General features: G+C 61.7%; 50 protein-coding genes and 1 pseudogene (1 of these 51 running past the window's edge). 25 read left to right on the top strand and 26 right to left on the bottom strand.

Annotation, left to right across the window (positions count from 1 at the left end):
- Positions 1-137, top strand: partial view of a DUF222 domain-containing protein gene (locus ACKAMS_RS02585; protein ID WP_408988564.1) — the final stretch only. 1,195 nt of this gene lie to the left of the window's left edge; 137 of the gene's 1,332 nt are visible here — the last part of the coding sequence; its start codon lies off the left edge, out of view; it ends in the stop codon at positions 135-137.
- Between the two features lie 91 nt (positions 138-228).
- Here ACKAMS_RS02585 and ACKAMS_RS02580 read toward each other — a convergent pair whose 3' ends face one another.
- From ACKAMS_RS02580 to ACKAMS_RS02560, 5 genes are all read right to left on the bottom strand, one after another.
- Entirely contained in the window at positions 229-1,518 is a 1,290-nt protein-coding gene (locus tag ACKAMS_RS02580) for a CdaR family transcriptional regulator (RefSeq protein WP_019745783.1), read from the bottom strand.
- Positions 1,519-1,553: 35 nt separating this feature from the next.
- Positions 1,554-2,987 carry an NAD(P)/FAD-dependent oxidoreductase gene (locus ACKAMS_RS02575; protein WP_019745784.1) on the bottom strand — a complete coding sequence of 478 codons (1,434 nt, stop codon included), beginning with the start codon at positions 2,985-2,987 and terminating at the stop codon, positions 1,554-1,556.
- The gene (locus ACKAMS_RS02570) at positions 2,984-4,831 is read right to left on the bottom strand and encodes a DUF3556 domain-containing protein (RefSeq protein WP_408988563.1); all 1,848 of its coding nucleotides are present in this window, start codon (positions 4,829-4,831) and stop codon (positions 2,984-2,986) included. Before ACKAMS_RS02570 ends, ACKAMS_RS02575 begins: the two co-directional genes overlap by 4 nt.
- A gap of 85 nt (positions 4,832-4,916) precedes the next feature.
- A complete protein-coding gene (locus ACKAMS_RS02565) occupies positions 4,917-6,389 on the bottom strand; it encodes a class I adenylate-forming enzyme family protein (RefSeq protein WP_070796034.1) in 1,473 nt (490 codons plus the stop codon).
- A 132-nt stretch (positions 6,390-6,521) separates the two neighbouring features.
- Positions 6,522-7,415, bottom strand: a complete 894-nt coding sequence (locus ACKAMS_RS02560; protein WP_080910331.1) for a LysR family transcriptional regulator ArgP — start codon at positions 7,413-7,415, stop codon at positions 6,522-6,524.
- Positions 7,416-7,490: 75 nt separating this feature from the next.
- Here ACKAMS_RS02560 and ACKAMS_RS02555 point away from each other — a divergent pair, with 75 nt between their 5' ends.
- The 3 genes and pseudogenes from ACKAMS_RS02555 to ACKAMS_RS02545 form a co-directional block, all read left to right on the top strand.
- Entirely contained in the window at positions 7,491-8,111 is a 621-nt protein-coding gene (locus tag ACKAMS_RS02555) for a LysE/ArgO family amino acid transporter (protein WP_408988562.1), read from the top strand.
- A gap of 113 nt (positions 8,112-8,224) precedes the next feature.
- Positions 8,225-9,547 (top strand): ClC family H(+)/Cl(-) exchange transporter, encoded by a 1,323-nt coding sequence (locus ACKAMS_RS02550; protein WP_408988667.1) that lies wholly within the window; start codon positions 8,225-8,227, stop codon positions 9,545-9,547.
- Between the two features lie 66 nt (positions 9,548-9,613).
- Positions 9,614-9,859 (top strand): annotated as a pseudogene (locus ACKAMS_RS02545) (nuclear transport factor 2 family protein); the annotation flags it as partial.
- A gap of 29 nt (positions 9,860-9,888) precedes the next feature.
- Here the strand turns inward: ACKAMS_RS02545 and ACKAMS_RS02540 are convergent.
- The 3 genes from ACKAMS_RS02540 to ACKAMS_RS02530 all read right to left on the bottom strand — a co-directional run bounded on the left by ACKAMS_RS02540 (position 9,889) and on the right by ACKAMS_RS02530 (position 13,375).
- On the bottom strand, positions 9,889-11,076 hold the full coding sequence (locus ACKAMS_RS02540; protein WP_408988561.1) for a 4-hydroxybenzoate 3-monooxygenase: 1,188 nt from the start codon (positions 11,074-11,076) through the stop codon (positions 9,889-9,891).
- Between the two features lie 99 nt (positions 11,077-11,175).
- A complete protein-coding gene (locus ACKAMS_RS02535; RefSeq protein WP_019745792.1) occupies positions 11,176-11,928 on the bottom strand; it encodes an IclR family transcriptional regulator in 753 nt (250 codons plus the stop codon).
- Positions 11,929-12,007: 79 nt separating this feature from the next.
- Positions 12,008-13,375 (bottom strand): NAD(P)/FAD-dependent oxidoreductase, encoded by a 1,368-nt coding sequence (locus tag ACKAMS_RS02530; protein WP_019745793.1) that lies wholly within the window; start codon positions 13,373-13,375, stop codon positions 12,008-12,010.
- Positions 13,376-13,498: 123 nt separating this feature from the next.
- Here ACKAMS_RS02530 and ACKAMS_RS02525 point away from each other — a divergent pair, with 123 nt between their 5' ends.
- The 5 genes from ACKAMS_RS02525 (at position 13,499) to ACKAMS_RS02505 (ending at position 18,652) form a co-directional block, all read left to right on the top strand.
- Positions 13,499-14,389, top strand: coding sequence for a LysR family transcriptional regulator (locus ACKAMS_RS02525; protein WP_003943104.1), 891 nt, complete (start codon positions 13,499-13,501; stop codon positions 14,387-14,389).
- Between the two features lie 92 nt (positions 14,390-14,481).
- Positions 14,482-15,945 carry a benzaldehyde dehydrogenase gene (locus ACKAMS_RS02520; protein ID WP_408988560.1) on the top strand — a complete coding sequence of 488 codons (1,464 nt, stop codon included), beginning with the start codon at positions 14,482-14,484 and terminating at the stop codon, positions 15,943-15,945.
- A gap of 132 nt (positions 15,946-16,077) precedes the next feature.
- Complete coding sequence (locus tag ACKAMS_RS02515; RefSeq protein WP_020909510.1) at positions 16,078-17,595, top strand: MFS transporter; 1,518 nt, start codon at positions 16,078-16,080, stop codon at positions 17,593-17,595.
- A gap of 45 nt (positions 17,596-17,640) precedes the next feature.
- Positions 17,641-17,988 (top strand): hypothetical protein, encoded by a 348-nt coding sequence (locus ACKAMS_RS02510; protein ID WP_133727281.1) that lies wholly within the window; start codon positions 17,641-17,643, stop codon positions 17,986-17,988.
- Entirely contained in the window at positions 17,981-18,652 is a 672-nt protein-coding gene (locus ACKAMS_RS02505) for a Dabb family protein (RefSeq protein ID WP_019745798.1), read from the top strand. Before ACKAMS_RS02510 ends, ACKAMS_RS02505 begins: the two co-directional genes overlap by 8 nt.
- Here the strand turns inward: ACKAMS_RS02505 and ACKAMS_RS02500 are convergent.
- Both ACKAMS_RS02500 and ACKAMS_RS02495 read right to left on the bottom strand, forming a co-directional pair.
- Positions 18,635-19,564 (bottom strand): alpha/beta hydrolase, encoded by a 930-nt coding sequence (locus ACKAMS_RS02500; RefSeq protein WP_408988559.1) that lies wholly within the window; start codon positions 19,562-19,564, stop codon positions 18,635-18,637. The genes ACKAMS_RS02505 and ACKAMS_RS02500 overlap by 18 nt on opposite strands.
- 175 nt (positions 19,565-19,739) lie before the next feature.
- Positions 19,740-20,825 carry a TerC family protein gene (locus ACKAMS_RS02495; protein WP_259118291.1) on the bottom strand — a complete coding sequence of 362 codons (1,086 nt, stop codon included), beginning with the start codon at positions 20,823-20,825 and terminating at the stop codon, positions 19,740-19,742.
- Between the two features lie 225 nt (positions 20,826-21,050).
- On the opposite strand from ACKAMS_RS02495, the gene ACKAMS_RS02490 reads away from it, so the two are divergent.
- Positions 21,051-21,398: a hypothetical protein gene (locus ACKAMS_RS02490; protein ID WP_020909514.1), complete on the top strand. Its 348-nt coding sequence runs from the start codon at positions 21,051-21,053 to the stop codon at positions 21,396-21,398.
- Positions 21,399-21,402: 4 nt separating this feature from the next.
- Here ACKAMS_RS02490 and ACKAMS_RS02485 read toward each other — a convergent pair whose 3' ends face one another.
- The gene (locus ACKAMS_RS02485; protein ID WP_019745802.1) at positions 21,403-22,635 is read right to left on the bottom strand and encodes a CdaR family transcriptional regulator; all 1,233 of its coding nucleotides are present in this window, start codon (positions 22,633-22,635) and stop codon (positions 21,403-21,405) included.
- 171 nt (positions 22,636-22,806) lie between these two features.
- Here ACKAMS_RS02485 and ACKAMS_RS02480 point away from each other — a divergent pair, with 171 nt between their 5' ends.
- Positions 22,807-23,634: an SDR family oxidoreductase gene (locus ACKAMS_RS02480; protein ID WP_019745803.1), complete on the top strand. Its 828-nt coding sequence runs from the start codon at positions 22,807-22,809 to the stop codon at positions 23,632-23,634.
- Here ACKAMS_RS02480 and ACKAMS_RS02475 read toward each other — a convergent pair whose 3' ends face one another.
- The 5 genes from ACKAMS_RS02475 to ACKAMS_RS02455 all read right to left on the bottom strand — a co-directional run bounded on the left by ACKAMS_RS02475 (position 23,635) and on the right by ACKAMS_RS02455 (position 29,701).
- On the bottom strand, positions 23,635-24,846 hold the full coding sequence (locus ACKAMS_RS02475; RefSeq protein ID WP_070385031.1) for a CdaR family transcriptional regulator: 1,212 nt from the start codon (positions 24,844-24,846) through the stop codon (positions 23,635-23,637).
- A 37-nt stretch (positions 24,847-24,883) separates the two neighbouring features.
- Positions 24,884-26,437 (bottom strand): acetyl-CoA hydrolase/transferase family protein, encoded by a 1,554-nt coding sequence (locus ACKAMS_RS02470; protein ID WP_408988558.1) that lies wholly within the window; start codon positions 26,435-26,437, stop codon positions 24,884-24,886.
- 82 nt (positions 26,438-26,519) lie between these two features.
- Complete coding sequence (locus ACKAMS_RS02465) at positions 26,520-28,163, bottom strand: AMP-binding protein (protein WP_019745806.1); 1,644 nt, start codon at positions 28,161-28,163, stop codon at positions 26,520-26,522.
- Positions 28,160-29,056 (bottom strand): crotonase/enoyl-CoA hydratase family protein, encoded by an 897-nt coding sequence (locus ACKAMS_RS02460; protein ID WP_408988557.1) that lies wholly within the window; start codon positions 29,054-29,056, stop codon positions 28,160-28,162. The genes ACKAMS_RS02465 and ACKAMS_RS02460 overlap by 4 nt, the downstream gene beginning before the upstream one ends.
- A gap of 45 nt (positions 29,057-29,101) precedes the next feature.
- Positions 29,102-29,701: a TetR/AcrR family transcriptional regulator gene (locus ACKAMS_RS02455; protein ID WP_021331692.1), complete on the bottom strand. Its 600-nt coding sequence runs from the start codon at positions 29,699-29,701 to the stop codon at positions 29,102-29,104.
- 117 nt (positions 29,702-29,818) lie between these two features.
- Between ACKAMS_RS02455 and ACKAMS_RS02450 the strand changes: the two genes are divergently transcribed.
- From ACKAMS_RS02450 to ACKAMS_RS02440, 3 genes are all read left to right on the top strand, one after another.
- A complete protein-coding gene (locus tag ACKAMS_RS02450) occupies positions 29,819-30,460 on the top strand; it encodes a nucleoside/nucleotide kinase family protein (RefSeq protein ID WP_408988556.1) in 642 nt (213 codons plus the stop codon).
- A 469-nt stretch (positions 30,461-30,929) separates the two neighbouring features.
- Positions 30,930-31,796, top strand: coding sequence for an alpha/beta hydrolase family protein (locus ACKAMS_RS02445; RefSeq protein WP_408988555.1), 867 nt, complete (start codon positions 30,930-30,932; stop codon positions 31,794-31,796).
- 336 nt (positions 31,797-32,132) lie between these two features.
- A complete protein-coding gene (locus ACKAMS_RS02440; RefSeq protein WP_029537179.1) occupies positions 32,133-32,498 on the top strand; it encodes an ANTAR domain-containing protein in 366 nt (121 codons plus the stop codon).
- A 136-nt stretch (positions 32,499-32,634) separates the two neighbouring features.
- On the opposite strand, the gene ACKAMS_RS02435 is transcribed toward ACKAMS_RS02440, so the two are convergent.
- Together ACKAMS_RS02435 and ACKAMS_RS02430 are read right to left on the bottom strand one after the other, a co-directional pair.
- Entirely contained in the window at positions 32,635-33,969 is a 1,335-nt protein-coding gene (locus ACKAMS_RS02435) for an MFS transporter (protein WP_408988554.1), read from the bottom strand.
- Entirely contained in the window at positions 33,969-35,684 is a 1,716-nt protein-coding gene (locus tag ACKAMS_RS02430) for an amidohydrolase (protein WP_029256542.1), read from the bottom strand. The genes ACKAMS_RS02435 and ACKAMS_RS02430 overlap by 1 nt, the downstream gene beginning before the upstream one ends.
- A gap of 224 nt (positions 35,685-35,908) precedes the next feature.
- On the opposite strand from ACKAMS_RS02430, the gene ACKAMS_RS02425 reads away from it, so the two are divergent.
- The 7 genes from ACKAMS_RS02425 to ACKAMS_RS02395 all read left to right on the top strand — a co-directional run bounded on the left by ACKAMS_RS02425 (position 35,909) and on the right by ACKAMS_RS02395 (position 42,176).
- Complete coding sequence (locus ACKAMS_RS02425) at positions 35,909-36,811, top strand: Lrp/AsnC family transcriptional regulator (protein WP_408988553.1); 903 nt, start codon at positions 35,909-35,911, stop codon at positions 36,809-36,811.
- A 79-nt stretch (positions 36,812-36,890) separates the two neighbouring features.
- Positions 36,891-37,547 (top strand): FadR/GntR family transcriptional regulator, encoded by a 657-nt coding sequence (locus ACKAMS_RS02420; protein ID WP_046379500.1) that lies wholly within the window; start codon positions 36,891-36,893, stop codon positions 37,545-37,547.
- Complete coding sequence (locus tag ACKAMS_RS02415; RefSeq protein WP_408988552.1) at positions 37,544-38,347, top strand: class I SAM-dependent methyltransferase; 804 nt, start codon at positions 37,544-37,546, stop codon at positions 38,345-38,347. Before ACKAMS_RS02420 ends, ACKAMS_RS02415 begins: the two co-directional genes overlap by 4 nt.
- Positions 38,348-38,472: 125 nt before the next feature.
- Positions 38,473-38,955 carry an acyl-CoA thioesterase gene (locus ACKAMS_RS02410; protein ID WP_029256546.1) on the top strand — a complete coding sequence of 161 codons (483 nt, stop codon included), beginning with the start codon at positions 38,473-38,475 and terminating at the stop codon, positions 38,953-38,955.
- A 45-nt stretch (positions 38,956-39,000) separates the two neighbouring features.
- Positions 39,001-40,281 (top strand): NAD(P)/FAD-dependent oxidoreductase, encoded by a 1,281-nt coding sequence (locus tag ACKAMS_RS02405; protein ID WP_408988551.1) that lies wholly within the window; start codon positions 39,001-39,003, stop codon positions 40,279-40,281.
- A 69-nt stretch (positions 40,282-40,350) separates the two neighbouring features.
- On the top strand, positions 40,351-40,674 hold the full coding sequence (locus tag ACKAMS_RS02400) for a DUF6292 family protein (protein WP_019745820.1): 324 nt from the start codon (positions 40,351-40,353) through the stop codon (positions 40,672-40,674).
- Positions 40,675-40,754: 80 nt separating this feature from the next.
- Positions 40,755-42,176, top strand: a complete 1,422-nt coding sequence (locus ACKAMS_RS02395) for a DUF2252 domain-containing protein (RefSeq protein WP_019745821.1) — start codon at positions 40,755-40,757, stop codon at positions 42,174-42,176.
- Positions 42,177-42,180: 4 nt separating this feature from the next.
- Here ACKAMS_RS02395 and ACKAMS_RS02390 read toward each other — a convergent pair whose 3' ends face one another.
- Entirely contained in the window at positions 42,181-42,438 is a 258-nt protein-coding gene (locus tag ACKAMS_RS02390; protein WP_042953210.1) for a WhiB family transcriptional regulator, read from the bottom strand.
- Positions 42,439-42,457: 19 nt separating this feature from the next.
- Positions 42,458-42,997 (bottom strand): HNH endonuclease, encoded by a 540-nt coding sequence (locus ACKAMS_RS02385; RefSeq protein ID WP_408988550.1) that lies wholly within the window; start codon positions 42,995-42,997, stop codon positions 42,458-42,460.
- Between the two features lie 335 nt (positions 42,998-43,332).
- Here ACKAMS_RS02385 and ACKAMS_RS02380 point away from each other — a divergent pair, with 335 nt between their 5' ends.
- On the top strand, positions 43,333-44,343 hold the full coding sequence (locus ACKAMS_RS02380) for a threonine aldolase family protein (RefSeq protein ID WP_408988549.1): 1,011 nt from the start codon (positions 43,333-43,335) through the stop codon (positions 44,341-44,343).
- A 1-nt stretch (position 44,344) separates the two neighbouring features.
- Here ACKAMS_RS02380 and ACKAMS_RS02375 read toward each other — a convergent pair whose 3' ends face one another.
- Together ACKAMS_RS02375 and ACKAMS_RS02370 are read right to left on the bottom strand one after the other, a co-directional pair.
- Entirely contained in the window at positions 44,345-45,199 is an 855-nt protein-coding gene (locus ACKAMS_RS02375) for an LLM class flavin-dependent oxidoreductase (protein WP_408988548.1), read from the bottom strand.
- Entirely contained in the window at positions 45,196-46,059 is an 864-nt protein-coding gene (locus ACKAMS_RS02370; RefSeq protein ID WP_408988547.1) for a patatin-like phospholipase family protein, read from the bottom strand. The genes ACKAMS_RS02375 and ACKAMS_RS02370 overlap by 4 nt, the downstream gene beginning before the upstream one ends.
- Before the next feature lie 54 nt (positions 46,060-46,113).
- On the opposite strand from ACKAMS_RS02370, the gene ACKAMS_RS02365 reads away from it, so the two are divergent.
- Both ACKAMS_RS02365 and ACKAMS_RS02360 read left to right on the top strand, forming a co-directional pair.
- The gene (locus ACKAMS_RS02365) at positions 46,114-47,799 is read left to right on the top strand and encodes a dihydroxyacetone kinase family protein (protein WP_408988546.1); all 1,686 of its coding nucleotides are present in this window, start codon (positions 46,114-46,116) and stop codon (positions 47,797-47,799) included.
- A 101-nt stretch (positions 47,800-47,900) separates the two neighbouring features.
- A complete protein-coding gene (locus ACKAMS_RS02360) occupies positions 47,901-49,523 on the top strand; it encodes a long-chain fatty acid--CoA ligase (protein WP_408988545.1) in 1,623 nt (540 codons plus the stop codon).
- 87 nt (positions 49,524-49,610) lie between these two features.
- On the opposite strand, the gene ACKAMS_RS02355 is transcribed toward ACKAMS_RS02360, so the two are convergent.
- The 3 genes from ACKAMS_RS02355 to ACKAMS_RS02345 are packed head-to-tail and all read right to left on the bottom strand — an operon-like array spanning position 49,611 to position 52,233.
- Entirely contained in the window at positions 49,611-50,237 is a 627-nt protein-coding gene (locus ACKAMS_RS02355; RefSeq protein WP_020909537.1) for a TetR/AcrR family transcriptional regulator, read from the bottom strand.
- Positions 50,238-50,249: 12 nt separating this feature from the next.
- Positions 50,250-51,011 carry a 3-hydroxyacyl-CoA dehydrogenase gene (locus ACKAMS_RS02350; RefSeq protein WP_003942978.1) on the bottom strand — a complete coding sequence of 254 codons (762 nt, stop codon included), beginning with the start codon at positions 51,009-51,011 and terminating at the stop codon, positions 50,250-50,252.
- 28 nt (positions 51,012-51,039) lie between these two features.
- Positions 51,040-52,233: an acetyl-CoA C-acyltransferase gene (locus ACKAMS_RS02345; protein ID WP_019745830.1), complete on the bottom strand. Its 1,194-nt coding sequence runs from the start codon at positions 52,231-52,233 to the stop codon at positions 51,040-51,042.
- Between the two features lie 368 nt (positions 52,234-52,601).
- On the opposite strand from ACKAMS_RS02345, the gene lanKC reads away from it, so the two are divergent.
- Positions 52,602-55,184: a class III lanthionine synthetase LanKC gene (gene lanKC / locus ACKAMS_RS02340; RefSeq protein ID WP_408988544.1), complete on the top strand. Its 2,583-nt coding sequence runs from the start codon at positions 52,602-52,604 to the stop codon at positions 55,182-55,184.
- Positions 55,185-55,854: 670 nt separating this feature from the next.
- On the opposite strand, the gene ACKAMS_RS02335 is transcribed toward lanKC, so the two are convergent.
- Positions 55,855-56,478, bottom strand: a complete 624-nt coding sequence (locus ACKAMS_RS02335; protein ID WP_211918519.1) for a hypothetical protein — start codon at positions 56,476-56,478, stop codon at positions 55,855-55,857.
- Positions 56,479-57,671 lie beyond the last annotated feature (1,193 nt).

Genomic DNA, 57,671 nt, shown 5'->3' with positions numbered 1-57,671 from the left:
TGATGCACCGCAAGTCCGGGTTCGTCGGGAAATGGGTGATCCGCATCGGCGTCGACAACAAACCGTGGTTCATCCCACCGCCCTCGATCGACCCGCAGCAGCACCCACGACCGGCGAACACCACCTTCAAAACCTGAGAAGAACCTCAGGCACAACAGAACACGGCCAGGCTCCGCATCGGACATCAAACCCCGATACGGAGCCCACAGGCCGTGTCGCGTCCACAACTCACGACGTTTTGGCGGGGCGCAAGACCGATCTACCCAACAACTCACAAACCTGCAGGGCCAGAGCGAGATCCAACTTGTCTCGGCCGGCAGCGACTGGATCCCCGAGCGCCTTGTTGATGCGATACTTCACGGTATTCCGGTGCAGATTCATGTGATTGGCAGTGTGCAGATGGCTTTCTCCGTGGGCGAAGTACACACTCAACGTCGTCCGCAAGGATGCAGCAGAAGGCGTATCGTCCGCCAACGGGCCTAGCACCTCCCAGACCCATGACTTCGTAGAATCGATGTTCTCGGACAGAAGTGAAACCACAGCGACGCCGCGGTCCCCGAAGCTCACCACCGGCCGTTGCGGCGTATCCGGCACGGCAGCAACCGAATAGGCGGCGGTTGCCTGTTCGTGAGATCGCTTGAAACCTTCGACCCCTGACCCTGGCAGTCCGATTGCCACCCGCGCTCCGCCGTCCAACGGCACTGCCGCAGCGAGAACCTCCGGATCCGGCGCAGGCACCCGGCGACCGAACGGCAGCCACGCCCACACCGTGCGTCGATCGATGGCGGTGATGATCGGCGGCTTGTCCGCTCCCGCCGCTGCGCCGAGATCACGTACGAGTCGATCGAGCGTGTTGATGCCCATGACGTCCGCATCCCACGTCGACCAAACCACCAGGGCGACGTGGTTCTGACCCAGGCGGTACCCGGTCTCCGCTTCGAAAGCAGCGGTATCTGCGTTGGTGCCGGACAGGAGGGCGTGGATCGCGGCCGAATGGAGGTTTCCCTGCGCTGCCATCCATCGACTGCGTTCCCGCTCGTACGCGTCGAAGACGTAGAGCGTGATCCAGTCGATGTAGCTGTAGACCACATCCGAAGTGTGCTTCAGGACAGCCAAAGTGAGTCGCGCCGGAATATCCAGTGTGCTGATTTCGTCGTGACAGATCCGCATCAGATCGCCTTGGCCCATGTGGTAGGCCCGAACGAGAGAGTTGGACGGAACGTCCCGCTGCGCCAGACGCAGAGCGTATTCCACTGCGGCAGTGGTCGGTTGGAGATGATCGATCGGAATGTCGTTGGCCAGTACGTGGATGATCGTCGTGATGTTTCCCTGCACGCTGGCCTCGAGCATTTCGAGCAATTTGGCGTCTGCATCCAATTGGTCGATTTCGTGAGCCATCATGAAGGCCATCTCACGCGCGATGTCGGCACTGCGCTCGTCGAGTCGTCGGGCCAACTCGGCAACCACCGCAAGCACTTCCGGCTCCGCGGCTGCAGGCACTCGGGCGAGGCGCCGCATCGCGCCGGCGCCTCGCTCCTTGTGCGATGGACTACTCACAGAACTTCCGCACCCTTTCGTCGCAGGTACTTCAGAGCCGATTCGGCCGCGTTGTACCCGCACATTCCATGTGCTCCGGCACCCGGCGGGGTCGAGGCCGAGCACAGGTAAGTGCCCGCGATCCCCGTGCTGTACGGATCGACTGCGACGCGCGGACGCAAGACAACCTGCAGTTCGGTGTTGGCACCTCCGATGATGTCGCCGCCTACCTGATTCGGATTGTCTTGCGCCAGGTCAGCTGTACCACTGCTCGATGTCGCGACGATCTGATCCCGGAATCCTGGCGCAAACCTCTCGATCTGACGAATGATCGCCTCCGTAGCGTCGCCGGCATATCCGTGTGGCACGTGCGCATAGGCGTACAGCGGATGAACGTTCCCGGCAGATCGGGTGGGATCAGCCAGGTATTGCTGACCGAGGAGCACGAACGGCCGGTCCGGCATGCGGCCTGAATTCGTCTCACGCTCAGCGGCCACGATTTCGTCGAAACCACCTGCCAGATGGACAGTTCCGGCCCGAGCGCAATCCGGATTGGTCCACGGCACATGACCTTCGATCGCAAAATCGACCTTGAACGCTCCGGGAGCCTGCTTGAACTTTCGATAGGCTCTCGCCACTCGGCCAGGGAGTCGATCGCCCAGTATTTCGAGCGCACCCCCCGGATTGACATCCAGCAGAACAACATCGGCGTCCGGAATCTCGGAGGCCGTGCGAACCCGAATGCCGGTGTCGATCTTGCCGCCGTGATCGAGGAGCATCGCGGCCATGGCGTCGGTGATCGAACGCGAACCTCCCTCGGCAACCGGCCAACCGTAGCGGTGACCAGCAGCAGTGATCATCAATCCCACCGCCGAGGTGGCCGGACGGTTGAGTGGATAGAAGGCGTGCGCGGCAACCCCGCCGAACAGCGCCTTCCCTTTGTCGGTCTTCCACAACTTCGCGGTCACGGTTGCCGGAAGCAGCGCTCGCGGACCGAAAGCTGCGAGCCGCAGCGGATGCCGCGGGACATTGACGATCGGGCGCATCAGGTCGGACGCCAATGCATCGAATCCCGTCGACAAGTCACCGAACATGCGTTGCCATCGAGGTCCGTCCGCGCCGAGTCCCGCCGCCGTCTGCTCCAGCGAGCGGTACAGAACACCGGCGTCCCCGTTGTCGAGCGGATGCGCGCAGTCCACCTCTGCCCATCTCCAGATCAGCCCGTATCGCTCGAGGTCCAGCTTTGACAGGTACGGCGAGCCGATACCCATCGGGTGAAACGCCGAGCAGTGATCGTGAATCAACCCCGGCACGTCGATCGGACCGGAGCGGGTGCCTCCGCCGATCTGGTCGGCAGCCTCGAGCACCTGCACGTCCACACCGCTACGTGCGAGGTGTACAGCGGCAGCGAGCCCATTGGGCCCGCTGCCGACGACTACGGCCTTTGTCACTTACTCACCTCTTGCTCGCTACCGCTGGCCCTCGTACGCATCTTCGGCTCGGAGACAACCTGCGGATCTGTTGCCGCGCGGTCGGCCCGTACGTCCAGTGTCCACTGAACGTCGAACGGAATGGGCCCGTTCGGCAACCACGGTTGTTCGGCAACTGCGTCGGCGACCTTGAAAGTACCTCGTTCGATGACGCCGAGAGCTGCGTCGATCACCTGGTACTCCTGCGTTCCCTTGTGGATGGGCTGCGATTCGATCCAGGTCACCAGGAACTCGCCGGGCGCGAAATTGCAGCGACGCTGAATGGCGGCAATCAACTTCGCGTCGTGCAGGTGCCCGTCACCGAAGTTGAAGGCGACGATGGAGTTGCACATGAACTCGGCTTCCCGCAGCGAGTACGTGTTGATGTCGTCGCCGAGGTGCCTGATCATCAGTGAGAACAGTGCACGCCCCTGGCTGTGCATGGAACGCCAGCCCAACAGCTGATGCAGAACGACATCGGACACATCTTCGGGGTACATCGTCATCAACTGATTACGCGTATCCGGCGACGGACGCTTGATGTACTGGTCGATCTTTGCTTCGGCGCCCGGCGCGAATGCCCACGTCGCAGATGCCCAGTTGCCGGCGTACTGACGCATCGACGGCAGGAACGACACCAGATCGGGTCGAAGGTTTCCGAGAATGGGGAAGAAAGCAAGGGCTGCAATAATTCCCGCTGTGATCCAGGGTGAAGACATGGCGCCGAGGCCGTAGCCGTCCCACGCCGGGAAGCCCAGGAACAGGAAGACCGAGGCGTAAGCGAACAGAAGATTCCATTCCAGCGGAACGGCCAGCGGGAAGGTCGACGCGATGAAGAGATGGAATCCGACCATGAGGATCACGGCGAGGATGGTGAGTGTCTTGTTCGTCGAGAAGAGCAGTATCAACGGGGTGACGATTTCGACCATCGTTCCGGCCACGTGTGCGACCCCGCCGCCGAGGTGCGAGGGTCGCAGATCCTCCGGGAAATTCCGGTAGTGCGCACGCTTGATCTTCTTCGACGGGATCCACGGCGTATTGCTGAGCATCGGGGGGACCACCAGCGAGAAGTGACGGCCGAACTTCGAGACACCGGCACCGATCCACACCATGACGATCAGCAGTTTGAGCGCCAGAATCATGTCGACGAAGGGCAGGAACGTGAAGAAGAAGATCGCCGGCAGGTACTGCTCACTACGGGCAGCGATGAAGGGCACCTTGTCCCGCAACCCGAGAATCACCATGAGCACGAGGAAGGAGTACAAGACCGTCGGGCGTACCAGTCCGGCATTGTCGGCGATTGCCGAATCGATTCCTGCGGTGTGAACGCCGGGAAGAACTACGGCAACAAGAAGATTGGCGACTACGGCGACGTAGATGAAGACGTCGAACACCGTGCGGGTGTCACCCGAGGTGAGCAGCACCTTGCCCGGCCACGGTGGAAGGCGAATCGTGCCGGGGCGGATCCAGTAAAGAACTCCACCGGTCATCGGTTTGAAGTGGCCGGCCAATGGACCCCAAGACCCTGCCAGGCCCAGGATTTCGAGCATCATCGTCCAGATGATGAGTTTCTGGTAGACGATCGGCTGGTTCCACCATGATCCGATGTCGAACCACGAGAGGCCGGAAGTCAAAGTGGCAACGGCTGTTCCAGCTGCCAGGTAGAGGAACAACAGTTTCATGATGTAGACGGTGTGGACCATTTTCGGTGTACCGAAGCCGTAATCCACCCAGTGCGTGGACATGTCACGCAGACGCTCGAGAAACGGCTTGTCCATGAAGGTTGCCGGATCGACGGGAGGGAAGTTTCCTTCTTTGAATCCCATGATGTGCTCCTGAAATACGGAATGTGGGCATGACGGATCGACTCGACGCACGTCGTCGAGTTGTGCTGGTATTACGGGGAAGGGACTAGTGAGCGGGAGTTGCGCTCAAAGCTCGTCTCATTCCGGGTTTGTCGATCTTGCCCACCGGGTTTCGGGGAAGCGTATCGACGACGTAGATCGCCACTGGCACCTTTACTCGGGTGAGCAAGGCCGTGACATGTTCGAGCAGTTCGCCTTCGGTGACGGGCGCGTCGGGGTAGGCAACGACATAGGCAACTGGCACCTCTCCGTAGACCTGGTGCGGAGCGCCGATGACGGCGGCCTCGAGCACGGAAGGATGTGTGGCGAGCGAATTTTCGATCTCCTTGGGGTAGATGTTCTCGCCCCCACGGATGATCATGTCCTTGATGCGATCGACCAGGGTCAGGTAGCCGTCTTCGTCGAGGACCCCGACGTCGCCGGTATGCAACCAACCATCCTTGACGGTCTTCGCGGTCTCCTCCGGCTTGCCCAGATAGCCACGCATCACGTTGCCGCCCTTGATGACCACCTCTCCGGCAGTTCCGACGGGAGCAAAGGTTCCGTCCTCGGCAAGAATGGCAATCTGCTGGCCGGGCAACGCCGGGCCGACCGTACCCAGTTTGCGCAGGCCCTCCACAGGATTACAGGCCGACGCACAGGTCCCCTCGGTGAGTCCGTAACCCTCCACGATCACGAAACCGAAACGCTGCTCCGCGCGTTCGAGGAGTTCCTTGCTGATCGGCGCCGCACCGCACACGGCAAATCTCAAAGATGACGTATTGATCGAGGCGTCTTCCGGCTGCGAGGTCAGCATCGCGTAGATTGCCGGCACCGCCGAGAAATACGTGGGGCGAAGCCGCGCAACGTCGTCGAAGAATCTCGAAACCGAGAACTTCCCGGTGACACTCACCTGTCCGCCGACAAGCAAGGGCGTCAGGACGCTGACGCAGATCGCGTTGACATGGAACAACGGCAGAATCAGCAGGCAGTGATCCGCGCCGGTAACACCGATGTTCTTGCCCATCGACGAAGCCATGAACTGCAGGTTGGAATGCGTGAGCATCACTCCCTTGGGCCGTCCAGTGGAGCCGCTGGTGTAGATGAGCAACGCCAGATCGTCTGCTGCAACATCGATTCCGGGTCGGGGATCGGTCGGCGGCACTGTCGCCAGATCGTCGACGACCAACACCGCACGGCCACCCGAGGGCGCATCGGCAGTAGCGGTGATGACCAACTCGGCCCCGGAGTCCGCGATCTGGTAATCCGCTTCGTTCGCGGTGAACATCGGATTGATGGGCGTAGCTGCAGCACCGATGCGCCAGGCAGCCATGATCGCGATCAGCAACTCGGCGCGATTGGGCAGCATGATCGCCACCACGTCACCGAGTCCGATTCCGAGTCCGGCCAATTGCGCGGCAACAGCTTCCGTACGCTCTGCGAACTCTTCATACGTGAGTTCGACGTGGTCGTCCCGCAGGCACGGCTTCTTCCCGTACTTCTCCGCAAGATCCCAAGCCAGATATCCGATGTCCGCCACGAGAGTCAGCACCTTTCATTCGTGTGTGACTCAAAACACTATCGGCGTCCTGCGGCCGAAGAAACGGTCTCAGGGGATCAACTTATCCAGGTTCTTTGTTCCCCGAGCACAACACCGCAAGGGCGGCGAACATCAGATCGAGGGCTGATGCAACACCTCGTGAGCGCGTCGGGTCACCACTTCGGAGATCCGGCGCAAGACGGGTGACGACAGTTTCCACTGCTGCCAGTACAGCGGAACGTCATCCACGAAGTCCGGATCGAATCCGATCAGCACTCCGCCGCGATCGTCTTCGCCGCACTGCAGGTCCGGTATCAACCCCCACCCGTATCCCCGTCTGACGGCGTCCGCGAAGTCTGCCGATGACGGAACAAGATGGCGAGGCGGATCTGCCGGGTGGCCGACCTTTTGATCGAGGTACCGATCCTGCAGCAGATCCTTGCGATTGAACACCACCAGCGGTGCCTTCGAAAGGGATTCGGCCGTGACACCATCTGCGAACCAGCGACGGCAGAACTCTGCGCTCGCCATCGGCCGATACCGCATGATGCCCAACCGACTGGAGGTACACCCTTGAATCGGTGACGCAACCGACGTGACAGCAGCCATGACCGAACCGTCGCGCAGCAGTTCGGTGGTGTGGTCTTGATCGTCGAGATGAAAATCGAAACTGACTTCTTGCGTGAACTCCGCGAGGGCCCCGAGAACCCAAGTGGACAGCGAATCGGCATTGACCGCGATCGAGACGCGGGCGAAAGTGTTCGAACCGTTTTCCAAACCGAGTTCTCGCACGGTGTCACGCGACAGTGCGTCTATCTGACGGGCAAGACGCAGGACTTCTCTCCCGGAATCGGTGACCTGGATGGGTTTGGTGCGCTGCACCAGGATCCGGCCAACCGAGGTCTCGAGAGCTTTGATTCGTTGGCTGACCGCCGAAGGCGTGATGTGTAACTTCCGCGCCGCCGCCTCGAAGGTTCCCTCGTCGACCGCAGCGTGCAATGCCCTCAGTTGCTCGAAATCCAACATAATCTGAAGCTACTCTGATGCGGCCTAAGAATCATTAGCTGGACTGAATGAAATCTGAGCGGCAGGCTCGACAACATGCTCAGCACCAACGACCCTGCGTCGGCCCTCGTCGGTTTCGGAGTCGGACTGTCATTGATCGTCGCAATCGGCGCCCAGAATGCGTTTGTTCTTCGCCAAGGTCTGACGCGATCGCACGTACTCCCCATCGTCGCAGTGTGCGCGTTGTCAGACGCAATTCTGATCCTTGCAGGCATCAGCGGAATCGGGACCCTCCTCGAACACGCACCGTCGCTGATCACGTTCGTTCGTATCGCCGGTGCGGTCTTCCTCCTCAGCTATGCAATCTTCGCCGCCAAGCGGGCGCTTCGACCCCAGACGCTGGCACCGGATCAGCGCGGCAACGGTTCGAGGCTGACCGCCGTCACGATGGCATTGGCCCTCACCTGGCTCAATCCACACGTTTACCTCGACACCGTGGTGCTCATGGGTTCAATTGCCAACGGTCGCGGCGAAATCGGACGTTGGTGGTTTGCGGCCGGTGCCATCACCGCGAGTGTGGTCTGGTTCAGCGCCCTCGGTTACGGCGCACGCCTGCTGACGCCGCTTTTTGCGAAACCCAACGCCTGGCGGATTCTCGACGCTCTGATCGCCGTGATGATGGCGGTTCTCGGAATCAGTCTGCTTGTCGAATTGTGACTCGGCTGCACAACCTCGATCCGACACTGCGGGTATCGGGATGGGTTACCGTCCAAGGTGAGGAAGCTCAATTCACTGTCGCGAGTTGTGACCATCAGGTAGGGCTGATCACGATGACCGAGGACGACGGCGGCACCGAACCGCGTGACTCCAACCGCGGACTGAGTTTGCTGTGTCTACTCGCTGCGGTCGCGGGCGTCGGGGTCGGATTTGTCGGCGGTGCATTCCGCTGGTGTCTGATCAGGGCCGACGAACTCCGTCGGACGATCGTGAACTGGGCGCATCACGTTCCGTACGTCGGGTGGCTCGTGCCTGTCGTCCTGGTGGCCTTGTGCACCGTGCTGGCCGTACTGATCGTCAGACGAGTACCCCTCGCAAAGGGAAGCGGCATCCAGCACGTCGAGGCGGTGTCCCGCGGCGAAGCGAAGCCGCCGGGAATCAATCTCGTGCCTGCCAGATTCATCGGCGGCCTCTTGGCGATCGGCTCCGGCCTGGTTCTCGGCCGCGAGGGCCCCACCGTACACATGGGTGCGGCGATCGGGGCAGAAGCGGGACGGCGGGCCCGCCTTGCCGAACCGGACGTCGCCATGCTGCAAACATCCACGGCCGGAGCAGGACTCGCCGTCGCGTTCAACGCACCGATCGCCGGGGCACTGTTCGTCTGCGAGGAGGTGACGCACTCATTTCGGCTGCGCACCGTGCTGCCAACACTTTTCGGTGTTTCGGTCGCGGTGGGCTGTGCACGACTTGTCATCGGTGACCAACCCGATTTCGAGGTCGGCACCGTCCCGACGCCTCAACTCGCACTCTTGCCACTGTTTGTCGTCTTCGGAATCCTCACGGGGCTACTCGGTGTCGCCTACAACCGCTTGATTCTGGGTCTACTCGACGCCGTTGCACGACTCGACAGGATCCCGCCGACTGTCATCGGCGCAACGATCGGCGCCACCATCGGCCTGACGCTGTTCCTCGACCCGCTGGCCAGTGGGGGCGGCGACGTTCTTGCACAGATGATCGTCGGCGGAAGGACCTTCGTACTGCCGATCCTGCTGCTGTACTTGGCGGTTCGGTTCTTCACTGGCCCGCTCTCGTATGCCGCTGGAACTCCCGGCGGACTGTTCGCTCCCTTACTTGCACTCGGTGCACTCTGGGGGTCGATCTTCACCGGACTGTCGAGCTTCGTGCCCGGAGTGGACGCCGGGCTCACGGTCACCATGGCCACCATCGGCATGGCTGCCTTCTTCGGCGCTGTAGTGCGCGCACCGTTCACCGGCATCGTGATCGTGGTCGAGATGACAGCGGTGACGTCGACGCTCGTCCCGATGCTCGCTGCCACTGCGGCAGCGGTATTCGTCGCCACCGCGGCAGGGTCGGCACCTATCTACGACAGTCTCCGAGAACGGATGTTGGAAACTCAACGCCCACCTCTGCGATGATCACGATCGACATCGTGCCCGGCCTATGCGTAGGCAGAGGAGCATTCATGACCCCACAAAGACTTCACCGAGATAGGTGCGTCGGGTAGCGTCCGGGACCTACCGTCGACCGTTGAATCACTGCGAAACGAACCCATCGACGGCGACGGCATCGAAGTTCACAACTTGACCGGTCGAATCATCGACGACGGATACGTCCTGACACAGTGGGATTCAGTCCGAGACGTGCGTCGTGCGCGGCGCACATCCCTGTGGCGCCGCGCCCCGATCGGATGGCAACTGGTACACCATCAAGGCACCCCGCTCCACTGATTACGCACCGCAAAATCTGCGACAGCTCTCTAGATCAAGGGCGTTCCGACGTAGTTCTCGGCGATCAGCGTTCGTCCGGCGACCGAACGCGTGACCATGTCCAACTCGGCCAGTTGACGGCGATGCCCGAAACCGCTGTCGTCTGGCAAGCGATGGAGCATCGACGACATCCACCACGAGAAGTGCTGCGTCCGCCACACACGCGGCAGCACCGTTTCGGTGTACCCGTCCAACATCTTTCGGTCGGACGAGGTGAAGTAACTGTCCATTGCCTTCGCCAGAGCGTAAACGTCGGCGATCGCGAGATTCATTCCCTTCGCACCGGTCGGCGGCACGGTGTGCGCCGCATCGCCGGCAAGAAACAGGTTGCCGTGCTGCATCGGTTCACAAACGAAGCTGCGGAACTGAAGGATCGATTTCTGAAAGATCCTGCCGTCCTTGATCTCTGCGCCCTCGCCGTCGACGCGCATGTGCAACTCGTCCCAGATTCTATCGTCGGACCAGTTGTCCACGGAGTCGTCCGGATCGACCTGAAGATAATGACGCTGCACCTCGGGCGTCCGCGTGCTGATCAGTGCAAACCCACGCTCATGGTTGGCGTAGATCAATTCTTCCGATGACGGCGGAGCCTCGGCCAGGATGCCGAACCACGCGAAGGGATACTGGCGGAAATGATCCGTTCGGATCGACGGTTCGGGAATCAGCTTTCGCGTTTGCGTACGTGATCCGTCGCAACCGGCCACCAGGACGCACTCGAGCTTCTGGTCGTTTCCGTCCGAGTCGACAAAAGTGATGCTCGGGCGATCCGATTCGTGATCGTGCACTTTCGCGTCGGACACTCCGAATCGAATGTCCCCGCCGTCAGCGAGACGTCGCGCGATCAGATCCTTGAGCACCTCGTGCTGCGGATAGACCGTGACGGCGCGCCCGTCGGTCAGTTCGTCGAACGCGATTCGGTGCCCTCGCCCGCCGAATCGCAGCTCGATTCCGTGATGTTCGAGGCCCTCCCGCTTCAGTCGATCACCGAGTCCGGTCTCGACCATGAGATCAACCGTGTTTTGTTCGAGCACGCCGGCACGAATTGTGCCTTCTACCTCTTCACGGGTGCGACATTCCAGGACTACCGAATCGATTCCCTTCAGATGCAACAGATGCGAGAGCATCAACCCGGCGGGACCACCACCGACGATTCCGACCTGGGTGCGCGAAGAAGACATACAGAGAACTCCTGAGGTGAGTGACGATTGAGACCACCATCGACCACGATCACTCCCCTGAACAGCTGTAATTTCACTCAGTGAAAGACCGAATACGAGCTATCCAAGTCCGCCGCCACCGAGCCCGCGTGAAATTCCACGGGCGGCCGCGACCAAGGCCGGCAGTAAAGGAGCCGGATCCTGCTCCACCGGAACAACTGTCGAGACCGCTGCGACGACATTGCCGCCGGCTTCGCGGACCGGAGCGGCGACGGCAAGGGTTCCGACGTTCAGATACTCACGGCAGACGACAAATCCGGTGCGTCTGATCTCGTCGAGAGTTGCTCGCAAAATCCGCTCGGACGTAATGGTTTTGGGAGTGAACGACTCGAGACCGGCCTGGAGGACGTCGTCGAGAAGTTCGGTTCCGCCGTGCGCGAGGAGAATCAGTCCACCGCTGGACGCGTGCAACGGCAATCTTCCCCCGGCGCGACCGACAACGGTGACAGCACTACGCGAGGACAAGCGCTCAAGGTACAGCGCCTCGGTACCCTCACGAACGACCAACTGCACATTCTCCCGGGTGACCTCGTACAGGTCCTCGAGGAACGGCAACGCCACCTGCCGCAGGCCGTGAGCGCCGGGAGCAAGAGCGCCGATCTCCCACAACCGCACTCCGACCTGGTACTTGCCGTCACTCCGACGCTCGAGTGCGCCCTCAGCCACCAACTGCCCACACAGCCGATGAACGGTGGGCAGAGGTAAACCGCTGCGACGACTGATCTCCGACTGCGTCAACCGCGGCGATTTCGCGTCGAAGGCACCGAGCACGATAAATGCCCGGCCGATCAACGAACGGTCGCCTGATGCCATTCACACAGTGTGACAGGGCAGTGCCACTAAGAATCCACTGTGACTGGCATCAGGCGAAACGTGTTCAGGCGGTGCGGAGCTACGCGGAGTGCGCCAATTCCGGTTCGCGTTCGGTCACCGGCGGCGCGGCCTCGATCTTCATCGGTTCCTGCGCGTAGTGGAAGTGCGGACGACGGTGACCGATGAACGAACCGAACCACGACATCACAGCGACATACCGGTTGCGGAAGCCCACCAGATACATCACGTGCACGGCCAGCCACATGAACCAGGCGATCGTGCCCTTGAACTCGACCTTGCGGACGCGACATACAGCGCTGAATCTGCTGATGATCGACATGCTGCCCTTGTCGAAGTACTTGAAAGGCGTTCCGGCCTTGACCTTTCCGTTCACAGTCTTCGCGGCGTGACGGCCACCCTGCATCGCAACGGGCGACTGACCGGGCAGACCGTTCAGCGAAGTCATGTCGCCGATGGCAAAGACGTTGGCGAACCCGCCGACGGTCAAGTCCGGATTGATGAGCAGACGACCTGCGCGGTCACTCTCACAACCGGTTGCCTCTCCGAGCACTGCGGCGAAGTCGTTGGCGCGTACACCGGCCGACCAGATGACGGTCTCGGCGTCGATGCGCTTCTCTTCCTTGGTCTTTGCCGAAGAAACGGTGACACCGTGCTCGTCGATGGCGGTGACCATGGTGTTGAGGACTACCTCGACACCCGACTTCTCGAGCGAGGCCTGCGTGTACTCACTGAGCTTGCCGCCGAAGGCCGGAAGCGCAACGCCGGCGCCCTCGACCATGGTGACCGTGACCTCGTCGGCACTGATGTTGTTGATGGCCTTCGCAAAGTAGCGACGCGCCAGTTCCTTGATCTGTCCGGCGAGCTCGACGCCGGTCGCACCGGCACCCACGACAACGAAGCTGAGCAGGTTACGGCGAACCAGCGCGTCGTTGGTGGTGTGCGCTTCCTCGAAGCAACGCAGGATCTGCTTACGCAGTACCTCGGCGTCCTCGACGGTCTTGAGCTTGTAGGTGACCTTTTCGAACTCGTCATGACCGAAGTACGCCTGCGTGGCACCGGTGGCTGCGATGAGCGAGCGGTACCCGAGCGTGTGGCGGGTGCCCGAGGCTTCGTAGACGACGGTGTTCTCTTCGGCGTTGACCTCGACGACGCGGCCGAGGCGGACGTCGGCGTTAGGGTACTTCTGCAGGATCGTGCGGATGGGCGGAGCAACTTCGCCGGCCGACAGGACACCCGTCGCCACCTGGTAGAGCAACGGCTGGAAGAGGTGCTCGGTGGTGGCGGAGATGAGAACGAACGGCGTCTTGGACTTCGCGAGGGTCTTGGCCGCGGCGAGGGCTCCGAATCCCGAACCGACAATCACAACCTGAGTCTTCTCGTGTCCAGTCGCGTCGATGTCGGCGCGACCCGCAGCTGTTCTATCCACAACGAACTCCTCAACCAAATTGAAAGTATGACTATTACGGTATGGACTGATCATGGGTCGGGTCCAGCTAGCTGGAGTATTCGCAAGACTGTTATCTCGATTGCTCATAAGTAAGCTGTCCTCATGGACTTCCGCCAACTCAAGTACTTTCTCGTCGTGAGCGAGGAACTGAGCTTCAGTCGCGCCGCCGAACGCTGCTTCATCTCGCAGTCGGCGATCAGCCATCAGGTCGCACGACTGGAGAAGGAGCTCGGGGCGACACTCTTCGAGCGCTCGACCCGGGCGGTTCGCCTGGCCCCGGCAGGATCGCGACTGGTGCCCATCGCGCAGCAAGTCCTCAGTCTCGAAACGATGGCGTACTCCGTCGCACGAGACCCGAGAGCCCGGATCCGAATCACCGGAAACATGAGCTTTGCCGCTCAGACGCTGGACGCCATCGCACACGTGCGCGAACTTCATCCGGATCTGGACGTCGAGTTCGTCATCAAGAGCTTTGCCCACCGCATGGATGCTGTGGCCTCCGGTGACGCGGACATCGCCCTGATTCGCGGCGGCGTCGACCGCCCCGGACTCGAACCCTTGGACCTCGGCGTCGAAGATCTGCTGGTCGTCATGTCGAGTCGGCACCCCCTAGCCGGCCAGCAAAGCGTCGACCTCAATGATCTGGCCGCATATCCCCTGCTCCTGCCGCCGCGCCAAAGTCAGGTGCTCATTCACAAGGTGGTCGAGGACGCATTCCGCGAGATCGATCGACGCGTCCAACTGGGCCCCGCAATTCCGAGCGATCACACAGCCACGCTGGACGTGATCACCAACCCGCGCGCCTGGACCCTGCTCTATTCGATCACCGCAGGCGAATCTCCGCGCGCTGGAATCAGCTTCATGCGAGAATCGCACGGCCGCTTGCGCATTCCCGTCTCGGGTGTGACCCGCAGCGGCGCTACCCACTCCACCGAGTTCGCCGATCTGATCCAAGCACTCAAGGACGCCATGAATCCGTCTTTCACTGAGTGAAAGTGTGATGGCGATCGACCCCCTCACAGAGCAACGTGGTGGGCAACCATGTGATGCGGCGCGCGGTTGCATCCCTTTACCGAGGAGCGGCCATGACGCGTTTGCTGAGCGACCCTGTGTGGGAATCGAAGATCTTCGACGGCGAATGGGTTCGCGGTAGCGCCGACGATCGTATTGTCGTCGAGCCGGCCACCGGCAAGCAGTTGACGACGGTCGGCATGGCAACACCCGACGACGTGGCGGCCGCTGCAACAAAAGCTACTGCAGCTCAGAAGAATTGGGCGGCAAGGCCATACACCGAACGAGCCGCCGTTCTACGCCGCGCCGGTCAACTGTTCGAGCAGTACGCCGACGAAATCGGCGAATGGGTAATCCGCGAGGCCGGCAGCATCCCGGCCAAGGCCGGGCTGGAAACCCATACCGCTGCCGAAGAGTGCTACAACGCAGCAGCTTTGGCCGCACACCCTGTCGGCGAGGTTCTGCGCTCGGAGCAACCTCGGCTGAGCTTCTCTCGTCGCGTACCCGTCGGAACCGTCGGCGTCATCGCGCCGTTCAACTTCCCCATCATTTTGTCGATCCGCGCAGTCGCTCCCGCACTGGCGCTGGGCAATTCGGTGATCCTCAAGCCTGACCCGCGCACGGCGATCTGCGGCGGTGTGGTTCTCGCTCGCATCTTCGAAGAAGCAGGCTTGCCCGCCGGAGTGTTCAGCATGCTGCCGGGCGGCGCTGACGCCGGTGAGGCAATCGTGGTTCATCCGAGCGTTCGCGTCATCGCATTCACCGGGTCGACCCGAGCTGGACGCGCGGTCGGCGAACTGGCGGGCCGCCATCTCAAGCGCGCTCATCTTGAACTCGGCGGCAACAATGCGCTGATCGTCATGGATGACGTCGACCTCGAAAAGGCCGCATCTGTCGGCGCTTTCGGATCGTTCATGCACCAGGGACAGATCTGCATGACCACCGGCCGCCAACTGGTCCACGAAAGTATCGCCGCCGACTACACCGCACTCCTTGCCGAACACGCCGACAAGCTTCCGGTAGGCGACCCGTTCACCGGTCAGGTCGCACTCGGACCCATCATCGACGCCAAACAACGCGACCACATCCACTCTCTGGTCAACGGAAGCATCGCGGCCGGAGCAAAACTGGCTGCCGGCGGCACCTACGAGGATCTCTTCTACCGGCCCACCGTGCTAGCCGACACCCCACTCACCGCGCCGGCCTTCGCCGACGAGGTCTTCGGGCCGGTCGCACCGGTGACCTCCTTCGCCACCGTCGAACAAGCCGTCGCCATAGCCAACGATTCCGAGTACGGATTGTCGCTGGGCATTCTGACCTCCGACGCCATGCGCGGACTCGAACTCGCCCAACAGATTCCCACCGGCCTGGTACACATCAACGATCAGACGGTCGGCGACGAAGCCGTCATCCCGTTCGGCGGCATGGCGTCTTCGGGTAACGGCGGCCGTGTCGGCGGTATCGGTGCAAGCCTCGATGCCTTCACGGAAACACAATGGGTGACGGCGCAAAGTGCACTCCCGGTATACCCCTTCTAGAACGAATTCACAGGGCACGTCCCACTCGGTCGCTGACCAGCATTGACGGGATCGATCTCGCGGACTTACCATCCAGAGAAAATTACTTCGCCACATTAAGCATTTTCTCTTGTTGTTCCCGAGAAGGACCCGTTGACGAACACAGTTACGACGAGCAGTGCCGCGAGCCCCAGCGCCACGCCAACTGCCACCGATTCCCCGGACCAGTCCGTAGCAAGATCGCCGCGCCGGGAGGCCGTGATCATCGGCGCTTTGAGCCTGGCAGCGATGATCGTCTCGATGATGCAGACGCTGCCGGTTCCGATCCTGGGACGGATTCAGTCCGACCTCGGAGCCTCGTCCGCCGGCGTCAGTTGGGTGACGACGGCGACCCTGCTTTCCGCTGCCGTCTTCACTCCCCTGCTGGGACGCTACGGCGATCAGCACGGCAAGAAGCGCACCTTGGTCGGCGTCCTCGTCGTCATGGTGATCGGTTCGATTGTCGCGGCATTGGCGCACAATCTGCCACTGCTGATCCTCGGCCGTGTACTCCAGGGAACAGCCACCGCGATCTTCCCTCTCGCACTCTCGGTCTTGCGCGAAGAGATACGACCACAGAAGCTTCCCGGCGCCATGGCCCTGGTCAGCGGAACTCTCGCGTTCGGCAGCGGTCTCGCCCTCGTGGCCACCGGTCTGCTCACATCGGCTCCGGATGCCGACTACCGCAACGCCTTCTGGATGGCCACCGGATTCGCAGTGCTGGCCTTGATTGCCGTCGCCACGCTGGTCCCGCCCACCACGCACAAAAGCGGTGGGCGCGTGGACCTCATCGGTGCGCTGAGTCTGGGCGCGGCACTACTTCTGCTTCTTCTGGCGATTTCTCAAGGCCACCAATGGGGGTGGTTGTCACCCTTGACCGTCGGTGTTTTCGTGGCCTCGATCGTGATGTTCGCAGTCTGGGTATGGATCGAGAAGATCGTCGACGAACCGCTTGTCGACATGCGGATGTTCGTCCACCGCCCGGTGATGATGGCAAATCTTGCCGGCGTCGTGGTGGGCTTCGGGATGTTCGCGAACTTCCTCGGGATCTCTTATCTCGCACAACTTCCCCGCGATCTCACCGGATACGGCTTCGACGCGAGCATTCTGCGTGCGTCGGTCGAATTCCTGCTGCCTGGCGCGATAGTTTCGCTGATCGCCGCCCCGATCGGCGGTCGTCTCATCAGGCTGCGTGGGCCGCGATTCGTTCTGGGACTCACTGCGATCCTGGGCGCGGTGCCGTTTGCGTGGCTCGCGTTCGACCACACGCACACCGCGTCGGTCATCGGTGCGGGCATGGTGATCGGCGCCGCCCTCAGCCTCGGCTATGCAGCCATGCCCGCCATCATCATGTCCAATGTGCCGCATCATCAGAGCGGCATCGCCAACGGCATCAACTCGATCTCACGTTCCACCGGCAGCGCCATCGGCAGCGCAGTAGTGACAACGATTCTGGCGTCGATGACAATCGCGAACCTCCCCGAAGGTGTTCCGGCGATGCCAAGCGAATCTGCCTTCACCGTCACGTTCGCGACCGCGGGCGTTGCCTTCGTTCTGGTGGGACTTGTGGGGTGGCTGGGGCTGCGACCGGCACACTCCCCGTCCGCTTCCGAACAACCTCCCGCTGCGTGAGATCGGAAGTACTGCAGAGGGTTAGGTGCACCGTAGCCTGCGCACATGGCAGGTGAGACTCTCTACGTGATCGACCGGATCGTGACGAATCCCGGATGCGGGCAGAAGTTCGTCGACGAATGGCGTGCCGGCTACCTGCCGAGCGCCCGGCGACGCAGCCTGACCCTCGACAACATACTTGTCAGTCCGCCGTTGTGGTCCGAGTACGAACCGAACGTCGTGACTATCACGTGGACCGTCGACGGAACCTCCGGTTGGTGGGCAATGACTCGCCTGAGTCGCGGCGACACCACGCTTCGGCAGTGGTGGGATGCCATGGAACCACTCATCTGCGAACGTAGCCGCACCATGGCGGCTGCTGCCGACGACGTCGAGGCACTGGCCGATGTATAACGTCACGAGGGTTGTTTTTGCTGCCGACAGCACGGACTCGGACGGCTGGGCGAATGCGGTGAACACCATTGCAGCAGTGGCAGAATCGTCGGGCGCAGTTCGCCATCTCGTCACCGCTACTCTGCCCGGCGCCATCAACGGCGGAGATCTGATCGTTTATCTTCAGTTCGCGAATGAAGCCGCGTGGCGAGCCGTTAGCGATTCCGTCGACGCCGAACTTCACCACGATGCCATCGAACGCTTTCACGGCGCCGAGTACGTTTCCGGAACCGAGGGTCGCTCGCGCGCCACGGGCCCGAACGGGGTGTATCGAGCGTTGCTGATTCGCGTTGAACCCACTACCTCCGAGGACGAAATCGAACGCTTCGAAAGCGACTTGCTGAAGATGCCCGGGCATATCTCCTCGATCGCTGCCTGGCGACTCAGTCGGGTGAGTGCGGCGACCGGCGCAACACCTGCACGTGACGAAGCGCCGTGGACCCATGTGTGGGAGCAGGAGTTCACCGACCTCGAATCACTGCAGACCCAATATCTCGATCATCCGATCCACTGGAGCGTCGTTGATCGATGGTTCGATCCCGAATGCACCGAAGTCATTGTGCGCGAAAGAATCTGCCATACCTTCGGCGAACTGGGCGACGAGATCCTATCGAGCGGCGGCTGATACCTCGCGGATCATCGCCCAAACTTTCTGGCGTGCCGGCTCTGTGAGCGACAATGACGGAATAGTGAGGAACCCGTGAAACAACCCGTCGAAGCGATGATGCTGCACGGGGACGCCGGCCGAGGCAAGCAGTTTCGCGTACTCGTCACCGGACGAGCACGGCGGATCCAGCTCGGCTGTCACGACAACAGCAGCTGGAAGATCGGCGAATGACTCGGTCCGAGTGGGTATCACCCGCACGTCATCTCGGCGTTCGGGAGCATATTGGTCCCAGTACCACTTCATGGCCGTGGTCGTGTTGTAGTGGTCGGTACCGTAGAGACGGTAGGACTCGGTGTCGAAATCGTCGTCGATCACCGGATAGATGAGAACCTGCGCCGCAACCGCCGGCCCCCCACGATCGCGGGCGGCGATGGCAACTGTCGCAGCAAGATTGCCGCCCGCGCTGTCGCCGGCAAGGACTATCTTGCTCGGGTCTGCGCCGTACTGTGCCGCGTGTTTCGCCGCCCACTCCAATGCGGCGTAGACGTCGTCGTGTGCTGCCGGCGCGGGGTACTCAGGGGCCAGACGATAATCGACGGAGACGACGACGGCGCCAACCCCTTCCGCCATGGACCGGCAGAATTCGTCGTGGCTGTCCAGGTCACAGAACACGAAGCCTCCGCCATGAGCGAAGACGACCAGCGGTATGGCGTCGGAGGAAGTGTGCGGGCGGTAGACGCGGATCGCCAGATCTCCACCGGGGCCCTCGATTGCGAGGTCTTCGACCGTACGCAAATCGGGAAGCCGCTCCAACGGGGCGCGTCGATTCCGAAGCAGAGCACGTAACTCCGACGGCTCGAAGCTGGTGACATCCGGAAATGCGGCGTTGAGCGTGGCCAGCATGGTGATGACTTCCGCGTGAATTGTCATGTGCACTCCTGATCTCGGACGTCGGGCATCCGCCAAGGTAGATCGCGCGCGGCCGAGTGAGAACACACCTTCCCGATCAGTGGTCTGTTTGGTTACGAGAAGTCGTGAGAAACGAAAAGGGAGACCACACCTCGTTGTGTGGTCTCCCTTTTCGATTAGTTCAGCCGATCAGGCGTCAGCTCCTACTGCGAGCATCCACCTTGTCGTCATCGTCGTCGTGCTCGCCGGCAGCAAGTGCGATGTCGGAAGACTCGACGCCCCCATTCCGGCCTGTCTTCTCGAGGTCGACCGGTGCATCACCGGACGCAACCTCTTCGGCCTCAGGCTCTTGCGGTAGCGGTTTCTTGAGGCTCAGGATGATCGAGCCTGCCAAGACCACGATGATCACCGCGAGGCTGACCAGCGAGGGGATCTCGGGGATCGACGTGCTGATCACCTTGTGGCTGGCCTGCATGATCAGCTTCACGCCGATGAAGGCGAGGATGATCGACAGACCCTTGGAGAGGTAGTGGAACTTCTCGAGCAGACCCGAGAGCAGGAAGTACAGGGCACGCAGACCCAGGATCGCAAACGCGTTACTGGAGTACACGATGAACGGGTCGTCGCTCACTGCCAGGACTGCCGGGACGCTGTCGACTGCGAACACGAGGTCGGCGGCTTCGATGGCGACGACGACGGCGAACAGCGGTGTTGCGACGCGCTTTCCGGCTTCCTTGACGAAGAACTTGGTTCCCGCGTATTCCTCGCGAACCGGCATGATCTTGCGCAGCAGGCGAACTGCCAGCGACGTACCCGGATCGAAGCTCTCGTCGTCGTCCTTGAGCAGCTTGTAAGCGCTGTAGAGCAGGATGGCGGCGAAGACGAACAGCACGGCCGTGAACTTGCTGACCACGGCAACGCCGGCAGCGAGGAAGATTCCGCGGAAGATCAGGGCGCCGATGACACCGAAGAACAGCACACGGTGCTGGTACTCACGGGGCACCTTGAAGTAACCGAAGATCAGGGCGAACACGAAGAGGTTGTCGACCGAGAGGCTCTTCTCCAACAGCCAGGCTGTTGTGAATTCGACGCCCGAGTTCACCCCCAAGGTCAGGGTGACAACCACCGCGAACACGAGAGACAAACCGACCCAGAGTGCACTCCACCAGGCCGCTTCCTTGAAGCCGATGACATGCGCGCCGCGGTGGGCGAGCAAGTCGATGAGCAACATGACGACGATGACTGCGGCGAACGCGGCCCACGCCCACATGGGAACGTTCATCGCTGACCACCTACCCGAATGGCACTGATGACTGCGGTCACGGGGAGCTCCTTCACTGGGTTCGGACGGCCGTCTCGCCGTCTTCTCCAGTGTTCCTTGCCGACTTCTATCCATCCCTGTCGAAATATCGACGACTTTTCTATCTAAAGTTGCCGAGATCATGCAATCTAAAGGTGTTGCATCCGAAACCGCCGTTGGAAGGCAACTTGTTCTAGCCTGGCAAACATGAGCACCTCGTTGTACTACTCCGCCGTCCGCTCCACACCGCTGACCGACGACGAGAAGGCCGAAGTCGACCGACTCATCGCCGTCCACAACGACGAATTTCCGTTCGACTACGAGGTCCTGGACCTCTACCCGTCGGATATCCCCAACACTCTGCTCAACGGCTCGACCAAGATCTCGAGCGATCCGACCGAGGTGATTCCGTCACTCGTCTACTGGTTCAACGCACTGACCGAACTCCGGCGAGCGGTGCCCGACGCCGACTGGGACGTTTCACTCGACGACACCCCCGCAGATTGGGATGACAACTCCGGCTACTCGCTCCCCGGACTCGATGACATGCAGTAGCGAATCACGGCGCCGGCGCGATGGTGGCTCCGTAGCTCTCCAGTGCGATGAGGGCCAACTCCGTCGGCAACCGACGCTGGTCGACGCTGCGACCCAGTAGCTTTTCGGCCTGATCGAGTCGATACCGCACGGTGTTCTTGTGCAGGCCGAGGGCTGCGGCAGTAGCGGCCGCGGTGCAGTTGTTCTCGTAGTAGACCCGGACGGTGTCACGGATGCGCGTCGTGACGCCGTCCGCGCCGGCCAGGCCTTTCAGTTCCCGAGCCACCAACTCACGCAGTTCGCCCAGATCTTCGGTGAGCAGACAGGGAACCTGAACATCCTCGTAGACGGTGATACCCGGCGAGCCCCCGGAACGGACCGCCACGCGCTGCGCGGCGAGCGCCTCGCGATGACTGCGAGCGAATCCTTCCATTCCGTAACCGCTCGCTCCCACTGCAACGCGAAGATCCGAATGCCGGGCATCAACATGTGACGCCCACTCCTGGCCGTCGAAATGCGCGACCCACGACCACAGCTCACGCGCGCCCGAAGGCAAAGTCAGAACACGCTCGCCATTGGACTCGTCCACAAAGGTACGGGCGTACGAGTCCAACCGCGCCAATACGTCTGCAGCCGGGTCGGTGTCGTCCGTCCAGAGAACAAACGCCGTGTGGTGGCGCCGCATCGGATAGTCCAGGATCCGGGACGCTTCGTCGGAGTGAAGGGCTTCGCCCGCGACAATCGCGTGCACCGTCTCGGACCGACGCGCAAAAGCGCCGCGCGCCAAGCTCTCCCGCTCCTTCGCGTACGTCGCGACCAACAATTCGGTGGTCACTTCCAGCCATCTCATCGCCGAACCCCACACCCGAACGAGAAGTGCGCGTTTGAGTTCCGGACCGATCGGGAGTGCCTCTATCGACTCGTCGACGAAACCCAGCATCGCGAGGCGTCCGGCGCCGTAGATCTTGAGCAGGACCCGAAGATCCATACCGCGCCGAGCGACGGTGAGTGCAAGCGCAACCGACTCCGCCGGCGGCGTGACCTCTTGGGAACCGCCCGCGATCGCCGCCACGATGACGCGGAGCTGCGCCGCGGTGCTCGCATCCACATCGCGTCGTAGCTCCCGATCAGCCGCTACCTCGGGATTGGCCTCGGCAATGGCGTCGTCGATGCGTTGGACGAAACCGTCGATCACCTCCGGCTGGAGATAGATGGGTGCGAGATTCGCAATCCAGCCGTCCAACTCCGATGTTTCCATGGCGCCTCCCCGAATTGTGACTTAGTCATAAATCTATCGCCTTGGTTCGGCCAACAAGGCCTATCTACCCAACTTCAACTGGTCCACAATCACATCTCACTGCAGTTTCACGTCGCTGCAGATTTACGTCACTGCAATCCCATCCCTCTAGTTTTTGGAGACGCTCGCGATATGAACAAGCCTTTCGACGGTCAGGTAGTGGTCATCACCGGTGGCGCCAGGGGCATCGGATACGCCACCGCGAAACGGCTCATCAGCCTGGGCGCGAGGGTCGCGATCGGCGACATCGACGAAGCCACTCTCGCGCAGGCTGCAAAAGATTTGGGCATCCGTACGTTCGGGCGTCTCGACGTCACCGACCCCGCGTCGTTCTTCGACTTCCTCGACACCGTCGAAGGTGAACTCGGCCCGATCGACGTACTGGTCAACAATGCGGGCATCATGCCGGTCGGACGGATCGTCGACGAGGACGACACCGTGACCAGACGCATCATCGAGATCGACGTCCTCGGCGTGATCACGGGAACCAAACTCGCACTGCGACGGATGCTTCCACGCGGACGTGGACACGTCATCAACATCGCTTCGCTTGCCGGCGAACTCCCGTGCCCCGGTCTGTCGACGTACTGCGGCGCCAAGCATGCGGTGTTGGGCTTCACCGATTCTGTCCGCAAGGAAGTTCGTGGCACCGGAGTGAACGTCTCGTCCGTACTGCCGACGCTCACCAACACCCAACTCACTTCCGGGACTTCGGGAATGAAGGGTTTCCGTGAGGTTCAGCCGGAGGAAATCGCCGAAGCAATCGTCGGCTTGATCACCAAACCTCGACCACGCGTGCGCATTACGCGAGTGTCCGGACTGCTTGTCCAGGCACAGGGTTTCGTGCCCCGACGGCCTTACGAGGCATTGAGCCGACTGTTCGGCGTCGAGACGCAGTTTCTCGGCGACGTCGACACCGCGGCCCGTGCTGCCTACGAGGAACGGGCGCGCACCAGCTGATCAGGCCAGCTCCGTGGCCGGCCAGTCGAGCAACTTCGCGCCCAACACGGCAGCGTGGAGCGCGAAGCTGTCGTTGGGGTCGTTGACGTTCTGGCCGGTGAGTTCACGGATACGGTCCAAGCGGTACGTGACCGCCCGGACCGACAAGTGCAGGTCTCGGGCGGTCTTTGCCGTATTGCCGCCGGCGGAGAAGTACGCGAGCAGGGTGTCGATCATCGGCCCAGCGCCGCCGCGCGCCTCGAGCAGCGGCGTGAGCAGGGTGTGGATCAGGTCGGTGACCGCCGGCCTGTCGTTGACCAGAACGCGGTAGACCAGCAGGTCACGAGCATCGATGATCGGTGCGGTCAGCGACAGGCGCTGCGCCAGGTCCAGTGCGTCCAGCGCCTCCCGGTACGACGCCACGACGCCCGAAGCAGTGGTGCGAGGGCGCCCGACAGCGATCTGCCAGGTGCCGTCCAAAGCACGCCGCTGCAACTGAACTCGCCCGTCGTCATCGGTTCCCGGTCCGAGTGCCGACCGAATACCCGCCAGCACGTGGTCGACGGCATCACGGTCCGGCGCCGCGAAAACGACGACCAGTTTGCCGCTCTTGCTGGCAACCAACGCGTCGGCATCGCCCTTGCTACCGAGCACGGCACGTTCGACGGCCCGCACCAAGGGATTGTCGTCGGTGAACTCGCGCGTCGCGGTCACCACCGCGACGGCATGCGGACCGCTGAGATGGAGCCCGAATCCCGAAGCACGACCTAACAATCCGACGACATCGGCTCCGCCGGTCAACAAGTCGTCGACGAACTCACGGCGTGCCGATACCTGCGAGCGGACCAGAGAACGCCTGGCCAACTGGAATCCTTCGGCCAGTTCGGCGACGGCATCGTCGACGGCGCGGAGCATGACTTCGCCGGCCGAGACGACGGCAGTCGGATCCGATTGTGCCGCAATAACAGCGGGGAGCTCACGCCACAGGCGCCACGCCGAGGAGAGATAAAGATCGAGCAGGGCTCGCAGGGCAACACCCTGCTGCGCCGCTTCTTCACCGCGGGCACGGAAACGATGCAGCTGACGACGCTGCAGCGGCTTCCCCTCGCATACGGCGACACTGAGCACGTCCAGGAAATCACCCAGCAACTCGACGGGTAGGCCACCGGCGTCGTCCGCCCCTGCCGCGGCAACCCGGCGGATGGCGTCGTCAGGTACCCCGGTTCGGCTCACCCTCGCATTCTCTCACTGTCAGCGGAATTGCCCGGCGTCAGGAAAGGTGCATCGAACCCGTGTCGATGTACCGCTGATGGAACGAGAATGCCTCGCCCAGGATGTGCGGAGTCTGCCCCGCGCCCGGCTGAGCGTCGGCGCGAGCGATGTAATCGCGGAGCAGTGGCCGGAACTCCGGGTGAGCACAGTTGTCGACGATCAGGCGCGCGCGTCGCCGCGGAGACAGACCGCGCAGATCGGCCAACCCCTGCTCGGTGACCAACACCTGAGTGTCGTGCTCGGTGTGGTCGACGTGCGGAACCATCGGCACGATCGCCGAGATCTCACCCCCGCGGGCCGTCGACGGACTCAAGAACATGGACACGTAGCCGTTACGAGCGAAGTCTCCCGAGCCGCCGATTCCGTTCATGATCTTCGTCCCCATGACGTGCGTCGAGTTCACGTTGCCGTAGATGTCGGCCTCGAGCATGCCGTTCATGGCGATGATTCCGAGTCTGCGCACCACCTCTGGGTGGTTGCTGATTTCCTGCGGGCGGAGCGTGATGTGGTTGCGGTAGAAGTCGATGTTCGCGGTCAGTTCTTCGATGCCCTCGTCGGTGAGCGCCAAGGCCGTCGACGACGCATGCGCGACGGTTCCGTCCTTGATCAGCTTGAGCATCCCGTCCTGGATGACCTCGGAGTAGCAGGTCAGGCCGCGGTACGGCCCCCGATCGAGACCGCCGAGGACCGCATTGGCAACATTGCCGATGCCTGCCTGCAGCGGAAGCAAGGTATCCGCCGGCATCCGTCCGGCGCGCACCTCGAAGTCGAAGAATTCCAGGACGTGGCCGGCGATCGCCTCACTGACGGCGTCGGGTGCAGTGAGAGGGCTCGCGCTGTCTCGGCAGTCGGTCTCGACAACGGCCACAACCTTCGCGGGATCCACTCGGAATGTCGTCTGGCCGATCCGGTCTTCGACGCGGGTGATCTCGAGAGGCTTGCGATGCGGCGGCAACGCGGTGCCGTAGTAGACGTCGTGGATGCCTTCCATCGCCTCGGGCACCCAGGAGTTGACTTCGAGAATGACCTTGTCTGCGACGTCGAGCCACGTCTTGTTGTTGCCGATCGACGCGGAGGGAATCAGTTCACCTGATTCGGTGATACCGGCGACTTCGACGACCGCGACGTCGACGTTGCCGTAGTAGCCCTCCCACACCTGCTGAGCAACGTGGGAGAGATGGATGTCGACGTAGTCCATGCGACCGTCGTTGATGCGGCGACGCGCGGTGGCCTCGGACTGATACGGCATACGCAGCGCGATTCCGTCGACCTCGGCGAGCAGCCTTTCGGTCTCGGTGGACACCGAAGCACCGGTCAGGAGATTGATCGTGAAGTTCGATCCGTTGCCGCGGGTGTGGTGAATGCGCTCGGCCAGTGCCGGAATGATCACCTTGGGAGTACCGGCGCTTGCGAAACCGCTGATCGAGACCGTGTCGCCGGGGTGAATGAACTTCACAGCGTCGGACGCGGCCATCACCTTCGACGCAAAGGCTGTGGCGCGAATGCGGCTGGAGGTGGCTTTGTGTCCGGTTTCACCGAAGGTTGAACTCACGACACCAGGATAAACAGGGCACGTCGAAGCGATTTACGGGGATAACCCAGACAGAATCGCTCCGACGTGCTAAGGACTCGGGTCAGCTGACGACGCCGTAGGCGCCCTCGCCGACCAGGCTCGCAATTCGATATTTCTGAATCTTGCCCGAGCCGGTCAGAGGAAATGCTTCTGCACTGAACCACTCCTTGGGTGCTTTGTGGCGTGCCAGTCGCTCGGTGCAGAACTCGACCAGTTCGGCTGCGGTCGGCTGGTCGGACTCGTCTTTCCACCTGATGACGGCAACCACCCGCTCGCCCCACACCTCGTCGGGCACACCCACGACCGCCACATCGAGGATCTTCGGATGCGTGAAGATCACGGACTCGACCTCTCGCGGATAGATGTTCTCCCCGCCGCGGATGATCATGTCCTTGAGCCGGCCAGTCACCCGGACGTATCCACGGTGATCCATCGTCCCCAAGTCGCCGGTATGCAACCAACCGTCCTTGTCCACGGTGGCGGCCGAAGCCTCCGGGTTGCGGAAGTATTCGGTCATGACGAGGTACCCGCGCGCGCAGATCTCACCTTGTTCGCCGAGTGGCACGCTGTCCCCGGTCACCACGTCGGAAATCTTCACCTCGACCTGCGGCAACGCGAGACCGACCGTCTCCGATTTGTCTTCGGGGGTGTCGGCGGGGCTGGTCTGCGTGATCACGGGGCTCGCCTCGGTTTGTCCGTAGACGATGCTGAACCCCGCACCGAAGGCCGATTCCACCGTGCTCACGAGTTCGGGCGGGACCGACGACCCACCCGACACGACCACCGAACAGGTCGAGAAATCGCGGCTCGCGAAGCTGGCGTCGTTGATCATCGCGATCAGCATCGTCGGAACTCCACTGACCACATCCGCGCGAAAGCGTTCCGCCGCATCGAGAACCGCAGTCGGGTCGAAATACTGGATCAGACCGATGGACATTCTTCGCTGTGCGGCACCGAGGACCAGGATGCCGCACCCAGCGGTGTGGAAGAGCGGCATCGCCGAGACCACCGAACCCCGTTCGGGGAATTGACCTCTCCGACTGACGAAATCGGCATTGTTGACCAGTCCTCGGTGATGCAGCAGCGCACCTTTGGGAACTCCGGTGGTTCCCGACGTGTACTGGATCTGCGCATTGTCGTCAGGAGAGACTTCCGGCAGTGCGCCCCGTTCGCCGGCCCAACCTCGAACCTGACGATCCCAGTCCTCGAAGTTCACTGCCAGAACTTCTGCTCCCGCAATCGAAATCGCCTCGGATGCCACCGCCGCCATGTCACCGCCGCGAAACTTTCCGGTGTGGAACAACCCGCGGGACTGGGACTGCGACAAGACGTACGCCAACTCCTCGGCGCCCAACGCCGGATTGGCAGTCACCAGAACCATTCCGGCGAGCGCGGCGCCGTACTGCAGAATCATCCACTCCGGAATGTTCGGAGCCCAGACCGTTATCCGGTCGCCGCGGTCGAACTGCGACAAGAGGTAATGCGCGCACCCCTCCGCTTCACCCAGGAGTTCCGCAAAGGTCCAGGTGCGATCCGTCTCGGAGGCACCGGACAACGAATGCGATTGCGTCGGAACCACTTCTCTGATTGCAATCAGGTTCGGCGAGTCCGCGGCGCACTCTCGCAGCAGTCCGCCGACCGTTTGTTCCACTATCGGGTCCGACACGTCCGCGGGGAAGTACGACGTTTCGAGAACACTGCTCATCTCACATCCACTTTCTTTTCGGAAGGGGTGTCGGATTCGGGGAGCGGCCCGCCTCCGTCTGGAATCTTGCGGCCGGAATCGCGGTACTGCACCGCGGCGTGAAATCCGTCGCGTTCGGCAAAATCCTTGAACCAGCGCCCTTCCGGCGAGTGACGCGTAATTCCGTCGAACAGGGTTGCCAGCACCTGGGTGCCCTGCAACCCCATGTTGTCGTACGCCTGATTGATCATCATCTTCTGCATTGCCAATTGATTGAGCGGGACACCGGCGATGCGATCCGCCAACGCCTCCACCGCAGCGTCCAGTTCGTCGGCCGGCACCGATTCGAGCGCCAATCCCCAATCGGCGGCGGTGTCACCGTCAATGGTGTCTCCCGTCAACAACATTCGCTTGGCGCGTTGCGCCCCGAGGCGGTACACCCACATAGCTGTGGTCGGGCAACCCCAGACGCGTGCAGGCGGGTATCCGATGCGGGCGTCGTCAGCCATGATCAGCATGTCGCAAGACAGCGCAATATCGCTTCCGCCTGCGACTGCATGACCCTGAACTTTGCAGATGGTCGGCTTGAGCGATCGCCAGAGGGTGAAGAAGTCGTCGGTGTTCTGCTTCATGCCCCGAAAGTCCTTGATGGGGTCCCACACCGGGCCTTGATTCCACTTTCCGTCGAGATCTCCTTCGGCGAACTTCTTGAGGTCGTACCCGGCGCAAAACGCCTTGCCTGCGCCTTGCAAGATGATCACGCGAACGTCGTCGTCGTCATTGGCCGCCGCAACTGCATTTCGGATGTCCGACGGCATCCGATCGTCGATTGCGTTGAGCCGATCGGGGCGGTTCAGGGTGATGTACGCCTTACCACCAGAGGTCTCGTATTTCAGGGTCGCAAAATCTGTCATCATCGGTCCTGTCGATCGAGCGCATTTCGAACGAAACGAGTTGCGCTAGTTCTGGGTGAGCAGCAGGCGAACTACGCCCGCCCATTGACTGATCGAACGACGCGCAGAGGCATCGCTCTTGTGTACCGCCCGGGACAACGCCAAACCACGGAGCATCAGCACGGTTAGATCTGCAATTTGCGAATAGTTCTCGGAAGCAACAATTTCAGGCCCGAACGCGTCATGGACAACTCGCTGCAAATCCCGCCCGGCGACGCGCTCCGATTCGCGGAGAACCTCCGCCAACACCGGATCCGTCCGAGCCGCCGACCACAGTTCGAGTTCCGCTTGGAACGGCGGCTGAGTCAACGCCGAATACAAAGCGGAGATCGAGTTCTCGATCGTATCCACCGACGGGTCTTGTCGAGACATCGCCGACCTCACCGCCGCCTCGTTCCGCACGACGATATTCGACACCAACGCGGCAGTGAGCTCCTGCATATTCGGAAAGTGGTGCAGGAGAGCGCCCCGACTGACTCCGGCAGCCGTTTGAACCGACTGCGTCGTCAACGACGAATACCCGTCCGCTATCAGTAAATCCGTTGCCGCATCGAGAATCCGGTGGCGCGTGGCTTCGCGCTGCGCGTCACGCAGGGTCACGGTCACACCTCCAGTCTCTCGAGTGGCATGGCTCACAGTTTCACAGTCCATTCAGACTGTCAACGGTTGAAGACCTCCGGCGTACCCTCGATCCACCGGACCTCGGACTGATCGGAGCAACAAGTGAGAACCTCACCGCCGACCGTCTCGCTGACGCTCGATCAACTTGCCTCACGCGCCGCTTCACTGATCACCGACAACGGCCGATACATTCTCGGCATCGCGGGAGCCCCTGGAGCCGGGAAATCGACGGCTTCACAGGCAATTGCGCAGAAACTGGACTCACTCTGCACCGTCGTCGAGATGGACGGCTTTCACCTTGCCAATCGGGAACTCGACCGACTCGGCAGGCGTGGACAAAAAGGCGCTCCGGAAACTTTCGACGCCGACGGATACGCGGCGCTTCTACACCGCCTCCGATCGGCAGACTCCATTGTGTACGCGCCCGTCTTCGATCGCGAGATCGACGAATCAATCGGCAGCGCAACCGCTGTCGAGCCTCGAACGCCGTTGATCGTCACCGAGGGAAACTACCTCCTCCTACCAAACGGCAGCTGGCCGCAAGTACGAGCGGCAATCGACACCGTCTGGTACCTCGAGGTTCCGGAGGCGACACGCACACAGCGGTTGGTGAAACGCCACAGCCGCTTCGGGAGGAGTTCCGAAGCGGCCGCGGACTGGGTGAGACGGGTGGATCTACCGAACGCCGACGTAATCGCAGCGGCCAGGTCACGTGCGGATCTGATCGTGGAGATCCGCACGTGACTGTCGAAGTTCGGCAGCTCCCCACACCCACCCGTCATCCAACTGAACGGCGAAGACTACGGTAGTTTGGATTAAAAACCCTGGTCAAGTCGATTCAATATCTCCATACATACGTACGTATGGATCCTCTTTCGGCCATCATCCTCGGGCAACAAACTCTACCGCTGGTCGCCGCCGTCAGTCTGACTCCTCAGTGAAACTCGACAGTTGCGCAGCAAACAGATTCAGCACGTTTGCGGTTATTCGTTCGGTGAAACAAGCAGCTTTGGCAGTGGAGGCACTTCTTGCACTGATCGACGGTGACGAACCCTCTGCGCCGACCCACACGCGTAGCGAACTACGCATACGAGCAAGCACGGCGCATTCGCTCACCCCATGAATTCACTCGGCACCGATAGACTGATTTCCTGACAATCGTCCGTCGCAGACCGAGAGGAATCAAGCCATCGCGCACCGCTCCCGCGACCGCTTGGCCAGGTACCTCGCCGTAGCGCTCGTCTGCATCTTCACGCTCGTGATCTCGGTCGCCAGCGCCTCCGATCTCGACCGCGATGTCCCTCCGGTACGCATCGCTTACGCCGCTGCCGCAGATACTTTCGGCGATCTGTATCTTCCACCCGGATCGGACGGCGACCTGCCAGTCGTCGTATTGATCCACGGCGGCGGCTGGGCGCAGAAGAGCAATCTGGAGTACGCGGGTGCGTGGGCAAAAACGCTGACCCCCTACGGAATTGCGGTCTGGAACATCGAATACAGACGTATAGGTGGGCAGGGCGGTTGGCCGACTACTCTCGCCGATACCGTTGCGGCGACCAACGCGCTTGCCGGCATCGTTCAGGAAAAGGCCTCCGGGCGACTGGATTTGGGTCGCGTGCACATCGCCGGATACTCCGCGGGCGGACAACTGGCCGCGTGGGTCGCGTCGCGACCACAACAGGACACGGATGCTCCCGCGCCTGACCTCACCGTGCCGATTCGTTCGGCGACGATCATGGCCGGCGTCTTCGACATGACACTCGCCGCAACCGCGGGCAAAGATCGATTTGTTCGAAATCTTCTGGGCGGCATGCCGGTCGATCACCCTGACCGTTACCGCATCGCGTCACCGATCGAACATCTCCCCACCGGGCTCCCCGTCACGGCGATCCACGGACTCGGCGACAAGGTCGTGTCGGTCGAACAGAGCCGGCGCTATGCCCGTGCCGCACGAGCAGCAGGTGACGTGGTCGATCTGATCGAACTACCCGGCGTCGGCCACGGCGACTTCGGCAACCCGACAACCAACGCCTGGGCTATCACCAAGCAAGCAATAATCGATCACGTAAACACTCCTTGAGCAGGTGAAACCGCCTACTGTGAGCATGATCGCCCGCAAAAGGATTAGCTGAAACCAACTCCATGACGTACGGTGGGCTTATCAGAGGGCAGCCGTCAGTCAGGCAGCCGGTCGCTTCGCCCGGAACGACAGTTCCAATATTCGTTCCAGGGGCAGACTTCCAGTTCGGTGCAAATCCGCGCCTTTGATCACTACGCACTTTCATCAGTCCCGCAGATTGTTGACCAGGCCGAAGGCTCCGACAGAGTCCGCCGCCAATCGCGTACCGACTGCACCAGTATCAACATGCGCTACACACCGCACGGGTCCAAAACCCATGTGGTTCAAAGGAATACCTTGTACAACACCATGATTCACCCCGACGACACGAACAACCAGACGAACAGTGTCCCGACAAACGGACTACGGATCCCGACCAATTCGGGCCGTCTCCGCGAACGGGCTCTCGAAATTGTCTGCACGCTCTACCGCTGCAGCACCGACGAAGCCGCCGACCTGCTGGTACGACATTCTCAGACCAACAACCTCAAGGTCACCAGCCTGATCAAGGCGCTTGTCGCCTTGATCGACGAGGACACCTCCGGCACCGGCTACGGAAGCAACAACGCTCTGGCGTCTCACTTCTGGCTTCGCGAGATCAGGAATCTCAGCCAGGCCCACCGACGCAGCGATCACTTTCACCGCCATCTCGTCGGCGCGTAACAGTCGCTGAACGACAACTGACCTGAAACGACAACTGGGGCAGTACACGGAAATCGTGTACTGCCCCAGCTTCGTATTTTCAGTTGTCAGGCGGAAGCTGATTCTCGGCAGTCAGGCGGAAGCCGATTCTCGGCAGTCAGGCGGAGGCCGATTCCTTGTTGAGGTCCTGCCGGACGTCGTCGGTATCCGTCGCCTCGTCCACATGCTGCGGAGCGAAGAGCAGGCAGACGATGCTCAGGATGCACATGCCGATCAGCAGTGCGATGACCGGCCAGATGCTGCCGGTTGCCTTGTACATCAGCGTCGAGACCAGCGGAGACAATCCGCCGAAGATCGCGCCGGCACCCTGGTACGCCAACGAGATGCTCGTGTAGCGCGCCTGCGGCTTGAACATCTGCGAGAGAACGGCGGCGATCGGACCATACGTGGCAGCAAGCACCAGTCGCATGACCGCAAACGTCAGGAAGATCAGGAACACGGATCCGGACTTCAGCACCAGGAACTGCGGCGCTGCGAGTATTGCGACCGCAGCAAGACCCCAGATGACCACGCGGACGCGCCCCACCTTGTCGCCGAGCCACGCCACGCCCAGGGTCGCGATCAACTCGACCACTGCAGCGACACTGAGCGCGTTGAGAATCAGCGTCTCCGACAAGCCGACGTCGGGGTCGGTCGCGTATGCCGTGATGAAGGTCGTCACGAGGTAGTAGCCGCCGACTGCGACCGGCAGAATGCCGATGCCCAGGATGATCGGACGCCAGTTGGTCACCAGTGCGTACTTGAGCGGCAGCATCTCCGGGACGTCCGCGGACTTCACCTCGGACTCGAAGACCGGGGACTCCTCGACCTTGAGGCGAACCAACAAGCCGACGAGGATCAGCAGCGCCGAGCACAGGAACGGCAGACGCCAGGCCCACTCGCGCAGCGCGTCGTCGCCGAAGGTGGAGAGAATGCTGAAGAACCCGGTGGCCAGAAGGGCGCCGGCCGGGTTGCCCAGCTGAGCGAATCCGCCGTAGAAAGTCTTCTTGTCCTCGGGAGCATGCTCGACGGCCATCAGGACCGCGCCACCCCATTCACCGCCGACGGCGAAGCCTTGGACGAAGCGGAGCAGAACCAGCAGCAACGGCGCCCAGAACCCGATCGACGCGTAAGTGGGCAACATGCCGATGAGGAAGGTGCCTGCACCCATCAGCGTCAGTGTGACGACAAGTGCGGTGCGCCTGCCCATCTTGTCACCGACATGTCCGAACACGATTCCGCCGAGCGGGCGAGCGAAGAATCCGACGGCGTACGTCGCGAACGCCGCCGCAACGCCGGTCAGGCGATCGGTTCCGGGCGGGAAGAAGATGTCACCGAAGACCAGGGCGGCTGCCGTGGCATATACGTAGAAGTCGTACCACTCGATGGTTGTACCGACGAAGGCTGCAAATCCCGCCTTGCGGGCCTTCACGATCTGTTGCTCTCGGTTCATTACTTTTCCTCGGTGGTCGAAGTGCTCGACAATAGGTGGTTATGACCTGAATGTGCGAGTTCGCCGTCGATCCAGGTCTCCCGCACCTCGATCTGCGCAATCGCGTCGGCCGGAACCTCGAGGGGGTCCGCGCCCAGAATGACGAAGTCGGCCCGCTTGCCGACCGAGATGCTGCCAAGTTCTGCTTCACGGCCCAGCGCACGTGCACCGTTGAGCGTGTGAGCCTGCAGTGCCTGGTCGGCGGTGATGCGGAGTGCATCGGAGCCGAGCTGATGGCCTTGACGCGTCACACGAGTGACGGCTGCTTGAATTGCCTCGAGCGGCTTGGGCTCTGCGACCGGGGCGTCGGAGCTGATGGTCACGGGAACCTCGGCAGCGATGAACTCCCCGAGCGGGTTGAACCGCTCACCCGGAGTGCCGATCGCAGCGGTGACGCCCTCGCCCCAGTTGTAGTAGTGCTGCGGCTGGTTCACCGGGTACACACCGGCCAGGTTCATCCGGGCGATCTGCTCGGCCGTCGGGAGCCCGCAGTGCTCGATGCGGTGACGCGCGTCGGCGTCGGGGTGAGCCTTCTGCGCAGCTTCGATGGCGTCGAGCACCATGTCGATGGCCGTCGGTGACTGAGCGTGCGTGGCAGTCTGCAGACCCACGGAGTGCGCCTTGGCAATCAGCTCCGAGTAGTCCGCCGGCTCATGGTAGAGCTGCCCGGTGCGGCACGGGTCGCCCACGTAGCCGTCGGGGAAGTATGCGGTCCAGCCGCCGAGAGTGCCGTCGGCGTAGAACTTGATGCCGCCGAACGCGAGCCGCGAATTGCCGAAGGCGCCATGCATTCCCGTGTCGATGACGTGATCGAGGAGATGACTGAGCATGTACATGCTGACGCGGGTCTTGAGCTGATCCTGCTCGGCCAGACGCAGGTACATGTCGAATTCACGACGCGTCACCTGGCAGTCGCCGATGGTGGTGACGCCGCCGGCCAGGAACTTGTCCTGAGCGACCGACAGCTGGCGAAGGTGCTCTTCCGGCTCGTCCTCGAGATGGAAGTTGGGTCCGTGATGGCCGACCTTCACACCGTTGACACCGGTGAGGATGTTGCACGCGGCGTCGGACAGCTCGCCCGTCAACTCGCCGTCTGCATCTCGGAAGAACTCGCCACCGGCCGGGTTCTCAGTGCTCGCATCGATGCCGTGCTTGTCGAAAGTGAAGGAGTTGACGACGCCGCCGTGACCGCTCGCGTTCATGAGGTAGACCTCGCGATCGGTGGCCACCTGATCGAGCTCTTCCTTGAGCGGATGACGCCCTTCGATCAGGTTGCGGTGCTCATAGCCGTATCCGCGAATCGGGACACCTGCAGGAGCTGTGAGTGCCGCTTCCTGAAGCAGGGCAATGATTCCGGGAATCGAGTGCGCCTTCTCCGGCCCGCAGTCCACCCAGCTGAGCATCTGTCCGTACATCAACGGGTGTGCGTGCGGATCGACGAATCCGGGGACGACGGTGGCGCCGTCGAGTTCGACCACCGCGGTCGTGCGAGTGCTCAGGCGTCGCGCCTCCGTGCGGCATTCCTCGAGTGTCCCCACCGCGGCAAAGCGGTTTCCGAACACCAGGAACGCTTCGGCTCCCGCCGTGCTGTCGTCAACGGTGTGGATCTTGGCGCCGGTGAAGATCGTGGCGGTGGCGTCGAGCGGCGAGGCTTCGTGCGTGTGCAACTTGCGCATGGTGGTCCTTCGTCGAGATGGTGGTGCAGGTCACTGCGTGTTGAGCGAAAACTACGCCCTGACCTGGAGCTATGCAATGCATCAAAGTTTCAGACCAGGTGGTACACAACTTTTTTGTACAAGTTTCCGAGCATTTCTGCACTTATCCACATCATCTATGCCCACATGCGACTGTTCTAATAGGAAGCTCATACAGAAAAATCTCTGGAAAAGTTGGGGCATCCATGACGGTCGATCTCGATTCCAAGCTCATAGCTGCTCTTCAACGCAATGGGCGAGCGACGTACCGCGAACTGTCCGTGGCGGTCGATGCCCCACGCGCGGCAGTGTCCACCAGGGTGCAGGCACTACTCGACTCGGGAACGGTGTCCGTGGTTGCCGTCGCACACCCCGAACTTCTCGGCCTGAAGGCACTCGCACACGTGTCGATCGCCGTGTCCGGACCGATGACCCCGGTACTGGACGCGTTGATCGGATCCGAGGCTGCGGTCTACATCTCGGCAGTCAGCGGGCAGTACAACGTGATCGCGGAACTTCGGGTGCCCAGCCACGACGATCTGTACCGCGCCATCGCCGAACTCCGCTCACAGCGTGGCGTCAGATCCGTGAGCACGCTGGTCTACGTCGACGTCATCAAGGGAATCTTCATGCCCAAAACCGCTTTACAAGCCGACATCCGACTCGATTCGACGGACGTCACCTTGATCGAACTGCTCGAACGCAACGGGCGCATGCCATTTCTCGAACTGGCCGAACACACCGGCCTGTCGCCGAGCGCTGTGCGCAATCGCGTCAATCACCTGATCGCGAGCACGGCACTGCGCGTCGGCGCTGTCGTCAAGCGGCGAGGTGGTGGCCGGACGCTGGCGATGGGCATCGGCGTCAATCTGGGCTCACGGGACGACAACGCGGTATCGGAGATCGAGTCCCTGCCCGGAATCGAATTCCTCGCGCGGACCCTCGGACGGTACGACGTGATCGCGACGGTCGCCGCCAACTCGTCCAACGACCTCCATGCCCTGTCCGAGCGAATCCGGGGCATCGACGGTGTCAGCGGCTTGGAATCGTGGGCGCATCTCGAGGTTTTCAAGGAGCACTACGCCCGCAGCCTGGACGTACGCGGATAATTCCCAAGTCATTGACCCACTCGTGAGAGCACGCTAACCTCGGACAAAGTCATTGACTCACTTACCCGAGGTGGCACACATGTCCGACTCCGGACGCAAGGTAGACATCGTCGCTGCGGCGATCGAGGAGGCGATATCGACCGGCCGATGGCCCGTCGGATCAAAACTCCCGCCGGAGACCGCACTGGTCGAGGATTTGGGAGTCGCCCGAAACACCATGCGCGAAGCGGTACGGGCGCTTGCACACGCCGGAGTTCTGTCCGTTCGTCACGGTGGCGGCGTGTACGTCATGGCGGCGTCGCCGGTCGAAGGACTACTCGGGCGCAGGCTCGCCAGAGGTGACGTTCTCGACGTACTGAGCCTGCGACGCGGACTCGAGGTCGAAGCCGCGCGACTTGCAGCGCAGCGCCACACCCCCGAAGATCTCGCGCGGATACATGCAGCCTGGAATGCCCACCCCGGTCACGTCGGCGGCTTCACTGTCGAAGCCGGCATGGCCCTGCACCTTTCGATCGTCGAGGCGTCCCACAATTCCGCACTGATCGACGTCTACCGGGGAGTCCTTGCCGCCGTGACGGATTCGCTGTCCGCCGTCAGTGTCGGTCCAGGTTTCCACGTCGACGAGCACCGACCCTTGATCGCTGCCATCGAGGAACGCAACCCCGACGAAGCAGCGCGCGCGGCGGGCGCAGCGCTCGATACGGTCATCGACGCAGTCGAAAGGAGCTTGGCGTGAATCAGGGAAACTGGAATGGTACGACGTATTCGCCTCTTGCCGAGCAACTCTCACCGGCATCGACGGAGGCACTGCGCTCGATCGGGCATGTGAGCACGGTGTACGACGTCTGCGCCGGAACGGGGAACTTTGCGCTCCCGGCGGCTCAGTCAGGCATGACGGTCCACGCACTCGACCTCTCCGCCAGCCAGCTCGAGGTCGCACGCAAACGCTGGATTCCCTACCCCGGCACTACCCAACCCACCTTCACGATCGGCGATGCGCAGTCTTTACCCTGGCCGCATTCGAGTGCCGACGCCTGCGTCAGCATCTTCGGGATCATCTTCTGCCCCGACCCCTCGATTGCCCTCGCAGAGATGATGCGGGTGACCCGGCCAGGCGGAAAGATCTGCGTCGCAACGTGGTCGGAGAACGGGTGGGCAGCAGCACTCCGCCGGGAGGCCGCCTCGGCGTGGAATGGCATCACACCACTACCGACGACATGGTCGAGCTCGAGCGAATTCGAGAAGGCGGCAGCCGGATTGGAGTCGGTGAGCTCGGCCTCCCACCTGCTCGAGTGGGAACTACCAGCCGGATCGGATCCCGTCGAGGAACTGTGCGACCAGGCACCGGCGTTGAAGAACTTTCGCGAGGCCGTTCGAAGCACCGGGAATTGGGCTTCGATGTCAGCGCATCTCCGCTCGACGCTCGAGCCCTATCTCAGGTCGAGTGCGACAGGCCCCGTCGCCACCAGCGAATACATCCTCCACGTTGGCACTGTCCCGAACTCTGACACCGCGCTCTTCCGAACGCGCGGGTAACCCTTTTGGCCGGATACGGTCTCTTCACCGTCCACCGACCCGAAGAGGCCCGCTCGATGTCCGAATCGAACTCCCTGCCCGAATTGAAGCAAGCATCGCAGCAAGCATCGAAACAAACGTTGTCCATGACCGTCCTCATGACGCCGGACATGTCCAATTTTTCGGGCAACGTTCACGGCGGAACGATTCTGAAGTTTCTCGACCAGGTCGCCTATGCGTGCGCGAGTCGATACGCCCAGACGTACGTCGTGACCCTGTCGGTGGATCGTGTGGTGTTCCGCGAACCGGTGCATGTCGGAGAACTCGTCACGTTCAGCGCTTCCGTCAATTACACCGGGCGCACCTCGATGGAAATCGGAATACGCGTCGAAACCGAAGACATTCTTCTCGGAAAATCTCGACACACCAATAGTTGCTACTTCACGATGGTCGCAATGGGCAGCGACGGAAAACCGGCCGAGGTACCCCAACTCCGGCCGACCGGAACAATCGCGAGGCAGCGATTCGAGGCCGGTCGTCGGCGTCGTGAACTGCGCAGAGAGAACGAGCTTCGTGAACAGTCCATCCGGGCCGCGGTTCGGGACTTAACGCCCGAACACGATGACTAAATCCAGTCAAATTTAAGTTATAACCTTATGCATTAAACTGATCGAGTGACTTCGAAGGCACGGGAAAACTATGACGTTGTGATTGTCGGCGCGAGCATCGCAGGATGCGCGGCCGCAATCATGTACGCCCAGCAAGGTCTGCGGATAGCGCTTCTCGACGCTCGCTCCGACATCCGGGCGCACAAAGTCCTGTGCACTCACCACCTACAACCCTGCGGTGCCCCGATCTTGCAACGACTCGGCGCCACGGAAAAACTGCTCGCCCTGGGAATGGTGGAAACCGTTCCGAAATTCTGGACCCCGTGGGGAATGATCACCCCTGATGCTGCAGAGAACTCACCGCCGCCTGGATTCAACATCCGAAGGGAAACTCTCGACCCCCTCCTGCGCCAACTCGCGAACGACTACCAGAACGTCGACCTTCTTCTCGGACATCGTGTTTCCGGACTACTGACGAAGAACGGCACTACTGCAGGCGTCTACGGCACCGAACAGGGTTCGGCCTTCACTGTCGAAGCACGATTGACCGTCGGAGCGGACGGCAAGGATTCGACCGTCGCACGATCCGCGCGTTGCGACTCGGTGAGTGCGTCCAACGGGCGCTTCAGCTACTTCGCTCAACTCTCCGGACTCGAACGACCCGACGGAGAATCTTCATTGTCGTGGTTCATGGATCCCGACGTCGCCTATCTGCTCCCCAACGACGGCGGGATCAGCGTGCTGGTCGTCTTCCCTGCCCTCGACAAGCTCGGCCCGTTCGCTGACGACCTGTCTACTGCTTTCCTCGCGTACGCCAACGCATTACCCGGCGCTCCGCCTGTTCGCCGAGAGCACATCGTCGGGAAGATCGTTGGTACCAAACACTTCTCCACAACCCTCACCGACCCGGTAGGTAACGGGTTCGCACTCATCGGCGACGCCGCGGCAACCAACGACCCGTTATGGGGCATCGGATGCTCGTGGGCACTGGAGACCGCTCAGATGCTGGTCGACGCGACCGCCCAAATGCTGACGGAGACGACGTCACACACACTCGACTCGCATCGGAACGTGAACGCTGCCTTGGCCGAATACCGCAGTGCCAGAGCGAGTATGACGAAACACATCGATTACATGAGCGGTTACGCCGGTGGGCGAAAGTTCACCGCGATCGAACGTCTGCTCATCTCCGCGGCCACACATGACCACGACGAAGCCCAAAGGTTCTACTTGTTCGGTTCCCGGTTGATACCCGCCGAGCAGTATCTCTCGACTCGCTCGGTCGCGCGGGCAGCACAAAAACATCTCAGACACCGTCTGCGTCGTAGATCTGTGGCCGGGACGTAATCTGCCAAGCGTTTTTTCGGCGCCGGCAACGGGGAACCCTCCGATCGCAACCGAGCCGGAGGAGCGACCATGCGTGCACACATCGCCATTCCGAGTGAATCGACTTGTCACAGGTACGTAGTCGCCGTCGCCAGCTCCACCTTCGCCGAATCGGTCATCTGGTGCGACGGCCCCGCGTTCGACGCAGTACTCGTTCTGGGCAGCGAGATTCCGCAGCACAGTGGCCACCGAGCCGTACTCGCCTGGAATCACTACTTCGGGTGGGCGCTCGGCGTGGAAACGACACCGGATACGTCGTTCGCCGTTGTCGAATGCCTCGGTATCGGGAGAATGCCGGACCCGGAACTGTGCGCCGACCGCGCTGTCGAGTTGATTGCCCAGGCGGGTAGTTAAGGAACTCGTCGCGCGGCGCGCAATCAAGCGGGCATAAGATCGAGCGCGAGTTTCGCACGCCCGACGAAAGAGAGCCCGACATGGACCCGGTGAACAGGCCTGCCGGTCAGCTGGCTCTCGAGAACGAACCGGACGGCAGGGCGACTTTGCGGGCGCGTCAGACGCCCCGCAGTGAGCGTCGCAAAATCGGGAAGGGCCTGCGCAAGCGAGTAGCACGATCGTCGCTCGGTGACTGGACGCCCCCGCCCAACCGACGCGATCCGGTCGATCAGGTCAACACGGCACACGAGGGAAGACTCGACTGGTTGGTTCCGATTCGTGTGGGACGCATGGTCGCTTCACCGTACGGTTTCCTGCGCGGTACCGCCGGCTTGATGGCAGAGGACATGGCGCAGCTCCCGTCCACCGGCATCACTCCCGTCATCTGCGGGGATGCGCACGTCGGAAACTTCGGGTTCTACGGGTCCCCGGAACGCGAACTTGTCATAGACCTCAACGATTTCGACGAAGCACATCCGGGCCCCTGGGAATGGGACCTGAGAAGGTTGGCTGCGAGCATCTGGGTGGCCGGGCGGCAGAACGGTCTCACCGAAGCTCAATGCGAAACAGCGACAACCTCGTGTGTGTCCGCATATCGCCTCCACTTGGCAAAGCTTTCCGAGCGTCCACTGTTCGATCGCTCCTTCGACCGGGTCGATCTCGACGGACTGACCGACCACGTCACTGATCCCGGGTTGCTGGCCGAGATCCGACGCGCCGCGGAGCGCGCACGACGGCGTACGAGCGATCACGCGGTACCCCGGTTCACCGTCGAGGATCACGGACGGCGCCAGTTGGTCGAGAACCCGCCGCTCACAACACGACTCACGCCGCAGGACACCGACTTCCTCCTGGAGGGTCTGGACGAGTATCTCGAAACCCTTGCACCACACTGGCGCCGAGTCGTCTCGGGATACAACGTCATCGACGTTGCGCACCGGGTTGTCGGAGTCGGAAGCGTCGCTCTGCGTGCGTATGTCGCCCTGTGCGAAGGGAGCATCCCGGACGACGTCATCTTCTTGCAGCTCAAGCAGGCTCGCCGATCCGTCGTTGCACCCTTCGTGCACGGTGACTCGGCCTGGCACGACCATCAAGGACGACGCGTCGCGGAATACCAGCAGGCTCTCCAGACAGTCAGCGATCCACTGCTCGGGTGGTGCACCGTGGACGACCGCCAGTACTACGTCCGTCAGTTCCGGAACATGAAAGGTTCTGTGGACCTGAACAATATCGATGCAGCAGCCTTGACCGACTATGTCGCGATCTGCGGTCGCCTACTGGCCAAGGGACACGCACGAACCAGTGGCGCGTCACTGATTTCCGGTTACCTGGGAACCTCGGACACGGTCGACACCGCCCTCACCCGGTTTGCTCGGCTCTACGCCGATCAAACCGAACGTGACCACGACGCTCTGTGCCGGGCGGTATCGGCCGGTACGATCGCCGCGGAGCCGGGAATCTGATCCCTCACGCCGCGACGATCCTGCCCTGCTCGAACTTCACTCCTCCCCAGATTCCGGTCTGGCCAGTGGCAGAGGCGAATTCGCGACACGATTCCGCAATCGGGCACCTGTTGCACACGTCGGTCGCGTAGTCGTATCCCTCGGACGGAAAGGGAAACCAGCGGTCCGGCTCGGGGTCTCCTCGACATTCCGCCTGCCACCAGGTTGGATCGTCCGAGATCGGCAGAAGCTCAGCCAGATTCGAGATTTCGTCAGCGCACATCACTTACTCCTTCCGACCGTCACGTCCGACTCAATTCACGCCAGATCTTCTGCTGCACCTTCTCGATGCGTCGAGGTGCCTTCGGTTCCCACAGCAGCCGCATGCCGGCCTCAGCCGGTGTGCGATCCGCTTTGCGCTGATTGCAGGAACTGCAGCACGCCACCAGATTCCCCCACGTGTTGGGCCCGTTGCGGCTTCGCGGCTGGACGTGGTCGATGGTCGTTGCCCTGGCGGCGCAGTACGCACATTGACGACCGTCCCGGTCGAAGATGCCGGCGAAGGTCGCTCGGCTGGAATCGGTGACCGTAACCCGGTGGGCGACATACACGTACTCGGCAAGCAGGATCGTCCGAGGCAGTGGGATCTCGACGTGCTTGGAGCGCACCGGAAGTATCGGGATCACGTCTTCGGTGGACTGCGCGGAACCGGTGGCGATCAGGACGACCGCACGATCGGCGCTCACTTCACCGAGGTACTCGTACGTTGCGTTGAGTACCCGGACGGACCGGTTCATCCAACTGTGAGAAGCGGCGGTAGATGCGCGGTTCGGGTTCCGCATGAGACGTCTCAGTTCATGTCGAGGAGTGGAACTCCTGGACACGAGGACGGGTCAGGAGCAAATACAAGAAACGGGGAACGGCATATATCCAGCGCCACTCTGTTCCCCGAATGCAGGAAGGGAAATGCCGCGGGGTGAGTGCCCGCGCAGGTGCAACGCTTGCTTCGAGTCGCGCATGCCTGTCCCCTTCCACTTCTTGTTCTCTTCACCGACGATTGCCGGCGCCCATCATCACACGGAAGGCATCCTCGGCGATATTGATTTATCAGGCCGGAGTAGCCGTCCAGCAAAGGCCGCGGTTTGACGCCGGAACACGCGGCTTGATCGAATGAGCCATGACTTCGTCGTACATCGACCTACGCTCGGACACCGTCACCAAGCCTGATGCGGAGATGCGGAAGGCGATGGCTGACGCCGAGGTCGGTGACGACGTCCTCGATCACGACCCGACCATGGCGGCGCTCGAGGAAGAGGTCGCACATACTCTGGGCTTTCCGGCGGCCATGTGGGTACCGAGCGGATCGATGGGCAACCTGATTGCGCTGATGCTGCACCTTCGCCGCGGCGATCAGTTCCTCGCACCGGAACACTCTCACGTCTTGGGGTCAGAGTTGGGCACCGCTGCTTGGCTCGCACAGGGAATGCCGATGGCGCTGCCGCACGACGGCGGACCCGGACGTCCCAGTCCCGAGACCGTCGTGAAGGCGGCGGGCTCCCCCGGCCCGTACTTCACGTTGAACACCACGCTGCTCTGTCTCGAGAACACCCACAATTTCGCCGGCGGCGCCGTCATGAATCCGACGGAGTGGACGAAACTGGTCGACGCAGCGCGATCACGCGGCTTGAAGATTCACCTCGACGGCGCCCGCCTCTGGAATGCCGCTGCTGCACTCGATGTTTCGCCCACCGAATTGACTTCCGGCGCCGATACCGTCCAGGTGTGCCTGAGCAAGGGACTCGGTGCGCCGGTCGGCTCGATTCTGGCCACATCACCTGAATTGATCACCGAAGCCCGAAGGATCCGTAAGATGCTCGGCGGCGGCGTTCGTCAGGGCGGGGTGCTTGCCGCAGCCGGCATCGTCGCGCTTCGCTCACAAGCTCGCCTGTCCGACGATCACGACAATGCGCAACGCCTGGCGTCGGGCCTTCGTGAACGCGGTTGGGCTGTCGACGAACCCGCAACCAACATCGTTCTCGCCGCCACAGCCGATCCGTCGGCCACCGTTGCTCAGCTCGCCGCCGTCGACGTCGGTGCGGTCACCGTCACCGGGAAGGTTCGGTTCGTGACACATCGCGACGTGAGCACTGCCGACATCGACGAGGCTCTGTCCCGACTAGCCGCCTGAGCTACACCATCAGCGGTTGAACCTCCTGCGCGACAAGGCGAATGAACTCGCGGACGTCCGTCTCGTCAACGGTCGGTTGGAGTACCACGGTGGTTGCACCCGCGTCCACCCATCGCACTGCTGCGGCCGCAACGTCGGCCACGGTCCCCACGGCAATCGCTTCCTCCGGCGACTCGCACCCTGACGCTGCGGCCTCGGCAAGGGCGCGCTCACGACCGCTGGAACCAAATGCACAGATGACGTAAACGACCACCTCGAGATCCTGCGCTCCGATATGAGCGATCGCCCGGCGAACGCCTTCCGGGGTCGTCCCACCCGAGAGCACGGTGCCCTGCGCCAACTCACCACTGAGCGCCAAAGTCTTTGGCCCCGTGGCACCGACGAGCAACTGCGGCACCTTCTCGGGCGGCCACGCCAGCTTGACGTCCGTGAGATTCACGTATCGACCGGATACCGTCACCGACTCACCGCGCAGTAATCGCTCGAGTGCTCCGAACTGCTCCCGGAGGAGGGTCAACGGCGATTCGACCTTGGCGCCGATCTGCCGCATCCACCTCTGAACGCCGTGACCGAAGCCAACCCGCAGTCGATCCGGATGAACTCTGGCCAGCGCCGAAATCTCCATCGCCGTGATCGCGGTGTTGCGCATCGGAGTCGGCAGCACACCGATCGCTACTCCCAGGCGCGTGGTTTCGGCCAATACAGTTGCAGCAGTGGCTATTCCTCCGCCGAAGAAGCAGTCCTCCCACAGCCAGACCTCGTCGATACCGACTTCGTCGGCATACCCCGCATGCCGAACCAGATCTTCCGGGGATTGCTCCGGGCGCAGGACCACGGCAATCCGTGCGGCGCTCATGCCGTCACCAGAAACGCAGCGATCTCGTCAGCTGTTCGGCGACCCTGTTCGCGTCCGAGTTCAGCTGCCGGGTGCCTTGTCGCCGGCGAGAGGGAGTTGGTTCCGATCGCTTCCACGACGGCGTCGTCGGCGAAGATCGCCAGTACCCGTGACTGCGTCATCGCGTCGATTTCCTCTCGTAGGCTGCCGCCCAGCAGATTCGGGGCGGGATCGGCAGCAGGTGAAAGAACCACGACCACATCGCAGTCGGCAGCCAAATGAACATTCGAGCCACTTGCCATTCCGCCGTCCATGTACCGGTCGCCCTCGATCATGACTACCGGCCACACCCCTGGTACGGCGCAACTTGCTCCGACTGCGTCGATCAGTTCTACGCCGTCAGCACTGCCGAACACCCTCACCTCACCGGTTTGTGCGTTGATCGCCGGGATGCGCAACTCCCGCTCGGGCCACAACCGATTGGGCAGCCTTGCCTCGATGACCGCACGACGCACGGCGGGTTCGACGGTGTCGGCGGCCATCGCTGCCTCGCCGAGCGCACGAAGTTGTTCGGACCGATCCGCGGAGCCCGCGATCGCGTCGACGAACATCTGACCGAGGACCTCGACATCTACCTCCGGATCGATCTCACCGGTCGCAGCGGCCGTTTGTGCGTCGAAAAGCTCCTGAAGGGTCGCGCCGCCCGCAATCTGAGCAGTCACGGTGGAACCTGCAGAAGTGCCGATCAATACGTCCGCTGCCAGCAGCGCTGCGGCAGCGTCCGGCGATTTGTCCTGAACGCCCAACAGAAAACCGGTTTCCCAGGCGATTCCCGCAACGCCGCCACCGGCAAGTACCAACCCCAATTTCACGCCGTCCACCTCTCGTCGATCACGATCCGTGCCCGAAGTCGACGTTAGACCTACTCTGAAGTGATGTTCATGCGCAGCGCAAAGACATTTGTTCCCGACGCACTCCGCGGGTTGATCGCATCCACCGACGACATCGCGTGGAACCCCGATCCCGGATACCTCACTCGTGCACAGCCCCTTCCACGCGGGCGAGTCGCGCTCGTCTCCGGCGGCGGCTCGGGTCACGAACCCATGCACGCCGGATTCATCGGCGAAGGAATGCTCACGGCCGTCTGTCCCGGGTTGATCTTCAGCTCACCCAACGCACTGCAGATCCATGAAGGATCCAAAGCTGCCGACGCCGGTGGCGGCGTCCTGCACATCGTGAAGAACTACACCGGCGACGTGATGAATTTCGGTATCGCACGGGAACTACTCCGCGAGGACAAGATCGACACGGACGTCGTCTTGGTCGACGACGACGTCGCGACCGAACGCGCAGACGGTAGCGGCCCGGGGCGACGCGGCACTGCGGCAACGATCGTGGTGGCGAAGGTCTGCGGCGCGTCGGCCGCCCGCGGTGACGACCTGGCCGAGGTGACCCGGATCGGACAACACGTCGCGCACTCGGCTCGCAGCATGGCCGTCGCTCTTCGCCCATGCACCTTGCCGGGGGCTGACGAGCCGTCGTTCGACCTGCCGGAGGGGCAGATGGAACTCGGTATCGGAATCCACGGCGAACGCGGCACAGAACGCGTGGACGCCCTGCCCGCACCGGAATTGGTGCGACGGCTGGCGGATCCGATCATCGAGTCCCTGAGTCTCGCCGAAGGTGATCACGTCATTGCAGTCGTCAACGGGCTGGGAGCCACCCACCCAATGGAGCTGCAACTACTGTTCGCCGAACTCGGAGATTATCTGGCCGACCAGGGAATTCACATCGAGCGGACGCTGATCGGAACGTTCGTCACTGCATTGAACATGGCCGGAGCATCCATCACCCTTGTTCGCACAAACAAAGAAATCCTCGAATTATGGGACGCGCCAACAAAAGCGCCCGCCTGGCCGAATGCTATGGCACGTGAGTACAGCGGCATGGGCAAGCGTGAATCATTCGGTCCCACATTCACACCCGACACCTCACGCACTGCCGAAAGCAGCTTCGTCGGCGGCTGGATTGCGGACTGGGCCGCGAAGGTACTGGAGCAGGAACCTGCCCTGACCGATCTCGACCGACGAGCAGGAGACGGCGACTTCGGGACCAACATGGTGGCCGCACTGGATCAGCTCGACATCTCGGCGATCCGTGACACCTACTCCACTGCAACGATATTCGATGCAGTCTCCCAGGCGTACCTCGGTCACGCCGGCGGTACGTCCGGCGCGTTGTTCGGCATCTGGTTCCGGCATTTCTTCCGCGTCGCCGCAGAATCAGCGGACTCCGAACTCGACCTCGGTGCGATCGCGACTGCAGCACGGGCGGGGCTCGACAACATCACCTCGCTCGGCGGCGCACGCGTCGGCGACAAGACGATGGTCGACGCGATAGTTCCGGCGGTCGAGTCGTTGGAGCAATCCGTGAACTCGGGAGCCGATCGGGACGCTGCTCTGGCCAGCGCAGCGGCAGCGGCGGCGGCCGGCGCGGAGTCGACCGAAACCATGCTCGCGAACCGCGGACGTGCAAGTTATGTGGGCGAAGCCGCTCGCGGAGTGGTCGATCCGGGAGCGCTACTCATAGCGTGGTTTTTCGCTAGTGCAGTGGGTCACTAGCGAGCACTTCGCAGCTGTGACTAATCTGGCAGCCACAGCACATCGTTTGTGAGGGCCCGTGGGCAAAAGCACCGGTCTCACACACCACACAGGAGCAGCCCATGCTGAGCACCATGCAAGACGCCCCCCTCTCCATTGCTCAACTTCTCCGCCACGGTGCCTCCGTTCACGGCGCTTCCGAGGTTGTCACGTGGACCGAGTCCGGCCCGCGCCGTGTGTCATACGCAGACGTCGGCAAGCGCTGCGCACAGCTTGCGCACGCCCTGCGCGGACTCGGTGTCGAGGGTGACGAGCGAGTCGCCACGTTCATGTGGAACAACTCCGAGCACCTCGAGGCGTACCTGACGATCCCCTCGATGGGTGCTGTGCTCCACACGCTGAACATTCGCCTGTTCCCCGAGCAGTTGATCCACGTCGCCAATCACGCCGAGGACCGCGTGATCGTCGTCGATCCGTCCCTGATTCCGCTTCTCTCTCCGCAGCTTCCGTCGCTGACAACCGTCAAGCACATCATCGTCACCGGTTCCTCCACTGCGGGACTCGAAGCTCCCGAGGGCGTGCAGGTTCACACATACGAGGGCTTGATCGCCGATCAGCCAACCGAATTCGACTGGCCCGAGGTCGACGAACTCAGTGCTGCCGCAATGTGTTACACGTCCGGCACCACGGGCGACCCCAAGGGTGTCGTCTACTCCCACCGTTCGATCTACCTGCACTCCATGCAGGTCTGCATGAGCGACGGCCCCAACCTCGCGCAGGGCGATCGTGCACTCGCCGTAGTGCCTCAGTTCCACGCCATGTCGTGGGGACTTCCCTACGCCGCGTTCATGATCGGCGCCTCGCTGATCATGCCCGATCGCTTCCTCCAGCCTGCTCCGTTGGCTGCGATCATCGCCAGCGAGAAGCCGACGTTCGCCGCGGCCGTACCCACCATCTGGCAGGGCCTGCACCTCTACCTCGAGCAGAACCCACAGGACATCTCCTCGATGCGTGAGGTTCTGATCGGCGGCTCCGCGGTACCGCCTGCCCTCATGCACGCATTCGAAGCCGACCACAACGTCTCCGTCCTGCACGCCTGGGGCATGACCGAAACCTCCCCACTCGGATCCGTTGCCCGCCCGCCGGCCGGTGTCACCGGCGACGCGATGTGGAAGTACCGCTACTCTCAGGGCCGCTTCCCGGCATCCGTCGAGGCACGTCTCATCGACGATGACGGCAAAGTTGTTGCACACGACGGCGTTTCCGTCGGCGAGCTCGAAGTGCGCGGCCCCTGGATCACCGGGTCGTACTACGGCGTCGATGCGGAAGACAAGTTCAACGACGGCTGGCTCAAGACCGGCGACGTCGGATCCATCACGGCCGACGGCTTCCTGAGCCTGTCAGACCGCTCCAAGGACATCATCAAGTCCGGCGGCGAATGGATCTCATCGGTCGACCTCGAGAACGCCGTCATGGGCCACCCCGACGTCACCGAAGCTGCCGTCATCGGCGTGCCGGACGAGAAGTGGGACGAGCGTCCGTTGGTCGCGGTTGTTCTTCGCGCCGGTTCCGAGACCACGATGTCCGAACTCCAGCAATATCTTTCGGACAAGGTCGCCAAGTGGCAGCTCCCCGAGAACTGGGCTGTGGTTCAGGAAGTTCCGAAGACGAGCGTCGGCAAGTTCGACAAGAAGCGTCTGAGGGCCGACTACCACGAAGGCGGACTCGAAGTCACTCGCCTCTGACACGGAGTGAATGCTGAAGCATGAATACTGAAGGTGGGCAACAGGTTTTCAATCTGTTGCCCACCTTCGTTTAACGAGCAATGCACTTTACGGACGATAACCGACCGTGTGAAAAGCGATGTCGACGTACTTCTGCGCCAATTGCGTCGGCGACATCGGCCCGCCGGTCTGGAACCAACGCGGCAGTGACTGCGCCATACCGAGTATGGCCCGGACGGTCTCTTCGGTGTCGGTGACCGCGAAATCTCCCGATGCCACACCGTCGTCGACGATCCTGCGCATGAGCAACTCGAGCCGCTTACGACTGGCGGCGTATCGACTTCGGCTTTCCGGTGAGACATGCCGAATCTCGGTGTCCAACGCAGCATGCCGCGACCGGTGGGTCATGTAGAGAACAATCGCCTCCACCACCAAGGCGAAGCGTCGTACCGGATTTTCGCCGGCTTCCACCTCTGCCGCTTCGGTTCTGGTATTCAGCTCACTCATCGAGATCTCGAACAGAGCGACGAGGACTGCCTCTTTGTTCGCGTGGTGATAGTAGAGCGCGGGAACGGTTACCCCGACACGGTTGGCAATCTGCCGCACCGTCGTGCCGTGGTAACCGTTCTCGTCGAACAGCTCGAGCGAAGCCATCAGGATGTCGGTCATCACCAGCGGCGGGAAAGTCCTCCAGTCCACTGCCACCGAATTCACGGGCTCCACCTCGCCAGTCATGAATAGCCGAAATTACCGCGGTGCCATACGGATTGCACCGTCGAGGCGGATCGTCTCACCGTTGAGCATAGGGTTGGAGACGATATGCGCAGCAAGCGCGCCGTACTCGCTGGGATCGCCCAGGCGAGAGGGGTGAGGCACCTGCTGACCCAGCGACGCCTGAGCTGCTTCAGGCAGTCCGGCCAGCAACGGGGTCTTGAACAGGCCGGGAGCGATGGTGTTGACGCGGATCAGCAGCGACGCGAGGTCACGGGCGATGGGGAGCGTCATACCGACGACGCCACCCTTCGACGCGGAGTACGCAGCCTGCCCGATCTGACCGTCATAGGCTGCGACGGAGGCGGTGTTGATGATGACGCCGCGTTCACCGTCGATGGGTTCGGTCTTCGAAATACGTTCCGCAGCAAGACGAAGAACGTTGAAGGTGCCGATCAGGTTGACGTCGATGACCTTCTTGAATGCGTCGAGCGGGAAAGCACCCTTCTTGCTGACCGTCTTGACTGCGTTGCCGATTCCGGCGCAGTTGACTGCCACGCGCAGGGGTCCGAGGGACTCGGCCACATCGAGTGCAGCGGTGACCGCAGCCTCGTCGGTGACGTCTGCAGCCGCGAAGCGGACCCGGTCGCCAAGTTCCTTGGCGATGGCTTCACCGTTGGACGACGGAAGGTCGATGATGACGACGCTGGCACCGTCGGCAAGAAGGGCTTTGGTCGTAGCCAGGCCGAGGCCGGATGCTCCACCGGTGACGACGGCGACGCTGTCGTTGACGATCATGAGAGTTCCTTTCGAAAGGTTATGTGTTTCAGATGCGTTCGATGATGGTGGCATTGGCCATGCCGGCGCCCTCACACATGGTCTGCAAACCGTAGCGTCCGCCGGTGGCCTCGAGGTGGTTGACCATCGTGGTCAACAGTCGAGTACCCGAGGACCCCAGGGCATGGCCGAGTGCAATCGCGCCGCCCCACGGGTTGAGCTTTGCCGGATCGGCGCCGAACTCGTGAGCCCAGGCGAGTGGAACGGGAGCGAAGGCCTCGTTGACCTCGTAGGTGTCGATGTCGTCGATGCTCAGACCCGCGCGAGCGAGCACCTTGTGGGTGGCTGGGATGGGTGCGGTGAGCATGAAGATCGGGTCGTCGCCCGCAACGGAGAAGGAGTGGAAGCGTGCTCGCGGCGTCAGCCCCAGCTTCGACGCCATTTCTTCGCTCATGATCAGTGCTGCGGACGCGCCGTCAGTGAGCGGCGACGAGTTACCGGGAGTGATCGACCACTGCGCCTCGGGGAAGCGCTGCGCGTACTTCTCCGAGTAGAACGACGGCTTCAAACCGGCGAGTCCCTCGGCGGTAGTAGACGCGCGAACCGTCTCGTCGACGGTATGCGAGACGGTCTCACCGGCGGCGTTGGTCACCGAGATCGGCAGAATCTCCTTGTCGAAGAGCCCCTTCGCCGCTGCCTCTGCTGCCCGCTGGTGGGACTGCGCGGAGAATGCGTCGAGAGCGTCGCGGTCAAGCTTCCACTTGGCGGCGATCAATTCTGCCGAGATTCCCTGGTTGACCAGGCCTTCGGGGTAGCGAGCCGCGATGCCCGGACCGGAAGCGTCCTTCCCCATCGTCGTGGTACCCATCGGGACACGACTCATGGATTCGACGCCTGCCGCGATCACGATGTCGTAGGCCCCGGCGATCACGCCCTGCGCCGCAAAGTGCGCAGCTTGCTGACTTGATCCGCACTGGCGATCGATCGTGGTGGCGGGAACCGACTCGGGGAACCCTGCCGACAGGACCGCGCTGCGGGTGATGTTGAGCGCCTGCTCACCGGCCTGGCCGACGCAACCGCCGATCACGTCGTCCACCAGAGCGGGGTCGAGGCCGTTTCGCGAGGTGATGGAACGCAGAACGTGGGCCATCAGTTCGACAGGGTGCGTCCCGGACAGTGCTCCACCCGGCTTTCCCTTGCCGGACGCGATCCGGACTACATCGACGATCACTGCCTTGGTCATCTTCGTTCCCTTCGAGGACGTGCATTGCTGGGGCGGTCCGGCACCCGAGTTCGTGGCACCGGATGCCGGACCGAGATCGTGGGAGCATCCTGACTTAGCGCTCGCTAAACAATTACCACCGAGTCGGACCGTCCGTCAAGAGAGGGCTACCGAACTCGAAGCAAATATGGACGGACAAAAAAAGTTGGACGATCAGGAACCCCTGACCAACGCCCTTCATTAGTACTTTCGAATGATAGGTTTTCAATCTTCGCCCGAAATGTCCGGAATCGGATAACCTTCCGCCACAAGCAATCCAAGCCACAGGGGATTCGGGGCGTGGCACCAATCGATGACAAACCGCAGGGGGACTGACCCGGAGGTAGAGCGTGGACCTGCGATACGTTGCATTCACACGTGCCGACTCGCATTTCTACGACCGAATCAGAACGGTCACTCGACCTGACGCACCGACTGACCAGCACTTTAAGCCTGCAAAGTCGGTGGACTGGTCACTCTGGCGACGCGGTCCCCAAAGCGGACCGTGGAACTACTTCCAACCGCCTGACAGCGTGCTGCCAGAACAGGGATGGAAGATTCACTGCTCCGCTACCCAAGCCAACGCGCAGGAGCTGCTCGATACCGTCTCCGCGTATTGCGGCCACAATCTGGTGCCTTTCAAATTTCTTCGGACGGCAGCAGACCTCATGTTCTCCAACAGCAAGCAGGCCAATCGAACATCCAGCGGAAAATTCATCACGATCTATCCGGCGGATAGCGTTGCCACACAACGTGTCATCACCGAACTGGACGAGCTTGTCACGGCTGCCGACGGGCCATACATCCTCAGCGATGTGCGATGGAACCGGGGACCACTCTACTTACGGTACGGCGCGTACCTGCCCATGCAGACCAATGATTCATTCGGCGATCGCGTCCCGGCAATACGTCGCCCTGACGGATCGCTCGAACCCGATCTGCGCGGCACTTCCTTCAGAACTCCAGACTGGGTACAAATCCCGGACTTCGTTCGCGCGCAGCAAGACAAGCTGAAATCACGCGACGCCTTCCCCTATTCGATCACTGAAGCCCTGCACTTCAGCAACAGCGGGGGGATCTACTCCGCGCTGGACGACGCCGGCATCAATCTCGTCATCAAAGAGGGTCGGCCCTTCACCGCCCCGGACGCCAACGGCCGGTACGCAATCGACCGCATTTGCAACGAGTACGACACGCTGACTCACCTTGCCGACAACCCGTACTCACCTTCCGCGCTCAACTTGTTCGAGCGCGAAGGACACCACTTTCTTGTCACCGAGCGCGCACCCGGCGCTCCCCTGAATCAGGAGATTGCGCTCCGCTATCCGCTGATACGCGCGGATCAGACACTCAGCTCCCGAACGGAATACAGAACCTGGGCGCTCGGTATTGCACAACAGCTGACTACCGCAGTCGAGAGCTTCCACAACGCCGGAATCGTTCATGCCGATCTTCACCCCGGCAACGTGATGTGCTCACCGTCGGGTATTCGGATCATCGATTTCGAGATGGCCCACAGCATCGACGAGCAACCGCCCCGGTCCACCGGGGCTCCCGGGTACACCGCACCGCAACAGTTGACAGGAATCGAGGCAGATCGATACTCCTTGGGATGCATCGAGCTGGGACTCTTTGTCCCACTTACTACATTGCTCCCCCTCGATCGCAACAAGATTCCCGAACTCATCGGCTACGCGGTGTCTCGATTCGATCTTCCTCGTGCCTTCTGTGCCTCGCTCTATTCGATGCTCGACGCACAGCCGCCGGAACCGGAGGATCACCCGCATCGTTGGGACACGTCGTCGAGGGAAACCTTGCAACGTATGGACGCTCGATTGCGCTGCGGCATCCTCACCACACTTGATCTCTCCCGCGCTGATCGACTCTTTCCCGGTGACATCGCCCAGTTCGAAGTGAACGGTTACGGCATTGCTCACGGCTCGTGCGGAAACCTACTCGCCGATGATCTTCCCACCGACACCTTGGAGACAGTTCTGGAATGGACTGAACATCAAGTTGATTCGGATACGCAACCACGGTTCGGTTTCTTCGACGGGCTCGCAGGTGCGGTGCATACCTTTCGGCAACTAGGACGACACTCGACTGCCGACAGGTGGGCCGAGACTTTGCGTCGAGCCCCACTCGACGATCTCGACTCCAGCCTCTTCGGCGGCCTTTCCGGAATCGGGTGCCTTCTACTCGAGGAATCGGAGTCATGTCCGGCGGCATCGTCAACTCTCGCTCTCGTCACCGAAACTCTGCGGGATCGCCTTTCGGCTGCTCGCGCACACGTCCGCTTCACCGACGGAACATCTTGGGCAACAACGGGTCGCGGAGGCTTGATGAGAGGGCCGAGCGGGCAAGCGCTGTTCTGGACTCGCCACTACGAACGGACCGGTGATCCTCGATCGCTGGAACACGCGCGACAGCTTGTCGACATCGACCTGTCCGTGATGCAGATGTGCCCTGACGGTTCGATGCAGCTGAGAGAGGAGCGCCGGACAATGCCGTACCTCGGATCGGGATCCGTCGGCGTGGGCCTGGTACTTCTTCAACTTGTTCGACATGTCGACGAGCCGCGCTACGCGTCTGCGCTACTTGCCATATCCCGCGCTGCCGCCGTCGAATTCACTGCCCAAGCCGGACTACTAAACGGGCGAGCCGGGCTGATTCTCTTCCTCGGCGAACTCTCCAAGAGTCCATATGCCGGCGCCGATTGCGAGCAGACGCTTGCCCAGCAGTTCCAGCTTCTGGGCTTACACAGCCTCAATCACGCAGGAGGACTGCACTTTCCAGGTGAACAGAACCTGAGACTCTCGACAGACTGGGCAACCGGATCTGCAGGAATACTGGCGTCGCTCCGACATACCGGATCGGCAACTGCCCGACAGTCGTTTCCACTGATGTGCGCGTCGAACTGCCACATCGCCTAATTGTTCGGAAGTTATCACCCACGGCAGATTGGAGCACAGAATTACCAGGCGAAAACCCTGGAACGAAATCAACACCGTAAGCAAACTCGATCGATCAAATCCATCGGCAAGAAGGCCGATCAACAAAGGAAATGACAATGGACGCTATTCTCTCCCTTCAAGATCTGTCAGTCGCCGCCGGCAACGTCGGAGACGCAGGCCAGCTCGAGCAGAACGCGGCAATCAGTTCGCTCAGTTTCTTCTGCCTCTGACCTCAGGCCGATACCTCGGGCAAAGCTCCGGGGTATCGGCTTTCGGAATCCGTGCGGATAACCAGAAGAACAGTATTGTTTCATCATGAGACGCATCCACGCTTCACCGAGCTGCATTCGCCGATGACTTGAGCGACCTGGCGGCAATGCCGAGGGCAGATCGGATGGTCAGCGGCGGCGATATTCCTCCTGATCCTGACAGCCGCGATTTCAGGTTGGTTCGTTCAGCGTTCGGGCGAGGGTTGGAACTTCGGGGCCGTCTGCTCGCGCTGGTACGACGGAGGTGGCAGTTGCCGCGCCGACACTGCCTTGACCTTCACGACGCTTTTCGTACTCCTACTTCCCTTCGCCTCCGGAATGCTGGTCGGCGTCACCACATTCGCCCGAGACTTCGAGCGGAGTGTCTGGTGGTTTGAGTTTCAATAGCTGTCAACGACAAGATGAGGGAATCGGTACCATCCGCCCCCGATGTCTTCCAGCCGGAGCTGATTGAAGGTCTTGTCGGACACACCATCGGGTGCGTACACCCAGCCGGGATTGTCCAAGATGTCCAATCCATCTCGTGCGTCATAGAAATAGACGTGGCCTTCACTGCTGACGTTGGCATAGGAGATATCGAATCTGCCGATTCGTAGATCACGATGATACCCATCGGAATAGGGATCGTCAGGTTCTTGAAGTAGTTGCTGTGCAACGGTTTCGAAGTCTGCCCGATACTGATCGAAATGTGGCTGCCCCGCGGCCGCGATCCCGAGCGCGATCACCACGAGAACCGGAACAGCGACAACGGACCACAACCATCGGCGTCGCTGCCACCAGCACACTCCGAGCAGCACGATTGCAACAGTCGCGGTGAGGACCCAGAGAACGATCGCACCGGCGATCGAGAGTGCACTATCCGCAGGTTCGGGCCAGGTGAGATGGCATTTCGCTGCGACATACATCGCCGACGCCGACGCTGCGATAAGTGCGTTTACCAAACCAACCCAACGAAGAGCACCGGACCTTCTCGTTGCCTGCGAGTTCGACACTGCCTGATCCATTCGATGAGGATAGCGAGCTGTTTGTCGCGGACTAGCAGTAACCACTTCCCCGATCTCACGATCGATTGTTTCTCGGCACGGAGAAAGTGTCCACGGTGCTATCTTTGCTGAGTATGGGAGGCAGGGCTACGAGGATGGCCGATTTGGACTACCGACGTCAGGAGAGTTCGGCGACTCCCAAAGTCGACAGGTCAATTTTGAGGACGCCTGGATTCGGTGGATCGCAGCAACCAACACCATCGTCACCTCATGATGACGTGACCGTTACGGGCGAGTCGTGAAGATTCGATTATTACGAGCAAGCCAAGCGTCTTTAGCAATATCGCTGATCGCACTAACCTTGGTCTATTTGTTGGACGCATTTTCTTTGCGCCTCCAACATCAGCCCAGCTGGTGCATTGATCACTATGGAATCCCATCACGATTCAATTATCTCCTTCCCGGCCGGGCTGAGAGGGTAGCGGCAGGAATTACAGACTTCTGGGGATGGTTCCCTCCCGGCATGAGCTGTACATTCACTGATGCAGTGACCAAAGAAAGCGAAACGGTGGCACCGGCCGCGGACAGGTCGTACATCGTCGTCGTTCTTGTGGCGCTGATCATGATCTCGGCTGTCGGCGTATTGTTCGGCCGCCGGAAGCGCTGAAGATTGGTTCTGGCTCGGGACTGCAGATGCGCACTCGACACCAGACCGATGAGTAACAAATCGGTGTCCGTCGTATCCGGCGCTTCCACTACTCGTCGATCTTCGCGAATCCACCGGCCGTGTTCGAGGGTATTTCTTGCGGTCCTGGTGGTCTTCGTTCCCATCACGCTGGCGATGACACTCCTGGGCCTGGTGCTCGGCTGGACCCATACGCTTGCCGGGGACAGACAACTGCCTTCGAGAACAGGGAATCGATCACTATGCCGTGGTCTATCACCCGCAGAGCCGGTACTGGCATTTTCAGTTCATCGAGACCGCAGTGATGCTGTTGTGCTCCGGGTTGATGGTGGCGCTCGCACTCGTCGGCGCACGTGGACTACGTCGGCGACCCGCCTATAACCGACTGTCCGAAATGTCGAAATCGATTTGATAGCAGCAATTTTCGATCCACATTCTCTTGTGTTCGAAACTTTGTTCGATTAAGCTTTCGGCATGGACAGTCGGGATGCGTGGCAACTGGATGGCGAGGGCCTCAAGAGTGAGGTTC

The organism is Rhodococcus sp. 5A-K4 (genome assembly GCF_046097995.1).
GTDB classification, from domain to species: domain Bacteria; phylum Actinomycetota; class Actinomycetes; order Mycobacteriales; family Mycobacteriaceae; genus Rhodococcus_F; species Rhodococcus_F erythropolis.
Note: the sequence above shows the minus strand (reverse complement) of the source record. Positions and strands in the feature narration are given on the sequence as shown.

Excerpts from the sequence above, each read along its gene's own strand:
- ACKAMS_RS02460 (WP_408988557.1), bottom strand. The coding sequence starts at position 29,056 with ATGACAGATTTTGCGACCCTGAAATACGAGACCTCTGGTGGTAAGGCG.
- ACKAMS_RS02395 (WP_019745821.1), top strand. The coding sequence starts at position 40,755 with ATGGACCCGGTGAACAGGCCTGCCGGTCAGCTGGCTCTCGAGAACGAA.
- ACKAMS_RS02375 (WP_408988548.1), bottom strand. The coding sequence starts at position 45,199 with ATGAGCGCCGCACGGATTGCCGTGGTCCTGCGCCCGGAGCAATCCCCG.
- ACKAMS_RS02560 (WP_080910331.1), bottom strand. The coding sequence starts at position 7,415 with ATGTTGGATTTCGAGCAACTGAGGGCATTGCACGCTGCGGTCGACGAG.
- ACKAMS_RS02365 (WP_408988546.1), top strand. The coding sequence starts at position 46,114 with ATGTTCATGCGCAGCGCAAAGACATTTGTTCCCGACGCACTCCGCGGG.
- ACKAMS_RS02345 (WP_019745830.1), bottom strand. The coding sequence starts at position 52,233 with ATGACCAAGGCAGTGATCGTCGATGTAGTCCGGATCGCGTCCGGCAAG.
- ACKAMS_RS02380 (WP_408988549.1), top strand. The coding sequence starts at position 43,333 with ATGACTTCGTCGTACATCGACCTACGCTCGGACACCGTCACCAAGCCT.
- ACKAMS_RS02510 (WP_133727281.1), top strand. The coding sequence starts at position 17,641 with ATGGCAGGTGAGACTCTCTACGTGATCGACCGGATCGTGACGAATCCC.
- ACKAMS_RS02425 (WP_408988553.1), top strand. The coding sequence starts at position 35,909 with ATGACGGTCGATCTCGATTCCAAGCTCATAGCTGCTCTTCAACGCAAT.
- ACKAMS_RS02430 (WP_029256542.1), bottom strand. The coding sequence starts at position 35,684 with ATGCGCAAGTTGCACACGCACGAAGCCTCGCCGCTCGACGCCACCGCC.
- ACKAMS_RS02500 (WP_408988559.1), bottom strand. The coding sequence starts at position 19,564 with ATGACAATTCACGCGGAAGTCATCACCATGCTGGCCACGCTCAACGCC.
- ACKAMS_RS02480 (WP_019745803.1), top strand. The coding sequence starts at position 22,807 with ATGAACAAGCCTTTCGACGGTCAGGTAGTGGTCATCACCGGTGGCGCC.
- ACKAMS_RS02555 (WP_408988562.1), top strand. The coding sequence starts at position 7,491 with ATGCTCAGCACCAACGACCCTGCGTCGGCCCTCGTCGGTTTCGGAGTC.
- ACKAMS_RS02335 (WP_211918519.1), bottom strand. The coding sequence starts at position 56,478 with ATGGATCAGGCAGTGTCGAACTCGCAGGCAACGAGAAGGTCCGGTGCT.
- ACKAMS_RS02410 (WP_029256546.1), top strand. The coding sequence starts at position 38,473 with ATGACCGTCCTCATGACGCCGGACATGTCCAATTTTTCGGGCAACGTT.
- ACKAMS_RS02550 (WP_408988667.1), top strand. The coding sequence starts at position 8,225 with ATGACCGAGGACGACGGCGGCACCGAACCGCGTGACTCCAACCGCGGA.
- ACKAMS_RS02570 (WP_408988563.1), bottom strand. The coding sequence starts at position 4,831 with ATGGGATTCAAAGAAGGAAACTTCCCTCCCGTCGATCCGGCAACCTTC.
- ACKAMS_RS02360 (WP_408988545.1), top strand. The coding sequence starts at position 47,901 with ATGCTGAGCACCATGCAAGACGCCCCCCTCTCCATTGCTCAACTTCTC.
- ACKAMS_RS02580 (WP_019745783.1), bottom strand. The coding sequence starts at position 1,518 with ATGCGGCGCCTCGCCCGAGTGCCTGCAGCCGCGGAGCCGGAAGTGCTT.
- ACKAMS_RS02390 (WP_042953210.1), bottom strand. The coding sequence starts at position 42,438 with ATGTGCGCTGACGAAATCTCGAATCTGGCTGAGCTTCTGCCGATCTCG.
- ACKAMS_RS02535 (WP_019745792.1), bottom strand. The coding sequence starts at position 11,928 with ATGGCATCAGGCGACCGTTCGTTGATCGGCCGGGCATTTATCGTGCTC.
- ACKAMS_RS02495 (WP_259118291.1), bottom strand. The coding sequence starts at position 20,825 with ATGAACGTTCCCATGTGGGCGTGGGCCGCGTTCGCCGCAGTCATCGTC.
- ACKAMS_RS02400 (WP_019745820.1), top strand. The coding sequence starts at position 40,351 with ATGCGTGCACACATCGCCATTCCGAGTGAATCGACTTGTCACAGGTAC.
- ACKAMS_RS02485 (WP_019745802.1), bottom strand. The coding sequence starts at position 22,635 with ATGGAAACATCGGAGTTGGACGGCTGGATTGCGAATCTCGCACCCATC.
- ACKAMS_RS02540 (WP_408988561.1), bottom strand. The coding sequence starts at position 11,076 with ATGTCTTCTTCGCGCACCCAGGTCGGAATCGTCGGTGGTGGTCCCGCC.
- ACKAMS_RS02465 (WP_019745806.1), bottom strand. The coding sequence starts at position 28,163 with ATGAGCAGTGTTCTCGAAACGTCGTACTTCCCCGCGGACGTGTCGGAC.
- ACKAMS_RS02505 (WP_019745798.1), top strand. The coding sequence starts at position 17,981 with ATGTATAACGTCACGAGGGTTGTTTTTGCTGCCGACAGCACGGACTCG.
- ACKAMS_RS02490 (WP_020909514.1), top strand. The coding sequence starts at position 21,051 with ATGAGCACCTCGTTGTACTACTCCGCCGTCCGCTCCACACCGCTGACC.
- ACKAMS_RS02350 (WP_003942978.1), bottom strand. The coding sequence starts at position 51,011 with ATGATCGTCAACGACAGCGTCGCCGTCGTCACCGGTGGAGCATCCGGC.
- ACKAMS_RS02420 (WP_046379500.1), top strand. The coding sequence starts at position 36,891 with ATGTCCGACTCCGGACGCAAGGTAGACATCGTCGCTGCGGCGATCGAG.
- ACKAMS_RS02385 (WP_408988550.1), bottom strand. The coding sequence starts at position 42,997 with ATGCGGAACCCGAACCGCGCATCTACCGCCGCTTCTCACAGTTGGATG.
- ACKAMS_RS02355 (WP_020909537.1), bottom strand. The coding sequence starts at position 50,237 with ATGACTGGCGAGGTGGAGCCCGTGAATTCGGTGGCAGTGGACTGGAGG.
- ACKAMS_RS02435 (WP_408988554.1), bottom strand. The coding sequence starts at position 33,969 with ATGAACCGAGAGCAACAGATCGTGAAGGCCCGCAAGGCGGGATTTGCA.
- ACKAMS_RS02520 (WP_408988560.1), top strand. The coding sequence starts at position 14,482 with ATGACGCGTTTGCTGAGCGACCCTGTGTGGGAATCGAAGATCTTCGAC.
- ACKAMS_RS02525 (WP_003943104.1), top strand. The coding sequence starts at position 13,499 with ATGGACTTCCGCCAACTCAAGTACTTTCTCGTCGTGAGCGAGGAACTG.